At 33.9% G+C, this 48660-nt stretch carries 40 protein-coding genes, 2 pseudogenes and 3 riboswitches; of the genes and pseudogenes, 34 read left to right on the top strand and 8 right to left on the bottom strand.

The features are described from left to right. Nucleotides 1–141: 141 nt before the first annotated feature. Nucleotides 142–1200 carry an alpha/beta fold hydrolase gene (locus ACFCYN_RS13880; RefSeq protein WP_216854210.1) on the top strand — a complete coding sequence of 353 codons (1059 nt, stop codon included), beginning with the start codon at nt 142–144 and terminating at the stop codon, nt 1198–1200. Nucleotides 1201–1248: 48 nt separating this feature from the next. Here the strand turns inward: ACFCYN_RS13880 and ACFCYN_RS13875 are convergent, their stop codons facing one another. Next, complete coding sequence (locus tag ACFCYN_RS13875; protein ID WP_375949889.1) at nt 1249–2034, bottom strand: alpha/beta fold hydrolase; 786 nt, start codon at nt 2032–2034, stop codon at nt 1249–1251. Between the two features lie 175 nt (nt 2035–2209). On the opposite strand from ACFCYN_RS13875, the gene ACFCYN_RS13870 reads away from it, so the two are divergent. The 5 genes from ACFCYN_RS13870 (at nt 2210) to ACFCYN_RS13850 (ending at nt 6568) form a co-directional block, all read left to right on the top strand. Then, nucleotides 2210–3385 carry a thiolase family protein gene (locus tag ACFCYN_RS13870; protein WP_375949887.1) on the top strand — a complete coding sequence of 392 codons (1176 nt, stop codon included), beginning with the start codon at nt 2210–2212 and terminating at the stop codon, nt 3383–3385. Continuing rightward, nucleotides 3357–4220, top strand: coding sequence for a 3-hydroxyacyl-CoA dehydrogenase family protein (locus ACFCYN_RS13865; protein WP_375949885.1), 864 nt, complete (start codon nt 3357–3359; stop codon nt 4218–4220). Before ACFCYN_RS13870 ends, ACFCYN_RS13865 begins: the two co-directional genes overlap by 29 nt. Nucleotides 4221–4229: 9 nt before the next feature. Next, nucleotides 4230–5369, top strand: coding sequence for an acyl-CoA dehydrogenase family protein (locus ACFCYN_RS13860; protein WP_375949884.1), 1140 nt, complete (start codon nt 4230–4232; stop codon nt 5367–5369). A 179-nt stretch (nt 5370–5548) separates the two neighbouring features. Then, the gene (locus tag ACFCYN_RS13855) at nt 5549–5908 is read left to right on the top strand and encodes an acetate--CoA ligase family protein (RefSeq protein ID WP_375949882.1); all 360 of its coding nucleotides are present in this window, start codon (nt 5549–5551) and stop codon (nt 5906–5908) included. Between the two features lie 63 nt (nt 5909–5971). Next, a complete protein-coding gene (locus tag ACFCYN_RS13850) occupies nt 5972–6568 on the top strand; it encodes a hypothetical protein (protein ID WP_172445558.1) in 597 nt (198 codons plus the stop codon). A gap of 184 nt (nt 6569–6752) precedes the next feature. Here ACFCYN_RS13850 and ACFCYN_RS13845 read toward each other — a convergent pair whose 3' ends face one another. Further along, a complete protein-coding gene (locus ACFCYN_RS13845; RefSeq protein ID WP_375949881.1) occupies nt 6753–7661 on the bottom strand; it encodes a LysR family transcriptional regulator in 909 nt (302 codons plus the stop codon). A 112-nt stretch (nt 7662–7773) separates the two neighbouring features. Here ACFCYN_RS13845 and ACFCYN_RS13840 point away from each other — a divergent pair, with 112 nt between their 5' ends. From ACFCYN_RS13840 to ACFCYN_RS13780, 13 genes and pseudogenes are all read left to right on the top strand, one after another. Continuing rightward, nucleotides 7774–8523 (top strand): SDR family NAD(P)-dependent oxidoreductase, encoded by a 750-nt coding sequence (locus ACFCYN_RS13840; protein ID WP_375949880.1) that lies wholly within the window; start codon nt 7774–7776, stop codon nt 8521–8523. 46 nt (nt 8524–8569) lie between these two features. Beyond that, nucleotides 8570–9337, top strand: coding sequence for an SDR family NAD(P)-dependent oxidoreductase (locus tag ACFCYN_RS13835; protein ID WP_375949878.1), 768 nt, complete (start codon nt 8570–8572; stop codon nt 9335–9337). A gap of 230 nt (nt 9338–9567) precedes the next feature. Beyond that, the gene (locus ACFCYN_RS13830) at nt 9568–13863 is read left to right on the top strand and encodes a S8 family serine peptidase (RefSeq protein ID WP_375949876.1); all 4296 of its coding nucleotides are present in this window, start codon (nt 9568–9570) and stop codon (nt 13861–13863) included. Between the two features lie 192 nt (nt 13864–14055). After that, nucleotides 14056–14172, top strand: a pseudogene (locus tag ACFCYN_RS13825) (transposase); the annotation flags it as partial. A gap of 237 nt (nt 14173–14409) precedes the next feature. Beyond that, a complete protein-coding gene (locus ACFCYN_RS13820; RefSeq protein ID WP_172445553.1) occupies nt 14410–15240 on the top strand; it encodes an alpha/beta hydrolase in 831 nt (276 codons plus the stop codon). Between the two features lie 61 nt (nt 15241–15301). Next, nucleotides 15302–16489 (top strand): ATP-grasp domain-containing protein, encoded by a 1188-nt coding sequence (locus ACFCYN_RS13815; RefSeq protein ID WP_375949874.1) that lies wholly within the window; start codon nt 15302–15304, stop codon nt 16487–16489. Nucleotides 16490–16506: 17 nt separating this feature from the next. Next, nucleotides 16507–17247 (top strand): esterase family protein, encoded by a 741-nt coding sequence (locus ACFCYN_RS13810; protein ID WP_172445551.1) that lies wholly within the window; start codon nt 16507–16509, stop codon nt 17245–17247. Nucleotides 17248–17635: 388 nt separating this feature from the next. Continuing rightward, nucleotides 17636–18073 carry a MarR family winged helix-turn-helix transcriptional regulator gene (locus ACFCYN_RS13805; RefSeq protein WP_172445550.1) on the top strand — a complete coding sequence of 146 codons (438 nt, stop codon included), beginning with the start codon at nt 17636–17638 and terminating at the stop codon, nt 18071–18073. 171 nt (nt 18074–18244) lie between these two features. After that, nucleotides 18245–19264 carry a GDP-mannose 4,6-dehydratase gene (locus tag ACFCYN_RS13800; RefSeq protein ID WP_216854208.1) on the top strand — a complete coding sequence of 340 codons (1020 nt, stop codon included), beginning with the start codon at nt 18245–18247 and terminating at the stop codon, nt 19262–19264. Beyond that, nucleotides 19257–19961 (top strand): glycosyltransferase family 2 protein, encoded by a 705-nt coding sequence (locus ACFCYN_RS13795; protein ID WP_172445549.1) that lies wholly within the window; start codon nt 19257–19259, stop codon nt 19959–19961. Before ACFCYN_RS13800 ends, ACFCYN_RS13795 begins: the two co-directional genes overlap by 8 nt. Nucleotides 19962–20034: 73 nt before the next feature. Further along, a complete protein-coding gene (locus ACFCYN_RS13790; protein ID WP_098117301.1) occupies nt 20035–20343 on the top strand; it encodes a lipid-A-disaccharide synthase N-terminal domain-containing protein in 309 nt (102 codons plus the stop codon). A 192-nt stretch (nt 20344–20535) separates the two neighbouring features. Further along, complete coding sequence (locus ACFCYN_RS13785; protein ID WP_172445548.1) at nt 20536–21882, top strand: UDP-glucose dehydrogenase family protein; 1347 nt, start codon at nt 20536–20538, stop codon at nt 21880–21882. 571 nt (nt 21883–22453) lie between these two features. Further along, nucleotides 22454–23062 carry a TVP38/TMEM64 family protein gene (locus ACFCYN_RS13780; RefSeq protein WP_172445547.1) on the top strand — a complete coding sequence of 203 codons (609 nt, stop codon included), beginning with the start codon at nt 22454–22456 and terminating at the stop codon, nt 23060–23062. Nucleotides 23063–23159: 97 nt separating this feature from the next. Here the strand turns inward: ACFCYN_RS13780 and metE are convergent, their stop codons facing one another. After that, nucleotides 23160–25457, bottom strand: a complete 2298-nt coding sequence (metE, locus tag ACFCYN_RS13775; protein WP_375949870.1) for a 5-methyltetrahydropteroyltriglutamate--homocysteine S-methyltransferase — start codon at nt 25455–25457, stop codon at nt 23160–23162. Between the two features lie 160 nt (nt 25458–25617). Then, a riboswitch (cobalamin riboswitch) is annotated at nt 25618–25813 on the bottom strand. 104 nt (nt 25814–25917) lie between these two features. Beyond that, nucleotides 25918–26029, bottom strand: a riboswitch (SAM riboswitch). Between the two features lie 589 nt (nt 26030–26618). On the opposite strand from metE, the gene ACFCYN_RS13770 reads away from it, so the two are divergent. The 8 genes from ACFCYN_RS13770 (at nt 26619) to ACFCYN_RS13735 (ending at nt 32129) form a co-directional block, all read left to right on the top strand. Then, nucleotides 26619–26942, top strand: coding sequence for a PadR family transcriptional regulator (locus ACFCYN_RS13770; protein WP_172445545.1), 324 nt, complete (start codon nt 26619–26621; stop codon nt 26940–26942). A gap of 1 nt (nt 26943) precedes the next feature. Then, entirely contained in the window at nt 26944–27321 is a 378-nt protein-coding gene (locus tag ACFCYN_RS13765; RefSeq protein ID WP_172445544.1) for a DUF1048 domain-containing protein, read from the top strand. Nucleotides 27322–27339: 18 nt separating this feature from the next. Continuing rightward, nucleotides 27340–27684 (top strand): DUF1048 domain-containing protein, encoded by a 345-nt coding sequence (locus tag ACFCYN_RS13760; RefSeq protein WP_172445543.1) that lies wholly within the window; start codon nt 27340–27342, stop codon nt 27682–27684. Nucleotides 27685–27817: 133 nt separating this feature from the next. Then, nucleotides 27818–28576, top strand: a complete 759-nt coding sequence (locus ACFCYN_RS13755; protein WP_375949867.1) for an ABC transporter ATP-binding protein — start codon at nt 27818–27820, stop codon at nt 28574–28576. Between the two features lie 2 nt (nt 28577–28578). Then, on the top strand, nt 28579–29343 hold the full coding sequence (locus ACFCYN_RS13750) for an ABC transporter permease (RefSeq protein WP_375949865.1): 765 nt from the start codon (nt 28579–28581) through the stop codon (nt 29341–29343). Nucleotides 29344–29893: 550 nt separating this feature from the next. Beyond that, nucleotides 29894–30712, top strand: a complete 819-nt coding sequence (locus ACFCYN_RS13745) for a MerR family transcriptional regulator (protein ID WP_375949863.1) — start codon at nt 29894–29896, stop codon at nt 30710–30712. Between the two features lie 60 nt (nt 30713–30772). After that, nucleotides 30773–31399 (top strand): LysE family translocator, encoded by a 627-nt coding sequence (locus ACFCYN_RS13740; protein ID WP_172445539.1) that lies wholly within the window; start codon nt 30773–30775, stop codon nt 31397–31399. Nucleotides 31400–31631: 232 nt separating this feature from the next. Next, nucleotides 31632–32129: a GNAT family N-acetyltransferase gene (locus ACFCYN_RS13735; RefSeq protein ID WP_375949861.1), complete on the top strand. Its 498-nt coding sequence runs from the start codon at nt 31632–31634 to the stop codon at nt 32127–32129. A gap of 110 nt (nt 32130–32239) precedes the next feature. Here the strand turns inward: ACFCYN_RS13735 and ACFCYN_RS13730 are convergent. Together ACFCYN_RS13730 and ACFCYN_RS13725 are read right to left on the bottom strand one after the other, a co-directional pair. Next, a pseudogene (locus tag ACFCYN_RS13730) lies at nt 32240–32653 on the bottom strand (cupin domain-containing protein). 152 nt (nt 32654–32805) lie between these two features. Then, on the bottom strand, nt 32806–33846 hold the full coding sequence (locus ACFCYN_RS13725; protein WP_375949859.1) for an NAD(P)-dependent alcohol dehydrogenase: 1041 nt from the start codon (nt 33844–33846) through the stop codon (nt 32806–32808). A gap of 260 nt (nt 33847–34106) precedes the next feature. On the opposite strand from ACFCYN_RS13725, the gene ACFCYN_RS13720 reads away from it, so the two are divergent. From ACFCYN_RS13720 to ACFCYN_RS13690, 7 genes are all read left to right on the top strand, one after another. Further along, nucleotides 34107–34523, top strand: coding sequence for a MerR family transcriptional regulator (locus tag ACFCYN_RS13720; RefSeq protein WP_375949858.1), 417 nt, complete (start codon nt 34107–34109; stop codon nt 34521–34523). Nucleotides 34524–34851: 328 nt separating this feature from the next. Beyond that, nucleotides 34852–34958, top strand: a riboswitch (SAM riboswitch). A 212-nt stretch (nt 34959–35170) separates the two neighbouring features. Beyond that, nucleotides 35171–36220 carry an LLM class flavin-dependent oxidoreductase gene (locus ACFCYN_RS13715; RefSeq protein WP_375949856.1) on the top strand — a complete coding sequence of 350 codons (1050 nt, stop codon included), beginning with the start codon at nt 35171–35173 and terminating at the stop codon, nt 36218–36220. 15 nt (nt 36221–36235) lie between these two features. Beyond that, on the top strand, nt 36236–37189 hold the full coding sequence (locus tag ACFCYN_RS13710) for an ATP-grasp domain-containing protein (protein WP_375949854.1): 954 nt from the start codon (nt 36236–36238) through the stop codon (nt 37187–37189). A 477-nt stretch (nt 37190–37666) separates the two neighbouring features. Next, nucleotides 37667–38251: a histidine phosphatase family protein gene (locus ACFCYN_RS13705; RefSeq protein WP_375949852.1), complete on the top strand. Its 585-nt coding sequence runs from the start codon at nt 37667–37669 to the stop codon at nt 38249–38251. A gap of 56 nt (nt 38252–38307) precedes the next feature. Continuing rightward, on the top strand, nt 38308–39297 hold the full coding sequence (locus tag ACFCYN_RS13700) for an aldo/keto reductase (protein ID WP_375949851.1): 990 nt from the start codon (nt 38308–38310) through the stop codon (nt 39295–39297). Between the two features lie 529 nt (nt 39298–39826). Then, nucleotides 39827–43978 (top strand): S8 family serine peptidase, encoded by a 4152-nt coding sequence (locus ACFCYN_RS13695; RefSeq protein ID WP_375949849.1) that lies wholly within the window; start codon nt 39827–39829, stop codon nt 43976–43978. A gap of 615 nt (nt 43979–44593) precedes the next feature. Continuing rightward, the gene (locus tag ACFCYN_RS13690; RefSeq protein ID WP_375949847.1) at nt 44594–44803 is read left to right on the top strand and encodes a hypothetical protein; all 210 of its coding nucleotides are present in this window, start codon (nt 44594–44596) and stop codon (nt 44801–44803) included. A gap of 139 nt (nt 44804–44942) precedes the next feature. Here the strand turns inward: ACFCYN_RS13690 and ACFCYN_RS13685 are convergent, their stop codons facing one another. Genes ACFCYN_RS13685 through ACFCYN_RS13675 form a run of 3 tightly spaced genes read right to left on the bottom strand, consistent with a single transcriptional unit; the run spans nt 44943 to nt 48605 of the window. Further along, a complete protein-coding gene (locus ACFCYN_RS13685) occupies nt 44943–46040 on the bottom strand; it encodes a Ger(x)C family spore germination protein (protein ID WP_375949845.1) in 1098 nt (365 codons plus the stop codon). Beyond that, complete coding sequence (locus tag ACFCYN_RS13680) at nt 46037–47149, bottom strand: GerAB/ArcD/ProY family transporter (protein WP_172445529.1); 1113 nt, start codon at nt 47147–47149, stop codon at nt 46037–46039. The genes ACFCYN_RS13685 and ACFCYN_RS13680 overlap by 4 nt, the downstream gene beginning before the upstream one ends. Then, entirely contained in the window at nt 47136–48605 is a 1470-nt protein-coding gene (locus ACFCYN_RS13675; protein WP_375949843.1) for a spore germination protein, read from the bottom strand. The genes ACFCYN_RS13680 and ACFCYN_RS13675 overlap by 14 nt, the downstream gene beginning before the upstream one ends. Between the last annotated feature and the right edge of the window lie 55 nt (nt 48606–48660).

Below are 48660 nucleotides of genomic sequence, written 5' to 3'. Positions count from 1 at the left end.
GTCTAATTTCTATGGTTTAAAAGAAGAGATTTCAATTCTACTAATGTTTATGAATGAACGAAATAAAGAGAAACCTGTAGAACAAGAGCTTGAACTAACATTTTCAAACTCTAAATAATTTTACAAAAAGGGGGCGCAATTTTGGTAACTACTACCGAAAATAAAAATAACATTCCATCTCTTGATTTTGAAAAAGAGTTAAATAGATGGAATGAGGTTCTTAATGTAATGAATAAACCTAAGCCAAAAATTTACCCTACTCCTAAACAAAAAGTATGGAAAAAAAATAAGGCAACCTTATATTACTATCCACCTGAAGAAAAAAAGTATGAAGTTCCGATCTTTTTAATTTTCTCTTTACTGAATCGACCTTATATTTTAGATTTTGCTCCAGGTGCTAGTGTGGTAGAAGGCTTGGTGAAACTTGGATATGAGGTGTATTTATTAGATTGGGGAATTCAAGGATACGAAGATAAAGAGATGAATCTAGAGGATTATATTGACGACTTCATTAAAAAAGGGGTCCAACGTGCATTACGACATTCGTCAGCTAATGAAATTACGTTACTTGGTTATTGTTTAGGTGGTGTACTTGCTTCCATTTATGCTGCTATCGCAGAGGAACCAATAAAAAATCTAATTGTGGCCACTGTCCCTATTGATTGGAGTGTGAACACTCTTCCAGACAAATGGCTAGAAGGTTTAAAACAAGGAACATTAAATATGGATCGCTGGATAGATGTATACGGTATACTTCCAGCTTGGCTAGTTTACGGATTGTTTCAAGCTTTCAATTCTCCAATTAACAATAGTCCATACGTTAATCTACTTGCCCGAGCTGATGATAAACGGTTTGTTAAAAGCTGGAGTCGTATTAACAATTGGATGAATGACCAGGTTCCATTTGCAGGAGAAACATTCCGTCAAATAATGAATGATATTATTATCGAAAATAAAGTAATTAAAGGAGAATTTTCGGTAAGAGGTAAAAAGGTAGACTTAAAAAATATAAAGTCAAATTTATTAGCAATCTCGTCTAAAAACGATAATTTAGTCCTGGAAGAACAAAGTCGACCAATCATGGATTTAGTTTCTAGTGAAGACAAGACCTTTCAAAAAGTAGAAGCTGGACACATAAATTTGGCCCTTACAGGTAAACTTGCTGGGATAGCAGATCAATGGTTAAAAGAACGTTCATAAGTGGAAAGCGGACAATAAAAAAGAGGGGTGTTTTCCCCCCTTTTGCTTCTAACCCGCCTTATTAGTAGGTGGATGTTTACTTAAAAAAGCTTTTATCGATTCATTATATTCTTTTGCTGATTCAATTTTAGCAGCATGACCTGTATTTTTAAGGATGACTAATTCGGAATTTGGAATCATTTCATGCATGCATATTTGAATCCAAACTGGGAGTAATGTATCATATTGCGCTCCAATGATTAGTGTCGGTACTTTAATCGTTGGTAAAAGTGAACGGTATTCTATATTTTTTATGGAATCCATTGCAAAAGGGACACCTTCTTTTGGTCTATAAAAATAATCAATTGCATCCATATTTTCTTTATTCCAAGAATAAAAACAACTCCTAGCTGTAATCTTTTTTCTAAGACTTGTAGGTAAATATTGTGAACGAGTTTTTACATATTTGAAAAGTGGGCTGCTATATGGTTTAAAGGCAGAATAAGTAGTACACGTAAGAATTAAAGATTTACACTTTTCAGGGGCTTGTCGATAAATTTCCTGTGCAACAATACCACCCATTGATAAGCCGCAAATGTGTGCGTTTTCAATTTTCAATTGCTCAAGTAAGCAGATAACGTCTTTCGCAAAATTTTCAATTGTAACTCCTTCAAATGTTTGGTTATCGCCATGACCTCTAAAATCCGGAATAATAAGATCGTAATGGCTAGATAACTCAAATTGTTTAAACCAGCTTTCTTTACATGAAGATAACCCATGAAGTAGAACTAAAGGTTCACCTTTGCCCATTCGCAAATATGGCATTTTACTTTGATCAACTACGGCTTCATACATGCAAACCACCACCAATTTATAGTTTTTTGTAATTTTTATAAACTATATTTGTTTAATAAATTCTATCTATTATAATTATTTCCTTTTTTTTTGATATATGACACATATATGTAAATTACAAGTATGAGCATTTTTGCTTAGGATGACAATTAATTGAAGAAAGTGAGGTAAAAAAATGAGAGACGTTTACTTAGTAGAGGCAGTAAGAACTCCAATCGGGAATTTTGGAGGTTCACTTAAAAATGTAGGAGCAGTACAACTTGCTAGTACTGTGGTAAAGGAGTCTTGGAAACGTTCTAATCTTCCTGCAGAATGCATAGATGAAGTAGTTCTTGGTAATGTTTTCAAGGCGGGACTTAAAGGTAATCCAGCCAGGCAAGCTGCAATCCATGCGGGTTTACCAGTGTCTTTACCAGCTATAACAATTGACAAACAATGTGCTTCAGGGCTCCGAGCTGTTACATTAGCATACCACCAAATAGTATCCGGTGATTCAAATATCGTTATAGCAGGTGGAACAGAAAGTATGAGTAATGTGCCTCATTTGTTATTTGATTCAAGGTGGGGCAAAAAGATGGGAGATTTAACTACAGTTGATGCACTTCTTCATGATGGGTTGCACTGTGCTATAGAAGGATATCATATGGGGATTACAGCAGAAAATTTAGTAGAACGCTATAACATTTCTCGTGAAGAGCAGGATGCTTTTGCTTTAGAAAGTCAGAAGAAAGCATTACTTGCTAGAGCGCTTGGTAAATTTCAGGAAGAGATTGTCCCTGTAGAGCTTAAAGGAAAGCAAGGTACAATTTTATTTAATGAGGACGAATATATAAGGGATACTACTCTACAAAAATTACAAAATCTTAAACCAGCATTTAAACAAAACGGAACAGTAACGGCAGGGAATTCCTCAGGTATAAATGATGGTGCAGCTGCTCTAATCGTTGCTTCCGAACAAGCGGTAAGGGAATATAACTTAAAACCACTTGCTAAAATTCGTTCAGTTGCAAGTGCAGCTGTTTCACCATCAATTATGGGAATCGGACCAGTTCCGGCAACTAGGAAAGCATTAGCACTTGCAAATCTTACAATAGAAGATATTGATCTCGCAGAATTAAATGAAGCGTTTGCTGTACAAGTATTGGCTGTACAAAAAGAGCTCGGCTTACCTGAGGAGAAAATCAATGTAAATGGTGGAGCGATTGCACTAGGTCATCCAGTGGGGTGTTCAGGTGCTCGTATATTGGTTACTCTTGTTCACGAACTAAGACGTCAAAAGAAACAATTAGGGTTGGCATCCTTATGTGTAGGAGGTGGTCAAGGTGTCTCAATTATTATCGAAACCGTTTAATCGTGTCGCAATAGTTGGTAGTGGTTTAATGGGTACGGGCATTGCTCAAATTGCTGCACAAAATGGTTTTCAGGTGACGTTAGTTGATCGAACCTTAGCAGATTTAGAAAGAGCTATGCATCAAATCAGAACAAATCTCCTTAAGTTGTTTCAAATGGAGCAGATTAATGAGTCGCAAATGAAACGAACTCTAGACAACATTTATACAACAACAGACTTACAAAATTCTAAATATTGCGATTTTGCAATTGAAGCAGTTCCAGAAAAACTAGCAATAAAACAAGAAATATTTAAGGAATTAGATACGTTAATGCCAGAACATGCCATTCTTGCAAGTAATACTTCATCACTTTCTATTGCTGCGATTGGATCTGTTACTTCTCGTCCTGATAAAGTTGTAGGAATGCACTTTTTTAGCCCAGTTCCTAAAATGAAACTAGTGGAGATTGTTCGTTCTGTCAATACAAGTGATGAAACGGTGCAAGTAATTCGCGAAGTTGGAGAAAGATTGCAAAAACAAATTATCATTGCAAACGATTATCCTGGATTTACTGTAAATCGTGTATTAGTGCCAATGTTAAACGAAGCAGCTTTTTTAGTGATGGAAGGAAATGAAGTTGAAGAGATAGATAAGGGCATGATGTTAGGTGCTAACCATCCAATCGGTCCTTTAAGATTATCGGACTATGTAGGAATTGATGTTTTACTATTTACATTAGAAAGTTTATATGAAGGGTTTAATGATTCAAAATATAGACCATGTCCATTATTAAAACGTATGGTAGAAGCGGGACATTTAGGTAAAAAAAGCGGTAAAGGATTTTATAAATATTAAAAGGGAGGGATGGGGTTGATTCTTGGAGTAGAGCAACAAATGATACAAGAAGTAGCTCGGAAAATAGCGAAAACTCACATTGAACCAAAGGCTGCTGAAGTAGACCGATTAGGCGAAACACCATGGGACAACATCCGAATATTAGCACAGAATGGATTATTTGGAGTAAATGTACCTGAAATGTTTGGAGGCTCCGGAGGGGATATGCTAAGTCATGTTGCGACGATAGAAGAGATAGCAGCTTCTTGCGCATCGACATCCGTTGCTTTATCTACACAGGCGTTAACGATTGCACCCTTTTTAATTGCAGGGACAAATGAACAAAAGAAGCAATTTGTCACTCCGCTTGCCAAAGGTGAGGTACTCGGATCCTTTGGTATTACTGAACCTGGTGCAGGCTCTGATGTAGCAAGTGCTACTACAACTGCTAAAAGATATGGAGACGAGTATATTTTAAACGGGCAAAAAGTTTTTATTACGAACGCGGGTGACTCTGATATTTATGTGTTTGTCACACGTACATCACAAGATCGAACAAATGGAATTACCTTATTTGTTGTAGAAAAAGATTCACCTGGTTTAAAGTTTGGGAAAAAAGAAGACAAAATGGGCATTCGAGGTTCTGCGACAAGAGAAGTATTTTTAGAAGATGTAAAGGTTCCAAAACATAACATACTAGGTCATGAAGGTGAAGGATTTAAGATTCTTATGAATGTGTTTAATGAAACTAGACCAGTTGTAGGAGCGCAAGCAGTGGGGATTGCCAAAGGTGCATTTGATTACTCTGTTAATTATGTGAAAGAACGAAAACAATTTGGGAAACCAATCGCTAGTTTTCAAATGGTCCAATCGATGCTAGCAGATATGAAAATGCAAATTGAAGCTGCCAGATTACTTGTTTATAAGGCTGCTAGTATGATAGATCAGAATGAAACTAATATAGCACCTTATTCCTCAATGGCAAAATGTTTTGCGTCAGATGTAGCAATGAAGGTTACTACTGATGCTGTTCAGTTATTAGGAGGATATGGATATATAAAGGATTATCCAGTAGAGAGAATGATGCGCGATGCAAAAATTACCCAAATTTATGAGGGGACGAACCAAATACAGCGTATTATTATCGGTAATCACATTTTACGAGACTAACAATAAAGTTGGTAATACCTTAAGAGATTGTTAAAGTTTTATTCCTCAGTGAACAGATAGGAGGTTAAGCTTATAGTCCGTAAATTGTACTCCTAATGAAGTTTAATTAATTTTAGGTTTTATTTAATTTTAAAAAATAAATAATTCCAAATAAGATTAGGTAGGAGAATAAAGCGATCATGGAGAATAAGCGTCTACGAAATAATGAGAATTTTCTCGGAAAAATAAATTTGAAAAGGAAGTCGGAATTACAGATTTGTGATGGACAGTTTGATGATGAATTTCAAATCGAATTTGAAGATGAGGCCTGTCAAGCAGCGAAACAGATAGGATATCCTGTGGTGATGAAAATGTTGTCAAAGGAAATTCATTTGGAATTAGTTGATGAAATCGTAAAATCCAATATTCAAAATGAAAACGAGCTTAGAAAAAATTATAGTGAAATGATGATGGAAGTAATAGAAAAATTTCCTAAAGTTAGTATTGAGGGAGTATTGATAAAAAAATTATACAGTAGGCAGGATTTCTTGTTGAAATGATTGGTCTTGTCGAATGATGTGGTCAAGAATCCTGGCAGCTAAAAGAAAATAGGAGGAGAAAAAATGAGTCAAAAAGTGAATAAATCAAAAGAAAACAAAAAAACAGAGGAACAATATTTTTTAGATCCATTTTTTGAAACATTGTGGGATCAATATGAAAACTCTTTATCACTTTCAAGAAGTCGTCGAGAGCAAAGACTTAGAGGGATTGTAGATACACTAAATAAAACAACAAAGTTTAATGAAGAATATCGTGAAACATTAAAAGCTTTTTTAGTTGATGTTAGTAATATGAATAATAGTTCTATCTTAAAACGATTTAAAAACAAGATTGAAAAAACAAGTGATTCATCTGATACAGAAACGATTGAACAACCAGCTGATGGAACAAATCGTAAATTAGAAAAAATAATGTTAACTCCATTAAATTCATCATTTAATTTGATTGATAAAGTAGAAAAGAATTTGAAGGAAAATAGTGAAACGTACATTGACTATGTAATTGAAAGAAGCAATGAATGGTCTGTTGTTACAGATAATTATTTAAACAAATTTAGAACAAGTCATCAAAATATCAATCATCGAATGGAAGATCGTGTTCGTTTGTTATTCACACAAGTAAATAATATCTATCGCTTTAACAATCAAACTCATTCTTAATTAAATTGTTTGAAGAGAGTTTGTCTTAAAAATGGAACCCTACTACTACCATTATGTTAGGCAATCTATCTTTATTTTTACAAACTAGATTTTAAGAATGAGAAGACTCAAACCTATTTAGGTTTGGGTCTTTTTTATGGTCTTTAATGGTATAAAACAGAAATGAGAGTATAGTTTTATTGAGTTAAAAATTTCTTTTCTTAAATTCATTAATATACAGATTGATAAATTCTTTTGAAATGAGAGAATTACTTTTCGATTCTTTTTGAATCCAACCAACAGATTTTGAATCTTGAACAAAATCTTCAATTTCAAGAAGGGATAGATCATGCTTTTCATTTTGGGGAAGTCCTCTGAATGAAAGGTCATAGCCTGCTGAAATTGCTAAATCATCTTTTAAAGCTCTTGATAATGCACTAGTATTATTTGTTTTAAACCATACATCAATTTTACCAATTGATCGATTAAAATGATCGACAAATTCATTTACATATTCCTCGTTATATAGTACGAATGGATACTTTAACAACTCCTTGGCAGGAACCTTTTTAAATGAAGATAATGGAGAGTTTTTACCAACAAAAACAACAATATGACCTTCCCAAAATTTTGTGAAGGTAAGCCCTGCATATTTTTTATCCATATTTTCATTTAATCCAATTAATCCAATATCCACCTTATTCTGATGAATATCCTCTAATATATCGCCTGATCCTTTTTCAGAAATTTGAATTTGAACATTAGGATAATCCTTTTTGAAATTTGAGATTGTATTGATTAAAATCTCCATTCCAATAGGAATTGCTGCGATTCGAAGTTCACCAACAGTTATACCATTTTGATTGTTGGCTTCTTCCTTAATTTCCTCTATTGATGAAATGACGTCTAACATCTTTAAAATAATATTTTTCCCTTCTGATGTTGGTACTGCACCGTTTCTGGATCTTGTAAATAATTTAATACCTAATTCAGTTTCTAAATTAGAAATCGATTGGCTAATAGCAGATTGGGTTACATGTAGATTATATGAAGCTGTTGTGATTGATTTTGTTTTAGCTACTTCTACTACATATTGAATTTGTTCTATATTCATTTTGGCTCCTTTGTCATTAGTTAAGCTAATGGAAATATAAGAATGTTTAAATATATCTTAACAAAAAATACTGTTAAAATAAAAACGAAAATATAAAAAGGGGATGTTTTGATTGAGATTATTAAATAAAACTGCAATCGTAACAGGCGGAGCCAACGGAATTGGTAAAGCGACTGTTCAAAAGTTTTTAGAACAAGGCGCTAAAGTTGTCTTTACAGATATTAATGAAGAAGCAGGCAATAAAACTTTAGATGAAATGAAAAAAATTTCTGAATCTGTCGTTTTTATTAAACATAATGTGCAGCTAGAGACGGATTGGATTAATGTTGTAAATGAAACAAAGAAAAACTTTGGTTCAATTGATATTTTATTCAATAATGCAGGTATTTTTAGTTCAAAACCTGTTACTGAATATGAAACAGAAGAATGGAATCGCTTACTTGGTATCAATGTAACAGGTGTTTTCTTAGGCATGAAACACACTGTACCATTTATGCGCGAACAAAAAGGCGGATCAATCATTAATACGTCCTCAGTTGCCGGATTGAAAGGTACTGCTAATGCAACTTTATATGGTGCAAGTAAAGGCGCTGTACGTATTATGACAAAAGATTTGGCTAAAGAAGTTGCTACTGATCAAATTCGTGTAAACTCGATTCACCCAGGTGTTATTGAAACAGCTATGGGTTCAGATTTAGCATCTAGTGTAAACGCATCTAATGAACAATTAGCAAAAACAATTCCTTTAAAACGATTAGGTACTCCTGAGGAAATCGCAAACTTAGTACTATTCCTTGCGTCTGATGAGTCTAGCTATATTACTGGAACAGAAATGGTCGCTGACGGTGGTATGACCGCTTAAATAATAAGTTTTTAAATATGGACTATGTTAAATGGGGGGAAACTATATGTTATTAAAAGATAAAGTTGCAGTTATTACAGGTGGAGCTTCTGGAATTGGAAAAGCTACTGCATTAAAATATACAAAAGAGGGTGCAAAGGTTGTCGTAGCTGACTTTAACGAAGCGGGAGCAATTGAAACAGTAGAGCAAATTAAAGCATTGGGTGGAGAAGCTGTTGCTTTTAAGGTAGACACTACTAATTTTGCAGAAGTAGAGTCATTAGTAGATTTTACAGTTAAAACTTATGGAACGATCAACGTTATGTTTAATAATGCTGGTATTGGTGCCACGAATCTAATTAATGATTTTGATGAAGAAATTTACCAAAAAGTTATTGCTGTAAATCAACATGGAGTGGCTTATGGTATCGCATGTGCTAGTAAAAAAATGATTGAACTTGGGGTAAAAGGTGTAATCATTAATAATGGTTCAGTTTATGGTTATTTAGCAAATAGAGGGGCACTAGCTTACAATGCTTCTAAAGGGGCAGTTGTAATGATGACAAAAACATCAGCTCTTGATCTTGCTCCACATGGAATCCGTGTTGTTTGTGTGGCTCCAGGTTTTGTTAGAACACCAATCACTAATGTATTAAAAGAAAAAGGTGTAGAAGATTTATATAAAAATTTCCAAATGAGAAAAGAATTTATTGAACAAGAAGATATAGCAGGAATGGTTTGCTTATTAGCAATGAAAGAAGCAAATGTTGTAAATGGAAGTACAGTTATGTTAGATGATGGTCTTACTGGTTTTAAAGCGCATGCTGAATATTAATCTTTTATTCAAATAAGTATTTAAATCATCTATAAAAATGCCCAAACGAATTGAAAGTACACTTTAGATTTAACTGTTATAAGTTGAGTTAAAGTGTATTTTTTTTATTTTTTTGTTTTTCGTAAAAATCTAGATGCGAAAAAAATGTAATTTGACAAAATTTTAGAAACAAAAAATTCTGTCAATTTTGAATATAATGAAAATATCAACAGAGAGGAAGAAGGGAAAAGATGAAAAACAATATCAAAAAAAATGTTACAACAGTGGCACTTACAACAGGTCTTGTAGCTAGCGTATTTAATCCGATGTCTATTACACACAATGTTCATGCACAAACAGTTTCAAAAGTAGAACAAGTTTTATCAGCTCTTACACCAGCACAACGTGAGGCGATTAAACAATTAAAAATCAGTGATAAAGAAGGGCTTCAAGTATCTGCTGATGTGGATTTAACAAGCGATGCGACTACTTCTGTTATCGTTGAATTTAAGGACAAGCCAGCAAATACAGCAGTAATGGTTGCACAAGTAGATGGATCAACTCTTTCTGAAGCAGATGCACAAGCAAAAGTAGATGCTTCTCATGACACATTTCAACATGATTTAAAAACGATTTTTAGTAAAGAGTTAAAAGAGAAGAAAAATCCATACAAAATTAAGCGTTCTTACAAAAAAGCATTTAACGGAGTTGCTATGACACTCCCTTCTAATAAAGTAAAAAGTTTGCTTAAATCTAGTGCGGTACAAGCAGTGTGGAGCGATTTACAAGTTCAGTTGGATGATCCATCTACTAAAGAACTAACGACTACTGAACAACAATCTTCAACTCATTCGATGGTAACGTTCCCTGGCGTTGAAAAACTTCATCAAGAAGGTTATACAGGAAAAGGCGTAAAAGTTGGTATTATTGATACTGGTATCGATTATAATCATCCAGATTTAAAAGGTGCTTTTAAAGGTGGATACGATTTTGTTGATAATGATAATGACCCGATGGAAACAACATATGCGGATTGGCAGAAATCAGGACTACCTGAAACAAGTGGTGGTGAAGCCTATTATACAGAGCATGGAACACATGTAGCTGGAATCATTGCGGGACAAGGTAAAAACAATGCGGACTATTCTGTAACAGGCGTTGCACCTGATGCTGATATTTACTCTTATCGTGTTCTAGGTGCATATGGATCTGGTCAAACTTCAGCAATTTTAGCAGGTATTGACAAAGCAGTTTCAGATGGAATGGATATCATCAGTATGTCACTTGGAGCAAACTATAATGACCCATTATACCCTACGGCTATTGCAGTAAATAATGCCGTCCTTACAGGGGTAACAGCAGTTGTTGCAGCAGGAAATTCTGGTAATAAAATGTATACATTAGGTACTCCAGGAAATGCTCCTTTGGCAATCACAGTTGGGGCAAGTGATACGTCTGTTACCATTCCACAATTTTCAGGAACTGCTCATCCATCAACAGGTGATACATCAGTTGCTATGAAACTAGCTGCACAAGGATATTCTGATAACGTAGCAGATTTACAGGGTCAAACATATAAATTGGTAAATGTAGGAGTTGGCACAGATGTTTCGTACTATAAACGCGATGCAAATGGTCAATATACGATTCCAAGAGATGTGAATGGAAAAATTGTTGTTGCAAAACGTGGTAGCGTATCTTTAGCAGATATCGTCACTACTGCTAAAAAGCATGGAGCAAAAGCCGTTATTTTAAGCAATGCAGATAACGATACATTACAAGATGTATTTTTAGGAAATACAGTTGGTTATATCCCAACCTTTTTAATAAGCAGTAAACAAGGTTATGCTATTACTGGTGATTTACCGTTAACAGTAGCAAAGTTAGATGCTTCAATCGACTTTACATTCGGTAATATGAGTCAAACTGTCACACAAGGTAATAAATTAGCAGACTTTAGTTCTAGAGGTCCATCTCGTGTGTTGTATGATATTAAACCAGAAGTAACAGCACCAGGGGTTTCTGTCTTCTCAACTGTACCTTCTTATATGCATAAGGATGATAATGGAAATGCATTAACTGATTATCAATATGCATATGAACGCTTATCTGGTACATCGATGGCTACACCGAATGTTTCTGGGGTAGCGGCATTGTTAAAACAAGCACACCCGGATATGACGCCTGCAGATATTAAGGCGACACTAATGAATACAGCCGATCCATTAAATGATAAATATAGTGTATATGAAGTAGGGGCAGGTCTAGTAGATCCGTACAAAGCCGTTCATGCTGGGACGGAAATTCAAGTGAAAGACCAGACGAAAACGTTAAGCAGTAATGCAAAAGATGCGGGTAGTGCTACACTTGCAAGTAAAGGAATCAAAACAATTAAAAATATTACTGGAGCTTTAAGCTTTGGTGAACAAGCTGCTGATGGTAAGGCTATTACAGATCAACGTTCAATGACTTTATTTAATAAAAGCTCTGAAGATAAAACATATGATGTAAAAGTACAATTCCAAACATTGGATGCACGCTTTACAAATGACTCTAGAGCAGACCAAGATGCAGCTACTAATGGCGTTACATTAGATGTGAAATCATCTATAAAAGTGAAACGATACAGCAGTGCGAATATGGATGCGACAATCAACGTTCCTAAGAGTGCTAAACTTGGTACTTATGAAGGGTATGTGGTGTACACAAATCAAAAGAACCCTGATGAAACGTATAAAGTACCATTTGCAATTCATACAGTAGATTCGGGTATTGATTATGTAAAAGGAGACCCAGCTGCGTTCACTCTACCTTATGAAGCAGGTAGCAATGCAACAAAGTGGTCAATTGGAGTAGACTTTAAACTAAAATCTCACATGCGTACGTTTGACTTCTTCCTTGTCGATCCAAAAACAAACGAAGAAATTGGTTACCTAGGCACAGCTGATGGAATGGGTGCGGATGAGAATATTGAGTATTATTTCCGCGGTGTATTGAACAACGGTCAATATTATCCTTTAACAGGAAACCCAGATAGTCCAATTACTTTTGATTATAAGGAAATTGACCCTGGATTATGGAAAATACGAATGGTTGGTACAAATGATAAAGGTGAAACCTTCGCGAGTGACGCTCCAGTTTATTATGGAGTAAAAGAGCCAAAGGTAACGTTGAACTATGAAGCAGGACAAATCGTTGAAACTGCTAACTCAACTGACAAAACTGTTACAGTAACAGGTAATGCGTTCGATAAAGACATAGCTGAAATGCAAGCAGCGGGAATTAGTGCTTCACAAGGCGAAAATAAAATGTATTATTATAATCCAAATAATTCGAATGAAATTAATATTCCTGTAGACCAAAATGGGAATTTCAATTCGACTATTCCATTAGCTACAGCTGGCCCAATATCATTACCAATTACAGAGTATGATTTCTACGACAGAGATAAATCAACTGTAGAAAATTATGGAAGTTTTAAAGACGTATACTTTGTGAAAAAAGGTACTGCTTATTCTACAGCAATTGCCGATAAACAAAGAATTAACATGGGTGATTCAACAACATTAACGTTCTCAACAAAAAATATTGCAACGAAAGTGAAAAAAGCGGAATACTCATTCCTATATCCAGCCCAGTACCTAGATGTTGTGAATGTTAAGTCACATGGTACATTTAGTGGAAAACTAGATGTTCAATATACATCTACACCATTCAACAATACTTACAATAAAATGACGATTACGGCAACTGCACTTGGTGACCTAGCGACTACAGGAATTACTGGAGATACTTCTTTAGTAGACCTAACGTTTAAAGCAAAAGATAAATACTACAAAGGCGGAATGCAGTTTGAAGATCCGAATGGGTCATCTAGATTCTTTAGTGCTGTCTATACTAATGTAGATGATAGTAAGGTAACAACTCAAGGTATTCAACCTTATTTCTACATTACACCTACTTATTCTCTAATGAGGGGGGCAGTTCAGGCGGAAGGATTAGTTACAGGAATTAACACAGCAGGAGAACTTGTTGCGAAAAAGATTGATTTTAACAAAGCCGGTACAAAAATTAGTGTGAAAGATTCCGATGGAAAAGAATACGGAGTAGCTGATCCTTTAGGATTTAGCTCAATTTCTCCAAATGGTTTTACATCTAGGTTACCAATCACAGATAAACCATTTACATTATCAATTGACGTGCCAGGACACTTCACATTCAAGAAAGATTTTACAGTTGGTTTGAAAGAAGACGGTAAAGTGACAGCTGGATCTAAACCAGTTGATTATAGCTATATCCCTGGTGGAGATGTCAATAAAGATAATGTAATTGACGTAAAAGATGCTTTATACATTCAAACTTATTGGGGTACAAATAAACGTGATGCTGATATCAACTATGATGGAGTGGTTGATGAGAAAGATATGCAGTACGTAATTAATAACTACCTAATGCAAAACCCATTTGTTGACAATTCACCAAAAGCAGTTAAGAAATATAAAGGCGAAACTGTAGATGATGTTTTAATTGATCTTGGTTTAGAGTAATAGAATAATAGGTAATCTTTAATCGGTGACGATCAATGATCGTTACCGATTTTTTTGTGGAAACGTAAACCCTAGGCTAGGCCTAGGGCTCTAAAAAGCTTGCAGCGAGGTATTAAAAAAATTCCCCCGAGGTGCTAAACTATTTTCTGTTCGCCAACCAATATAGCAGCATACGGAGGAAATTTTATGTCAAAAGACAGTAATATTTTAGAAGATGCAGCGTGTAAGAATCATATTCATATGTTAGTTAGCATTTCACCAGAGATCAGTGTGTCAGCATTTTTTAAGGGGAAAAGTAGTTTAATGATTTAAATAATCCAAGTTTTGTATCTAAATAATTTAGTTGCAATTCATCGATCGCATACTTTAATTTAACAACTTCAGAGGATGATCAGAAAATCGATTATCCTCTTTTTCACGTTATGGCATGTTTGTTAAAGAAGGAATCTAATTTATTTATGTTGAATTAGTTACAAATTGCATTTATAAACTGATTTGGTAACTGGTCAATATTTAATGTGATTTCAAAGGAGCGAGGAAGGTAAAATGAATCAATCCTATTTTTATTTAAAACTAGAAATACATCAATTACATATGTCATATAAAAATGAAAAACGTCGCGTACGTGTTTTATTGCCGAAAAATTATGATGAAGATGAGGCTGAAAATTATCCGGTTGTCTATATGCATGATGGGCAAAATGTTTTCTACAGTAGTGAATCTTATAGCGGGTATTCATGGAAAGTTATTTCGGCAATTAAACTAAACCCCGATTTACCGAAGATGATTGTTGTCGGTATCGATAACGCTGATCAAGATCGAATTAATGAATATACACCTTGGAAAATTACTGAAAGTCCACTTCCTGAAGATATTGAATTAGGAGGTAAAGGCGCGGAGTTTGCTAAGTTTGTCATGACCGTCGTGAAGCCGTTTATCGATCAGCATTATCGAACTAAATCGGATAAATATCATACAGCGATGATTGGTAGTTCACTTGGAGGCAATATCTCAGCTTTTATGGGGATTGAATATAAAGATCAAATTGGTGCTTTAGGTATTTTTTCTTTAGCTAATTGGATTACAAGTAAAGCCTTTGACAGTTATCTTGCTAGTGAAGAGTTGGATCCCAATCAACGCGTGTACATTCAAGTTGGGACTCAAGAAGGCGATGATACCGATCGGAAATTGATGTATGGCAATATGAAACAAGCATATATCGATTGCTCGCTTAAGTATTATAAACAACTAATAAAAGGTTCTATTCCGATTGATAATATTTGTTTGAATATTTTTGCGGATGAAGAACATGATGAAAAAGCTTGGGCAAAACACTTGCCAGAATGTTTACGTTTCTTAAGTGAAAAGTGGTCTTGAATGAACGTGTACCTCAGCTATTATATATTTAAATTTTTTATATTGTGAGAGGAGCTTTTTAATGAATTATATTTTGATATCACCTTATTATCCAAGTAATTTTCAGGCATTTGCTCATCGTTTAAAAGACGAAGGTGTTAATGTTTTAGGAATTGGCGAAGAGTTATATGACCAATTAGGTTCCGAATTGCAAAACTCTCTAACAGAATATTATCGAGTGAATAATCTAGAAGATATAGATGAAGTGAAACGTGCTGTTGCTTTTTTATTTTATAAACATGGTCCAATTGATCGCATTGAATCCAATAACGAACACTGGCTAGAACTTGATGCGCAGTTGCGTGAGCAATTTAACGTGTATGGGAATAAAACGAATGACTTGAAAAAAGTTAAACATAAATCTGAGATGAAGAAGCTGTTTAAAAAAGCAGGTGTGCCTGTTGTAGATGGAAAAATCGTTAAAACTAAAAAGGATTTATCTAAAGCCATTGATCAATTAGGTTTGCCAGTTATTGCTAAACCAGATAATGGAGTTGGAACAGCTGCAACCTTTAAATTATGTTCAGAAGAAGCTGTGCGTCAATTTGAAGAAGAATGGGGAGAGGAACAGGTCTACTTTTTAGAACCATATGTCGAAGGTGGCGTACTTTGTACATTTGATGGTTTAGTGGATCAGAAAGCTAACATCGTTTTCCAAACCAGCTTTACATATAATGTACCAACTCTGGAACTTGTTAAGGATCAGTTGGATTTAGCTTATGTGATTCAAAAAGAAATTGATCCAAAGCTTGAAAATTATGGAAAGGCAATTGTGGAAACTTTTGGCATGAAAGAGCGCTTTTTCCATATTGAGTTTTTTAAATTAGAAGATGGAAGCTATGTTGCACTTGAATATAATAATCGCTTAGCTGGCGGGTACACAATCGATATGTACAATTTCGCATACTCCATCGATTTATTTGCTCAGTATGCCACCCTTGTGACAGGAGGAGAATTTAAGGAGCCCGCTGTCGAAAACCAGTTTTGTGTCGGTGTTACACAGCGCGATGCTTATGAATATAAAAATGATACGAATGCTATTTATGAACGATTTGGTGACCGTGTGAAGTTTGAAAAGCGAATACCAGAAGCGTTTGCCAAACTGCAAGGAAATCAATTTTATGCTATTAATGCAGATTCGCAAGAAGAAGTCGATGAAATTATCAGTTTTGTACATGAACGAAAAAAATACAGCCTTGTAAACGTATAGGGATAGGAGATTTTTCGATGCATATTGAACAGTTAACCCATTGGAGTGGCGAATTAGGACGTGAAATGCCGTTAAACAGATATGGACACAGTGGCATGCCAATCTTAGTTTTTCCTTCATCCGGAGGGACGCATTTTGAATACAATAATTTTGGAATGATTGATGTATGTCATGAATTTATTGAATCCGGAAAAGTTCAGTTTTTTACATTGGCTAGTGTAGATAGTGAAAGTTGGCTACACGATTCAAAACCGGTTCATGACCGTGCATTAGCTCATGAAGCATATGACCGATATGTGATTTCAGAAGCTATTCCATTTATTAAACATAAAACAGGTTGGTTTGATCCAATGATGACAACAGGCTGTAGTATGGGTGCATACCATGCATTAAATTTTCTCTTGAGACATCCGGATGTCTTCCAAACAACCGTTGCACTTAGCGGTGTTTACGATGTGCGTTTCTTTTTTGGTGATTACGGAAATGATCCTCTTGTATATGAAAATTCACCGAGTGATTACATATGGAATCAAAATGACGGCTGGTTTATTGATCGATATCGTTCAGCAGATATCATTATTTGTACTGGGATGGGTGATTGGGAACAAGATGGGCTGCCTTCATACAATACATTAAAAGAGGCTTTTGAAGAAAAACAAATTAAAGCATGGTTTGATGAGTGGGGCGAAGATGTTTCGCATGATTGGGTTTGGTGGAGACGCCAAATGCCGTATTATTTAGAGGAATTATTTCAATAAAATGTCAAAAAACATTAGTGCAGTTGATTTGCTTCTAATTGGAATCATACGTATAGAGAAGCTGTAAACCTTGGTAGTATAGGGTTTACGGCTTTTTCCATTTATTCAGTGTACATATAAAATTAATACGAAATATAATTGTACCAATTTGGTGCTAAAACGATCATTTTATTAGCCGAATAACTTATTCAATCTTTGAATAACCTCTTTTTGTAATCAATCCTTTAAATATAAATTCAACGAATAAAAATAGATATTGATCATTATATTGTAGGAATATAAATTTAATGCACGTTAAATATTAATGGGCATTAAAATTTTATATTAATTAATTTTTAATGCTACTAAAAATTTAACGATAATAAAATGTATAAAAGGGGGGAATAAGTTGGAAGGAAAGAACGATTATATTGAAAGAATTCAATTTGCACTTCAAGCTTCTATCCAAACGATGCAGCCTAAGTTAATAGATACTTTGGAGCATCATGGCGTTACAGCTACGCAATTCCATGTACTAATTTACTTACGAAAACATGAAAGGTGCAAAATGTCCGAAATCGTAGAATTCTTGGAAGTTAAACCTAGCGCGGTATCTTTTATGATCGACCGACTAGAAAATAACAACATAGTTTATAGAGAGAATGATAAAAAAGATAGACGTGTTGTAAATATTTTGTTAACAGAAGAAGGGATAGAAAAGATAGATTTAGTGATTCAGGATCGAAAAGAAATGTTTGAAAATATTCTGCTCAATTTTGAAGAAGATGAGCTCTTACAATTTGTAAAGATTACTGAGAAAATTGCCACTATAGCAGCTGAATTATAGTTAATATCTCAAAATCTCGTTTTGTAAGATTAGAAGAATAATTGTAAATGAAGCGATTTCTGTAATTTTAAGAATAGTTTGAATTATATTAGAATGTTGGACTTTATTCGCCTAAAAGTTAATACAAATTAATATACGTAATCGAGGTGACTTAATATTAAAACTTATGTTGTGACAGGTGGCTCTGGCTTTATAGGTTCGCATATTTGTGAACAACTAATAAAGAAAGGGAATAGGGTTATTAATATTGACAACTTCACAAACTTTTATGATTACAAAATAAAGATTAAAAATGTTCTTGAAAGCACTCAAATGGATGTGAATTTTGAGTTTCTTAATAAAACAGAAGATTTGAATCGTTTAGTTAAAATAGTTGATCAACCTAATTATCGTTTATGTTTGGTTGATATTAGAGATTATGGTAGCTTAGGTGCTGTTTTTCAGGAGGAAACGATTGATTGTGTAATTCACTTAGCTGGATATGCTGGTGTAAGACCATCACTTGAGGATCCAAAAATTTATATCGATGTCAATATTCAAGGAACTCTAACACTACTAGAATTAATGAAAGAGTATAATGTCAAAAAATTAATTTTTGCATCATCTTCTTCTGTATATGGAAATAATAAAACTGTACCTTTTTCAGAAAATGATAATGTAGATTTTGCTATTTCTCCATATGCAGCAACAAAGAAAAGTGGTGAAGTGATTTGTCATACATATCATCATCTATATGGGATCGATATGATGCTTCTTAGATTTTTCACAGTTTATGGAGAAAGGCAACGACCTGATCTTGCGATTCATAAATTTACGAAATTTATCGACGAAGAAAGGCCCATTCCTTTTTATGGAGATGGTCTATCTGAAAGGGATTATACGTATATTGGAGATATTATAGATGGAATGGAAAAGTCTTTACGATATTTAGAAGAACATAGTCATGTTTATGAAATTATTAATTTAGGTGAGAGTACGACAATAACCCTAAAACAAATGGTCGTTACAATTGAGAATATATTAGGTAAAAAGGCTACTTTAGAAAAACTACCTACTCAACCAGGTGATGTTCAAAAAACGTATGCTGATATTTCGAAAGCAAAGAGATTAGTTAATTATAAGCCGAATACTAATTTTGAGGATGGTATTAAGCAATTTATTAAATGGTATAGGAGGGATAAATATGACTAAATTATCTGTTGTAGCACCAATTTATAATGAAGAAGAAAATATAAAAAATCTTTATCAATCGATCACAAATGCAGTAAAAGACAAAGTAAAAGAATATGAAATTATACTAGTTGATGATGGTAGTAAAGATAATAGTGCAAATTTACTAGAGCAATTGTCAAAAGCAGATTCCCATGTCAAGCCTATCTATTTTGAAAAAAATTGTGGCCAGACCGCTGCACTATGGGCTGGGATGAGGCAAGCTAAAGGAGAGTATATTTCATTAATTGATGCTGATCTACAAACTGATCCTCACGATATACTCACTTTAATGCCATATATGAAGGAATATGATTTCGCAAACGGGATGAGGTTAAAGCGTCGAGATACGTATATTAAAAAAATCTCTTCTCGTATTGGAAATGGTGTTAGAAATAAGTTAACTAACGACATAATCTATGATACTGGTTGTCCGATGAAACTAATGAAACGAGAGGTTGCCCAAAGTTTATATTTACATGAAGGGATGCATCGGTTTTTACCAACTTTAGCTAAAATGAATGGGTTCAATGTGATTGAGGTCGAAGTTAGCCACAGAGAAAGAGAATATGGAGTATCAAAGTATGGGGTTTTTAATAGAGCTTTTGTAGGGCTAATGGATGCAGTTGTTATAGGCTGGCTAAAAAAACGAGTGATTCAATATAAAATTAAGTCATAGCATTGTTATCTGATCCATCTTTACATTTTAATGAAGGCAGATAAAAGAAAAAGATAGGAGAGGGTTTCATCAAATGACTATATCCACTAGAGATTTACTTTGGATTACTTTTGGATTTATTGGTCAGGCCTTATTTTCCTTACGATTTTTAACTCAATGGTTAGCTAGTGAAAAGGCTAAAAAGACGATAATTCCTTTTTCATTTTGGGTCTACAGTATTCTAGGATCAATAATTCTTTCGATTTATGCTATTTATCGTAAAGACCCTGTATTTATTCTCGGTCAACTCCCTAGTGTATTTGTATATATACGAAATGTAATGATCTATCGTGGGAATAATAAAAAGAATGAAGAGAATAAGACATCAACTCTAAGTGGTTAAAAAATTCTTCGATTAGGTAGTCAGAGCAATCTTTATTATTTTTATCATTACAATGAGAACATCTTTTTATAGATGAAATGTGCTTTGGAGTATTAATACTTTTTGTGAAAATCTGAATAAGATTATTAGTTCTGTATTCATAACTAGAAGGTTATTTAGATCATTATTTTAAAAGATAAGGGTGAATAATACATGGAAATTGCCGTTGTCGGAACTGGATACGTTGGCTTGGTAACGGGGGTTTGTCTAGCAGAAAAAGGACATACAGTTTCTTGTATCGATACGGATGATCGAAAAGTAGCCTTATTGAAGTCAGGAGTGTCTCCTTTTTATGAACCTTATTTAGAAGATTTAATGCGAAAGAATATGAAGAGGTTATGCTTTACAACAAATCATAAACAAGCTTTTAAAGATGCGGATGTTATATTTATTGGAGTAGGAACTCCGGAAAATCTAGATGGTTCTGTCAATTTAAATTACATTTACGAAGCGGTTATCCAGATTGCTATGTTTGTTGAAAAAGACTGTATAGTGGTAATTAAATCAACTGTACCTGTTGGAACAAATGATCTGATTGAGGAATTAATAAAATCTAATAAAAAGAATAATGTCGCGATAAGAATTGCTTCAAATCCAGAGTTTTTGTCTCAAGGTACAGCCGTTCTTGATACATTAAATCCTGCTAGAATCGTTATTGGCGTAGAAGAGAAAGTTGTAGAAGATATCTTAAGGGATGTATATATCGATTTTGATTCTGCCATCATCGTTACCAATCGCAAAAGTGCTGAGATGATTAAATATGCTTCAAATAATTTTTTGGCTTTAAAAGTTTCATATATTAATGAAATAGCAAATCTTTGTGAATTCACAGGAGCAAATATTGATGAAGTTGCTTATGGGATGGGCTTGGACAGTCGTATAGGTAATAAGTTCTTAAGCGCTGGAATAGGGTACGGTGGATCCTGTTTTCCAAAAGATACAAAAGCACTATACGAGCAAGCTAATTCATATAAATATGAGTTGAAAACTGTTAAAGCTGCTATAGATGTAAACGAAAATCAAAAACTAATATTACTAAAGAAATCAAGAAAATATTTTGATAGCTTAAAAGGATTAGAAGTTGCGGTACTTGGGCTTACATTTAAACCTAATACAGATGATTTAAGAGAGTCTCCATCGCTAATGAATATTCCGATTATGATCGAAGAAGGAGCGAAAGTAAGAGCTTGGGATCCTGTTGGAGTTGAAAATTTTCAAAAAACACATCCTGAACACATAAATTATTACAGTACAATTGAAGAAACGATTAGAGGAGCAGATATTTGTTTTATCTTTACTGAGTGGGATGAAGTGAAAAAATTTGACTTGTTAAACTATATGAAATTAATGCGAAATCCAATTATTCTTGATGGAAGAAACTGCTATGATCTTAATAGTGCTAAGAAAGCTAACATCATTTATGATTCGATTGGGAGACAGAAAATTTCGTCATTTAAATATGATTTTATAAACGATTTCAAACAAGTATTGAATAATTAAATGAATGATCACTATAGTTCACAAGTGTCTAGTAAACACACATAGTCCTGGGTACAGACGACAAACTAAAAAAAAGGAGTGGCTTAGAGTCTACTCCTTTTAATTATTTTTTGGAAATCTAGTTGAGCGGATTAAAGGGTCAACAATATCGTTCTAGCCATTAATTGGTCTCCAATATTAAACTCTATATCGTTTATGGTTTGTTCAGCCATTTTTTGATTGAACTCATTTTTGGTTTATACGACAGATCTATAAGTTTTTGTATACTAACCAACATATTGTTGGAAATTGATTATTGAACAGAAACGGATAACATTATAAAATTTTAAAGTAATTAAAAGGTAATTAAAAGATGGCCATGTTGCCCAAATAATGAGTTGGGAATTTATGGTCGATAATAAATTGCTATTCCATTTACATTTAACTTAAATGGAATTTTATTGTGTTCAAGAAAATAATGGAGATGATTTTAAAAATAGAAAATGGGGAAATATCATTCTATTTGATATGACGACTTGAATGAATAGAAACGATTTATGATTTTACAATTAAACGTGAAAGGAGAACCTAAATGCAACTTCAAATTTATCAGTGGATATCATTTCAACAATTACAACATTTCGTAACTGTTCATAAAAACTTAGGTGTTCTGATCGCGTTTTTGATTCCATTTGCGGATTCTTTTTTGGGAATTATTCCACTTGGGGCAATATGCGCTGCGAACGTCAACGCGTTCGGATTTTGGACAGGATTTTTAGCAACCTATGTTGGTAGTGTTTTAGGCACTACTGGTATGTACTTCTTATTAAAAATGACTGGCGCAAAATGGCTAGAGCGTTTTATTCAAAAGAAAAAGAAAGGGAACTCTGGTATGAGCTGGTTAAATAACAGTGGATTTGGTCCAGTGTTTCTCTGGTTTTGCATCCCGTTTTGCCCATCTTTCATAACGAATATTTTTGCATCGATGTCTAAAATCAGACCTCGTATCTATATATTTGGATTCGCAATGGGGAAACTTGTTGCATTGTTGCTCATTAGTTTTGTTGGCCAGGATTTAGATGATTTCTTCAAAGAACCTCTTGAGTCAATTCTAGTTTTGGTAGCTATATTTTTATTATGGTTTGTTGGTAAAAAGGTTGAAAAGAAATTTACGATGCAGCGAGAGAAAATGCACTTATAATAGTAGAAAACCACTGAAAACATTTCAGTGGTTTTCTTATTTTATTTATAAATTATAGCTCTTAAAAAATCCGTTGAACGCTTAATATATGATCTAATTACTCTTTCACCAACAACTTTTCTCTCGCTTGCTCAGCTGCTTCAACCATCACCTTTAATGCAGCAATCGTTTCATCAGTACCTCGCGTTTTCAAACCGCAATCAGGATTAATCCAGAACAGCTTCGGATTGATTACTTGAAGGGCACGATCAATATTTCTTGTGAGTTCTTCAACCTTTGGGACACGAGGACTATGAATATCATATACGCCAAGGCCAATCCCTTTCTCGTATGTATTTTCTTCAAAAGCAAAAATTAACTCACCGTGACTTCTTGATGTTTCAATCGAAATAACGTCAGCATCGAGCGCATTAATTGCATCGATAATATCTTCAAAGTTTGAGTAGCACATATGAGTATGAATTTGTGTATCGTTTTGTACAGATGCTGTTGCGAGTTTAAATGCATAAACAGCAACATTCAGATAGCTTTCCCAGTTTTCGCGTTTTAATGGTAGCCCTTCACGAATTGCTGGTTCATCGACTTGAATCATACGAATTCCGTTTTTCTCGAGCGTTTCAACTTCTGTTCTAAGTGCAAGTGCAATTTGATTTGCAACATCGTAACGTGAAATATCATCTCGTACAAATGACCAGTTTAAAATTGTTATTGGACCTGTTAACATGCCTTTAACAGGCTTAGTTGTTAATGATTGGGCATACACGGATTCTTTAACTGTCATTGGTTCTAGATAAGATACATCTCCATAAATAAGTGGGGGTTTTACGCAACGAGAGCCGTATGACTGTACCCAACCAAATTTTGTGAATTGGAAACCAGCTAATTTTTCTCCAAAATATTCAACCATATCAGTTCGTTCAAATTCACCATGTACAAACACATCTAAGCCAAGTTCTTCTTGAATCGCAATCCATCTTTTGATTTCTGCATAAATAAACTCTTCATATTGCGCATTCGTTAATTCACCTTTACGCCATTTTGAACGCTGACCTCTTACTTCTTGTGTTTGAGGGAAACTTCCAATTGTTGTAGTTGGTAGAAGCGGTAATTGGAAAGACTTTTCTTGAATGGCTTGACGAACTTTATAGGATTCTTCACGCTCCACACTATACGTATGCAAGTTTTGAATGGCTTTCTGAACATGTTTATTGTTTCGAACGGATGATTTATTTAATGCTTGAATTGCATTTGTACTTGCTTCAATTTCTGCTTGAATCGAAGTTTTCCCATCTTGTAAACCTTTTGCTAATACAAAAATTTCATTTAGTTTTTCATCAGCAAAAGATAGCGCAACCTTTAGCACATCATCAATTGTACTTTCATTATTCGCTGTTACAGGAGAATGTAATAAGCTTGATGAAGGTTGGATAATAAGCTGATCCTTTGAAACGAACTCAGTGATTTCTTCAAGAAGGGCATATTTATGCTCAAGATTTGCACGCCATATGTTACGTCCGTCAATCACACCAGCAGCAAGTACTTTATCTTTTGGGAAACCATATTTTTTAATGGCAGCAAGGTTACGACCGTTATCATAAATAAAATCAAGACCAATTCCTTGAACAGGGAGTGAAACTACTTCTTCGTAGAAATCAACGCTCTCAAAATAAGTTTGAAGAATCACATTCACATTAGGTGCTGCTTCATGCAATGCTTCATATATATCGTTAAATAATGCAACTTCTTCTTTTGAAATAGATGTAGATAAGATTGGTTCATCTATTTGAACCCACTCAACACCTTCTGTTTGTAATTCTCGTAATAGATCGGCATAAAGTGGTACAAATTGATTTACAATCTTTTTAAACTCAGTTTCTTTATATCCTTTAGACAGTTTTACAAATGTTACTGGCCCCAAGATAACTGGTTTCCCTTCAATACCAAGCTTTTGTTTAGCCTCTTTATAAAATTGTAGTGGACGGTTATCGACAAGAGTAGGTGCTACTTCTCCCAATTCTGGAACAATATAGTGATAGTTTGTGTTAAACCATTTTGTCATTTCAGATGCAACTGCACTTTTTGAACCGCGTGCTATTTCAAAATAAGTTTCAAGTGATACTTTTCCTCCTGCATATTCAAAGCGCTTAGGTACGAGACCGAACATAACAGTTGTGTCGAGAACATGGTCATATAAGCTAAAATCTCCTACTGGAATTAAATCGATACCTTGATTTTTTTGCTTTTGAAGATGCTGCAAACGAATCGCTTCAATTTGCTTTAAAAAATCTTCTTTTTCTAGTTTACCTGCCCAAAATTGTTCAAGTGCTTTTTTCCATTCACGCTTTTCACCAATTCTTGGATAACCTATATTTGAACTTTTTACACTGTTTACCATTCTAATACACTCCTTATATGTTTGCTTTTGTATTTTCTTCCCAACAAAAAAGTCTCCCTTTTCAAATAGAAAAGAGAGACTCATACGCATAACTAACTAGAGTTGAGATATTGCTGATCCCAAATCACGTATTCCTCACTCCCCCCTATACATCCGTAGGTACAAGCGCATACAATAGGCAGGTCTCCTGACTTAGGATCAAACGCTTCTTATCCCTTCCCATTTCAGAGAATGAAACAGTGGTTGAATGATAAGTTGCTCCCCAATACAGTGGCGGGACCGTGTCGGATTCTAACCGACTTCCCTTTTAAGCTGTGTAAATAATTCTTAACAGCACCTTTTGCATTTTTATGAAATTATTATTAAGAAAATTGAAGATGATCATTTCTAACAAACCTTCAAAACGACAAAAGCCCTCGCTACTTTATAAGTGAGAGGGCTACAAAATTTATGGAATCCTCTCTTATTTTCCAAAGCAATTTGCTTTGCAGGAATTAGCACCTTTTCAACAAAAAACGTTGAATGGTTGCCGGGCATCATCGGGCCAGTCCCTCCGCCACTCTCAATAAGAGTTTAATAATTTATAATGTTTTGAATTAATTGTCATGATAGCATGATAAACATAGTCTGTCAAAATAAAATAAAAAATGTTCGCTACAGAAAAGTTTAAAAAAGAGGGAATGTATATTTTGTATATATAGATAATACATTAGAATCAATCCAGAACACGGTTAGATTCAGTGGTCTAAGTAATTTTATTTTGATCTAGTTCTTAACTAAAAATTTTTTTGATCAACTTTACAATCCTACTACTCGGTGATACAATGTACCTGTACTTAGCAATACTGAATACCAGTAATACTAAATAGTTAAATTTTTTTTAAAAAAAGGTTCACATTTCTTCTACTTAGTAATACTATATACTATTACTAAGTAATACGGAGTATCAGTCGCACTAGATAGCTGAAAAAGAGTTCATATAAAAATGAACAGTAAAAGCATTGATCTATAGGCTATTTAGTTTTTCTATTGTCCGGTACTAAGTATTACTGAATATCTGTATCACTAATTAGTAGAAAGTGTGTTTTGTGCTCAGCTAATTGCTGTTTAAGTTAATAGACCTAAAAATTATTTCACAAAAGTAAAAAGGAGGTGTACGCTATGGAAAATTTAACAGAAATGCTTAAAGGTTCATTGGAAGGTTGTGTACTTGAAATCATCAGTCGCGGTGATACTTACGGCTACGAAATTACTCGTCTTCTTAATGACTTAGGATTCACTGAAGTTGTCGAAGGAACAGTCTACACCATTTTGATTCGGTTGGAAAAGAAAGAGATGGTAAATATCGAGAAAAAACGGTCTGAAATGGGACCGCCTCGTAAGTTTTATTCATTAAACGAAGCAGGGCGTGAGGAATTACAACAATTTTGGAAAAGATGGAATTTTGTTTCATCAAAAATCAATATACTAAAGGGGGAACGATAGTATGAAAAAATTTATTGAGTTAATCATTGGTGATATAGAAAGCAAAAAAGAATATAAAGCATTTATGAAAAAGGTAAATTCTCTACCGAAAGATTACGCATTTGTGTTCAAAAAGATTCAAAAGTACATGTGGAATTTCGGTTATGGATTTGGTGAAGAAATCATTAATTTGTATGAACTGTTTGAGGCTAGTTCAGCAGAAGGAAAGCATGTGCTAGATGTAACCGGTGAAGACGTAGCAGCATTTGCCGACGAATTGATGGCTCTCTCTAAACTAGGTGGAGAATCGTCAGGCTTTTTCGGAGGTAAAGTAGAGTTGGAAAAAGATATTGAGAGTAGAGTCGAACAGCAAGTAAAGATATGGACGAATAAAAAATAAAAGTAGGGGGCTAAAAAAATGGTGAATTTTTTCAAAAAGATACTTGATGACAAAAAAGAATACAAAGAAATGATGGCGCGAGTAGAAGCATTGCCAGTCGATTACCAAGAAGCCTATAAAAAAATCTGCAACTATATGTGGAGTTTTGCTTCTGGAAGTGGCATGGATATGTTGAGAATTCAGTATGATCTTATTGATTTGTTTGAAGCAGGTGCAGCAGATAGCAAAGACGTATTAGAAGTGACAGGTGAAGACGTTACAGCATTCGCTAATGAACTTACTGATCAAGCGAAAAGATGGGATGATAAATTACGTAATAATTTGAACAAAAGCATTCTAGATCGATTGGGTAAGAAAAAATAAAATCATCAGTTACATTTATCAAATAAGTATTTCATAAGTGATATTTGTATGTCTGTATAGATAAATCCAGCTGCAGGCGCAACTTACGCTTAGAGCGCGCGCCTTCAGCTTTATATATGGGAGGGAAATGATTATGAGTAATACTGCAATTTCAGTGAAAGGATTGAAAAAATCCTATAAAAATATAGAGGTGCTAAAAGGTGTAGATTTTGAGGTGAAAAGAGGCAGTGTTTTCGCTTTACTGGGCTCCAATGGTGCTGGTAAAACGACTATTATTAAAATCTTAACTACATTAATACAAGCGGATAAGGGGGAAATTGAAGTTTGTAGTTTGAATATTCAAACAAATCCAGGGCAAGTTCGTAAGAAAATCAGTCTAACCGGACAAAACGTAGCAGTAGATGACATTTTGACAGGGCGTGAAAATCTCGACTTAGTAGCAAAACTCCGCCACTTGCCTGATCGAAAAAAAGCTGTGGAGGAAAGTCTACTCCGTTTTGATTTAATTGAAGCTGGTGATCGAGCTCTTGCTACTTATTCTGGCGGTATGAAAAGACGATTGGATTTAGCCATGACAGTACTTGGCTCACCGGAACTTGTTTTTCTTGATGAGCCTTCTGTTGGACTTGACCCGGAAGCACGATTAGCTTTGTGGGATGTGATTCGTGATATGGCAAAAGCGGGAATTACTGTGTTTCTCACTACACAATATTTGGAAGAAGCCGAACAACTAGCTGACCGAATCGCCATTTTACATGAAGGAAAAATTCTTGTAGAAGGTACGATGGATGAATTAAAAGCAATTCTTCCGCCTAAAAAAGTAGAATACGTGGAAAAACAGCCAACACTTGAGGAAATTTTCCTAGTTGTTACTGGAAAGAGAGGGGAATAGAAATGAATGGAAATCATTTTTTCAGCGATACGTTTACAATGTGCAGTCGAGTGATGAAGCATTCGCTTCGAAGTATTGATACTATTATTACAACGATCCTCTTGCCGATTATGCTTATGCTCGCTTTTGTCTATATTTTCGGTAGTGCCATGACAATGAATAAAGTTGATTACGTGAATTTTATCGTTCCAGGTGTGTTGCTTATGTGTATTGGAATGGGAATTTCCTATACAGCAGTTCGAGTGAACACAGACATGACAAAGGGAATATTTGATCGATTTCATTCCATGCCAATCGCTAAATCATCGATACTTGGAGGGCATGTTATCTCAACTTTAATATTAAATTTATTATCAGTTGCTGCAGTGATTCTCATTTCTTTTATCATGGGATTCCGTCCTCACGCTGATTTTGTGGAATGGTTATTAGCAATTGGTATGATTTTGCTTACCGTATTTTCTTTCACTTGGATTGCAGTGGCATGTGGACTTATGTCAAAATCGTATGAAGGTGCGAGCGTATTCTCTTATCTGCTTATGGGCTTAATGTTTGTAAGTTCTGCTTTCGTTCCAACAAATAATATGGGTAGCAAACTTAGAGCATTTGCCGAAAATCAACCAATGACACCAATTGCTGAAAGTGTGCGTTCACTTTTAGCTGGGCAACCGGACTATGGTAATATATTAACTGCTGTATTATGGTTAGTTGGAATTGGAATTTTATTTTATATGATTTCAATGAAGGTATATAAAAAAAGAATGAAATAAAATATCGAAGTACGGACTGGAGAATCTCTCAGTTTGTACTTTTTTTATTTTGGCAAAATGTTATACAAAGAAAAATATGTAGAGACGTTGGAATAAGTCCACGAACTGATAATATTAAATAGAAAAAGATTACTACTATGAACTATTCAAAGTGGTAATCTTTTTAGTTAGAACAACTTAGATAAAATACTCTTAACTCCTGAAACCTTTGATTATAAGGACTAGATTTACAAGTAACTTCAGTATTACTTCTTATTCTTATAAAAACAAATCAATAAAAATATATTAATAAAAATAATAACAACCAAATAAAATAGATTTTGTACTAAATATTTAATGTTATAAAAAGCTTGTCACATCTTACAAAACAAAACTATAGAACAGCTAACTCTTACTTTTGTATTCTTTTAATCTGTTTAAAAAGTTTAAAAGGCACTTGTTTAAGGAGAATTGGGGGAGAAAACAATTTTGGTTACGAATTGAGTTAGTTTAATAACTCAAAATCAAGTATGATAGAAATAATATAATTTTGTACTAAAGGAAGATTATGATGAAGAATCGATTTTCAATTGGAGAAATGGCAAAGCTCCATAATACGACTATAAAAACCCTTAGATATTATGATGAAATTAGTTTGTTAAAACCAATACATACAGACATAAACAACGGTTATCGATACTATTCCACCGAACAATTTGAGCACCTAAACACCATTCACTATTTAAAGGAATTAGGATTTTCTTTAAAGGAAATCAAACAACATTTAGAAAACCGAGATATTGACAGTTTTTTGTTTCTACTTGAGGAACAAAAACAATTAACTGAGCAAAAGATAAGAGAATTAGAAAGAGTAAAACAACGATTTCAAAATCGAATTATGGATATAAGAACAGCAAGAGAAATAAAGGAATTAGAAGTTCCTTTCATAAAAGAAATGAAAGAAAAAACGATTGTAAGATTAATGGAAAGAATCAGTTCGGAACCAGAGCTTGAAGTTACTTTGAGAAGATTAGAGGATTTGTCAAATTTAAGTTCTTCTATCTTTATTGGAGGGGTAGGTCTAACTGTTAGTCTAGATCATATAAAAAATACTAAGTTTGACGAATATAATTCAATTCTATTATTTACGGAAGATGATGATCTTCAAAGTCCACTTATTTCTACACTTCAGGAAGGGAAATACGCCTGTATTTATTATAGAGGAAACCATATGGAATCTTCGATGTATTACAAAATTTTATTGAATTATATTGCAGAAAATGGACTTGAAATAATAGGTGACTCGATTGAACGGACGATTATTGATCATTATATTTCAAAAAACAAAGCTGATTATTTAACTGAATTGCAAATCCCAATAAGCTATTGACCCTCCTGTAACCGGAGGGTTTATATTTTGTTTATGACTAATTTTGAAAGGGGTTTTCAAATGTTTGATTCAACAACATTATTACTTTTTATTGGAACAGCCATTATTTTAATTATTATTCCCGGTCCAGATTTAATTTTTACTCTTACACAAGGAATGACAAATGGTAGGAGAGCTGGAGTGGTCACTGCGATGGGGTTAAGTTTAGGGAATATCGTACACACATTAGCAGCAGCGCTTGGTCTTTCCCTTATTATAAAAACTTCAGTTGTGTTATTTACGATCTTCAAATCGTTGGGAGCAATTTATTTATTTTATCTCGCATATAAATCTCTGAAACATCGAAAGGGAGTACTAAGTCTTAACAATGAGAATAATAGTGAAACAAAAGGTTTGTTTTTTAAAGGATTGCTAATGAATATATTAAATCCAAAAGTAGCCATTTTTTACCTTACCTTTCTTCCACAATTTGTAGACTACAAAGCACCACACGTCGCGTTACAAATGTGTATTCTAGGTTTAATTTTTATCATTTTAACGGCATTAATATTTAGCTCTTTAGGCTATTTCTCAGGAACATTTCGAGATCGATTATTAAAAAATCCACGATTTAACGAGTATATGAATATCACAGCTACAATTATTTTCTTCGCATTAGGATTAAAACTGATCACTACTAGTATTTAAAAATTGTCTACTCAAAAGGGGAAATTGTATTTCATTAAGAAACATACAAAGGGCCGTCCTAAAAACTGAGAATATGGGTGGCCCACATGGGTTTACGTGTATGCTTTTAAAATGAATACTCCAGTAGGGTTTATCATTCAATACATATTTTAAAAGAATCCTTATTTATTGAACGGTGATATATAATATAATCAGTACTCGAAAAGTAAAGTCATAAAAAGGGGATCTAGCAATGGTATTATCTTTAAGAAATGTTCAAAGTTCAGATTTAAAACAGTTAATAACGATTGAAAATGAAGGCTTTTCAAAAGAAGAAGCTGCTACAAAAGAAGCGTTTATAGAGAGGATTCAATTAATCCCTGATACATTTATTGTTGCCGAAAAAGACGGGGAGATTCTTGGTTATATTAATGGCCCAATCATTAACCAACCGTATATAACAGATGATCTTTTTGAGAAAATTAAATTGAATCCGGATCAAGGTGGCTATCAAAGTATTTTAGGATTGGCAGTTTCCAAACAGGCAAGAAAACAAGGGATTGCAAAAAACTTAATTGAAAAAATGGACGAGCTTGTAGAGGAAAACGAAAGATTAGGAATTACTTTAACATGCAAACAGGAATTAGTTTCTTTTTATGAAAAGCTAGGATTTGTAAATCATGGTTTATCTGATTCAAAACATGGTGGAGTGAGTTGGTATAATTTAGTTAAATTAAAAGAGGCCAATTAATAGATTGTATAACAAATATTGAGATGAAAAGTTGGTCACTGTTTGGTCAATGAATCATCGACAATAGTAACGCATCGAATACAATGTTTCGACGCGTTACTATTTGAAATTTATTTAGTAGAAGTTTCATATTCTTCATCTGTAACAGGTTTCAACCATTCTGGGGTACCTGCAGTTATTGCAATGTGCTAAAAACCAACTATCTTTCGCAGCACCATGCCAATGCTTCACGCCATCGTGAGTGATGATTACATCCCCGGCCTTTAAGAATTGTGCGGGATTCCCTTCTTCTTGGTACCAACCTTCCCCACCAGTTACTAAAAAATTTGAAATCCATCTCGATGGACATGCCAATTATTTCTGCAACCTGGCTCAAAGGTCACATTACCAACACCAACATTTACATTTGGATCGGCAATTAAGGTTTTAAGATAACTTTGTCCTACAAAAAATTGTGCAAATGCTTCATTTTTTTAGCCGACAGGGAATATGACACCATTTTTTACTTCTTCATGTTTTATCATTTTATTTTCTCTTAAACTTATATCTAATCAAACAGTTGGACGAATATCATTAATGGCTACATCTGTTGTTTTAAATAAGTTATTTCTTTAGCCAGTCTATAGTAAAAAGATGTCTCAAAAACTATGCTTTTGGGACATCTCTTTAAAAACTATTAAATTGTGCTAGTGTCGATCACGAATCGATATTTCACATCTGATGCTAAAACTCGCTTGTATGCTTCGTCAATGTGATCGGCAGAAATAACTTCAATGTTAGGGACAATGTTATGTTTTCCACAGAAGTCTAACATCTCTTGAGTCTCACGAATTCCTCCAATCATAGAGCCTGCAAATGAACGACGATGACCTATAAGTGAAAAAACACTTAGAGATAACGGCTCTGCTGGGGCACCGACATTTACTAGCGTACCATCTAGACTGAGTAGCCTTAAATAAGCATCCATATTTATTTTTGCACTTACAGTGTTAATAATTAAATCAAAGGTTCCTGCAAGATTTTTAAATGTTTCTGAATCGTTTGTAGCGTAATAGTGGCTTGCTCCAAATTGTAAACCGTCGTCTTTTTTGTTCAATGTTTGTGACAGAACGGTTACCTCTGCACCGAGTGCATGTGCAATTTTAACTGCCATATGCCCAAGTCCACCCATACCAATTACAGCGACCTTCTTACCAGGCCCTGCTCCCCAATGGTTTAATGGAGAATATGTAGTGATACCTGCACAAAGTAATGGTGCAGCAACATCAAGTTCAATGTTATCAGGTATTTTAACCACGAAATCTTCTGTTACAACGATGTGGGTTGAGTAACCACCCTGAGTTGGCTCGCCATATTTGTCAACGCCAGCATAAGTAGGTGTATTTCCTTTAAGACAGTATTGTTCTTCTCCTTTACGGCAGTTTTCACAATCGCCGCATGAGTCAACCATACAACCAACACCAACTCGATCGCCAACCTTGTATTTCGCTACCTCTGCTCCTACATCCGTTACTATTCCGGCAATTTCATGTCCCGGTACAAGTGGGTAGTGCACATGACCCCATTCTCCATGTGCAGTATGAATGTCGGAATGGCAAATTCCAGCGTATTTTATTTCAATTAGAACATCATTTAAATCAAGATCACGTCGTTTAATCTCAGAAGCTCGAAAGGACTTGTCAGGACCATCTACAGCTCTTGCTTTTGCAGTTATCATAAATAAAACCTCCTAAAAAATATTTATAAAGAGAACAAAACAAATCACTCAGGTTAAACTCTACTTGGATATTTACCTTAAATTTATTCTCTTGCACCATCATCATAATCCCTCTAGTTAACTCTAGGTCAAGCGATTAAATTATTTTTTTGAGGAATCCAAGTTTCTTTTTTGTGACATAAAAAAAATAACGTGATAAAATCCCTTCATAATAATAGAGTTGGCTCAGGGGCTAAATCATAAAGAGAGGAAGATAAGTGTTGAAAACATATTCAATCGGGGAAGTAGCAAAAGAATTGAAACTTACTGTATATACTTTGCGATACTATGACAAAGAAGGGCTTATGCCTTTTGTGGAACGGACAACCAGTGGTATACGAGTTTTTAAAGAATCTGATATAGAGGCGTTAAAAATAATTGAGTGTCTGAAATCTACAGGGATGCCAATAAAGGAAATTAAAAATTTCATAGAATGGTGTTCTGATGGAGATTCCACATTACAACTAAGATATGACTTGTTTATGGAAAGAAAAGCGAATGTAGAAGCACAGATGGAAGAATTAAAAAAAACTATGGAAATTATCGAGTACAAATGTTCATATTATCAAATTGCTTTAGAAGCAGGAACGGAAAATATTTTAAAAAACAATAAAAAAGAAACTTTGAATTGTCAGTAACTAAAAGCCCCCCACCGATTCATAAATGAGTTATGAATTAGTGGTCATTATTTTTTTGAGTCAACTAATCAATTTAAACTTGATCAGTATGTAAACCTGATTTTGTTGTTGATCGATGACTCCAAAAATCTAAACATATACACAAATGTAAAGGCAAATCTCAACTCGTAAACGAACAATTATTATATATTATAAAAAATTTATAAAATTTTATTTTTTCTAATAACAACACCGATGAAAGCGTTATCAATATAGAGGAACTTAAAATCCGATATTGACAATCAGTTTACTAGGATTTATTATTCAATTAATGAAATTACATAACAGAAACTTATCGAGAGTGACCGAGGGATCAGGCCCTATGACGTCCGGCAACCTCCTTGAAAAGGAACGGTGCCACTTCCTGCAGAATGAAATCATTCTGATAGATAAGTCGAAAACAATCGTTTCCGATGCCTCTTTCTGAATGAAAGAGGCTTTTTATGTTTTTATATACTTTTCAATTACAGGGGGGATCTCTTAATCATTCTACAAGATATTAAGGAATTTGTTTTATAACTTACTTTTATAAAATTTTTTATTTAAACAAAATGCAAGCTTAGTTGATAGTTAACTTGTTTAGATGAATAATAAGGGAGAGAATAGAAATGAAATATGGTTTTTGGTTACCGATTTTTGGAGGATGGTTAAGAAATGTGGACGACGAAAAGATGCCACCAACCTTTGATTATGCTAAAGAAGTTATTCAATCAGCAGAAAAATGGGGCTACTCAACTACTTTAATAGCTGAATTATATTTAAATGATATAAAAGGACCAGAACATGATTCACTTGAAGCTTGGTCGACTGCAGCTGCTCTAGCAGCAGTGACGGAAAAAATTGAAATTATGACAGCAATACGCCCTGGTTTTCATAATCCAGCTGTAACAGCGAAAATGGCAGCAAATATCGATCAAATCAGTAATGGCCGTTTTACGTTAAACGTAGTTTCTGCTTGGTGGGCAGAAGAAGCGCGTCAATACGGTGGCATTTTTACAGAGCACGATGAGCGTTATGCGCGAACTGAAGAGTTTATTGATGTTCTAAAAGGGTTATGGACAGAAGAAACCTTCAATTATTCTGGCCAATTTTATAATTTAAAAGAAACGAAGCTTGCTCCAAAACCTGTTCAAAGACCTAATCCACTGCTCTATGCTGGAGGTGAAAGTGAAAAAGGTAAGCAAACAATTGCTGAAAAATGTGATGCTTATGTGATGCACGGTGGAACAGTTGAAGAGATTGCTCGAAAAATAAATGATATGAAAGTTCGCCGTGAACAAACTACTAATGCACCATTTAGTTCTTTCGGTATGGCTGCTTATGTTATTTGCCGCGATACAGAAGAAGAAGCTTTTGCAGAGCTTGAAAAAATCACATCCGTAAAGGAATCAAGCGGTTATGCAGGGTTTAAAGATTTCACAACAAAATCACAATTAGAGCAACAAATACAATTACAAGATTATTCGGTTTCAAATCGTGGGTTAAGACCAAATTTAGTTGGTACGCCTGAACAAATTGCAGATCGAATTTTACAATACGAAGAAGCGGGCTTAGACTTACTATTATTACAATTCTCTCCTCAACTAGAGGAAATGGAACGCTTTTCTAAGCAAGTTATGCCTTTAGTAGAACAAAAACGTAGTTTAATAAATAGCTAGAATGGGGATATGAAAATGAGCAAAGTATACGTTATACATGAAAATAGTGAATGGACACTACATTTAACAAAAAGATTAGAGGAGCTAGGTGTTCCTTATGAAGAATGGCACTTAGATGAAGGAACGGTTGATTTATCAGTAGCACCACCAGAAGGAATCTTCTACAGCCGAATGAGCGCTTCTTCTCATACACGTGATCATCGTTTTGCAGCTGAATTAACAGGGCAAGTATTAGCTTGGCTTGAGGCACATGGGCGTACGGTATTAAATGGAACAAGCGCTTTAAAGCTAGAAGTTAGTAAGGTTTTACAATACTTAGAATTAAATAAATATGGTGTAAAGACGCCAAAAACAATTGCAGCTGTTGGAAAACAAAATATTATTAACGCGGCTGAAAAATTTGCAGGACAGTCATTTATCACAAAGCATAATCGTGCTGGTAAAGGATTAGGTGTTCAATTATTCCATAGTGTAGAAGCATTAAAAGCTTATGTGGAAGGGCCTACTTTCGAAGAGCCAGTCGATGGCATTACACTTATTCAAGAATACATTCTATCCCCAGAAAGCTACATCACTCGTTGTGAGTTTGTAGGTGGAAACTTTGTTTATGCTGTTAAAGTTGATACTTCAGAAGGATTTGAACTTTGTCCAGCAGACGCATGCCAAATTGGAGATTTATTCTGTCCAGTAGGTGAAGAAGTAGAAGAAAAACCTAAGTTCCAAGTCATTGAAGGATTTGATGACGAAATTTTAACTAAATATAAAGAAGTTCTAGCTAACAACAGTATCCAGATTGCTGGAATCGAATTTATAAGAAATGCTGAAGGTGAAATTTATACTTACGATATTAATACAAACACGAACTATAATTCTGATGCAGAAGAAAAAGCAGGGAAATTTGGTATGCTCGAAGCAGCTTTATATTTAAAGAAAACGTTGGAAGAAAATTATACTAACGTAAATGCTTAATTTAGAAAAAGAATGAATAGCTAATGGCCTAAACCTATGAAAAATGAGGTTTGGCCTTTTTTTATTGGCAACTGTGAGGGGAAATTGAAGTAGATTCCAATTTTAGGTATAAGTATAGGTGCAATTATCTTTATATTAAACTACAGGCACACTTATCGGAGAGTATTTAGAGAATCGCAATTAATATGAAAAATACCCTTCCTTTCGTTTAATTAACAAAGTTCTCAATTAAAAAAAGAGATCGATTGATTTAATTTCATAGTTGAATAGAAAAATTTACGAATCACTTTATTGAATTAAGAGAAATAGGCAATTAATTGAGAGGAATATGCTAACGATTAAATTTAATATATTGATAATATAAGATTGTAAGTTGATCTGAATTTTTAAGCTAGAAATGAAAGAAGTTCAATTGGCTCCGTTTCTGAGGACTTGATTATGAAAAGGTTCTATTAACATTCAAATAGGGGGATGCAAATGAAAAAGACTTTGTATCTAATGAGGCATGGGCAAACATTATTTAATAGTAGAAGGAAAATTCAAGGTTGGTGCGATTCACCACTTACAGAGTTAGGAATTAAACAAGCAGAGACTGCTGGTGCATACTTTAAAGACAATAATATTGTTTTTGATCACGCCTATTGCTCTACATCTGAAAGAGCAAGTGATACGTTAGAGCTTGTGACGGATTTGCCGTATACAAGATTAAAAGGATTAAAGGAATGGAACTTTGGAACGTTTGAAGGTGAAAGTGAAGATTTAAATCCACAGTTACCATACGGTGACTTCTTTGTTCAGTTTGGCGGGGAAGATCAAAAAGACCTCCAACTAAGAATTGCAACTACTTGCCAACAAATAATGGAAGAGGATAACGAAGTAGTTTTAGCGGTATCTCATGGGGCGGCTTGTAGAAATTTTATGAGATATTGGGAGCATACTAGTTCAATTTCACAACAAGTAAGAATCGGGAATTGTTGCATTTTGAAATTTGAATATGAGAAAAAAGAATTTAAATTAGTAGAGATTATTAATCATAATTTAAGCGATATAGTCCAAGTATAGATTGGGTTAGTTTTAATATTAATAGATTACATATTATTGAAGGTGAGGATATTTTGATGGAATATACAAAACTTGGAAATACAGGATTAGAAGTATCTAGACTTTGCCTTGGTTGTATGGGGTTTGGAGATGCAAATCGTTGGATCCATCCATGGGTTATTGATGAAGAAAGTAGCCGGACAATCATAAAAAAAGCACTTGATTTAGGGATTAATTTTTTTGATACAGCGAACGTCTATTCAGAGGGAACTAGTGAAGAGTTTGTAGGTCGAGCTTTAAAAGATTATGCAAATAGAGACGAAATCGTTCTTGCAACGAAAGTTTATTTTCCTATGCATCAAGGTGCTAACGGCTCAGGACTTTCCCGAAAGCATATTATGAGCGAAATTGATAAAAGTCTTAAGCGTCTAGGAACAGATTATGTGGATTTATACCAAATCCATCGTTGGGATTATCATACTCCCATTGAAGAAACAATGGAGGCACTGCATGATTTAGTGAAGGCTGGTAAGGTAAGATATATCGGTGCTTCTGCTATGTATGCATGGCAATTCTTGAAAGCTTTACATGTCGCTGAAAAAAATGGTTGGACTAGATTTGTAACAATGCAAAATCATCTTAACCTTATATACCGCGAAGAGGAAAGAGAGATGCTACCTCTTTGTAAAGAAGAAAAAATTGGTGTAATTCCATATAGTCCTCTTGCTTCAGGTAGATTAACACGTGATTGGTCTAATACGACACTAAGATCTGAAACGGATGAAACTCAGAAATCTAAATATGGAGCTACTGAAAATACTGACAGACTTGTAGTAGAGCGAGTTGCAGAAATCGCCGAAAAACAAGGCGTATCAAAATCACAAATCGCACTTGCCTGGTTACTACAGAAGCAACCAGTTACTGCTCCAATTATTGGTGCCACTAAAATTTCTCATTTAGAAGATTCAGTGGTGGCTTTATCGGTTAAGTTAACTGCTGAAGAGGTTGCTTATTTGGAAGAGCCTTATGTTCCACATCCGGTAGTCGGTGCTTTAAATATTAATTAATGTAATCTCAAAGATAAAGTGTTAACATCCTCTGATTTCCTTATTGGAAGTCAGGGGTTTTTATGTTTTATTCAATTGCTATAAAATCAATTAAACATAAAACTGAATATTTTGAATTTTGTCGATAAATATAGTTGAAATGATAGTTTTTTACAAAATATGGAAACAGTCAACTTTCCATATAATCAAGTTAGAATGGGAATGAAACCAAGAAGGGGGGGAGTAGAGTAAATAATTTTAAACTTTTTTTCTTTTGAAAGACAAATGATGTCTACCGTCTTCAAACAGTATTCCATAATTGTATGTTCCTTGTAAATGTCAAAACTAGTAGTAAATGAATCACATAGGAGTTGTGAAAATTAAATTATTAGTAGTTTTGCAGTACATACTCTTTTTAAGTGTTCGAATAAAGTTAGTTCTGTTGTTACCCATTCGTTTTGAACATACTTTTTTGTTGGTGTGTATTTTTAAACATGTATATAACAAGTTTAGTTATGTTTAACAAATATTAATAATCAGGAGGAAAGATATGAAAATACTAAATATTAGACATGTACTAACTAGTACAATCATCACTAGTTTATTATTTTCTACAGGAGTTCATTATAAGGTAATTGCTGAAACTAAAAGTCAGAATAATGAAAAAGATGTTAAAAAAATGTTATTAAACTTAACGGATGAACAACGGAAGGCATTAAAAGATCTCGACGTTTCTCCTGGATTCGTTATTTCTCCTAATATTAACCAGGATAGTTCAGAGCTAGTAAAAGTTATTGTTGAGTTTAATCAGGCTCCTGCAAAGGTAGAAGTTTTAAAACAAGCATTGAAAGGGAAAGAATTGTCGCTTTCTTCCGCAAAAAATCAACAGGAAAGTGTTCATTCTAAATTTAAATCTGAGTGGGCAAAAGTAAAGAGTCAGAATGAGCGGAAAGTAGTAAAAATGAATGACGCTAAGATCACAAGAGAGTTCGATAATGCTTTCAATGGTGTAGCGATGACATTGCCTGGAACAGCTGTTTCTCAACTACTAAGTACGGGTGTTGTTAAACGAATTTGGGAAGATACATCAGTGAAGCTTGATGATCCAAAAGAGGCTGATGAAATGCAAACATCTACACCAACTAAAGTAGATGATAGCCTTCCACAAATCGGTGCGGACAAGCTTCATGAAGAGAACATTACTGGTAAAGGAGTTAAAGTAGGAGTAATTGATACAGGTATTGACTACAACCATCCTGATTTAAAAGGAATTTTTAAAGGCGGTTACGATTTTGTTGATAATGACTCGGATCCAATGGAGACAACGTATAAAGATTGGAAGGCTTCTGGAAAGCCAGAAACCGATACAACTGGTAATAGTTATTATACTTTCCATGGAACACACGTATCAGGATCTATTGGAGCGCAAAAAACAAACAACTCACCTTCTGCAGTAATGGGAGTCGCTCCTGACGTTGATCTATATGTGTACAGAGTATTAGGACCGTATGGTAGTGGGACAAATGATGCAGTTATTGCAGGGATTGATAAGGCTGTTAAAGATGGAATGGATGTTATTAACTTATCGTTAGGTTCAAGTGTTAACGACCCACTTAATCCGACATCGATTGCGATTAACAATGCGATGCTTGCAGGTACTGTTGCATGCGTTGCTGCTGGAAATGCGGGTCCTGATGAAAAAACACTTGGTGCTCCTGGAGCAGCTGCCTTAGCAATAACGGTTGGGGCAAGCGATGTGTCGCTTACAATTCCAACATATAATGCAAGTGCTGGAGATCAAAAGTTTACTAGTATGCAGTTATTAGCTGAAAATTATACAGATAAATTAGAAGAACTTCAGAATACGACTTTACCAATTGTTGATGTAGGATTAGGAGCAAAAAGCGATTATACAAATAAAGATGTAGCAGGTAAGGTAGCACTGATCCAGCGCGGAAACTATACTTTAGATGAAAAAGTACAAAATGCGAAAGCAGCTGGTGCAAAAGCAGCCATTTTATATAACAATGTTGATGGAAATATAGATGTCTATATTGGTGAGGGACCGAATTACATTCCAACCTTCCGCATCTCTAAAGCTGACGGAGAACTTTTAAAAGGACAAAAAGAAATTAAATTCGAAACATTAGGTAGCGTAAAATCAGAAGGAGATCACCTAGCTGATTTTAGTTCAAGAGGTCCAGCAGAAGGAACTGATGACATTAAACCAGATGTCGTAGGACCTGGTGTAGCGATATTCTCTACACTTCCTGAATACATTAATGATAAACAGGACGGGACGAATTACGATATGGCATATGGTCGTCTTTCAGGAACATCAATGGCTACTCCACACGTAGCTGGAGCTGCAGCTTTAATCTTGCAGGCACATCCTGATTATACACCTTTTGAAGTAAAAGAAGCATTAATGAATACAGCAGATAAAATGAATGGGGATTATGCTGTTAATGAAGTTGGGGCTGGTAGAATTGATGTATATGAGGCAGTCCACTCTGATACATTACTAAAAGTTAAGGACAAAACGATGAATGAACAAGACGGCAACTTAGTCGAAATTGATGAAGAAACAGGTTCAATTGCTTTTGGAACTCACTATGTAGGAGAAGCTAAGAAAATTGAAGACAGTCGAAAAGTTGTCATTGAGAATCACAATAAACAAGAGTCAAAGAAGTACGACGTTAGTGTTGAGTTATCGAGTGCAAAAGGCGATGTTCAAGATGCAGTCAAAAATGGAGTGCAATTAAAGGTACCAAGTACAGTGTCGGTAGAAGCAGGAAAATCTGCAGAAATTAATCCGACGATTTCTATACCTAAAAATGCGGCATTCGGAAGGTATGAAGGATTTATACGTTTTGTCAATTCAAAGAATAAAGAAGAAAACTATCAAATTCCATTTTCAATTAGTTTACGAGATAAAGGGTTTGAATATATGAGATTGGGAAGACCAATGATTTCCAACAATCCAGATAATCAACACCCGTATTGGACGCCATACACAACTGTCTATTTCAAATTGTCAAGCCCATTAAAAACGATTGATGTATTAGTAAAAGATGGGAAAACAGGTGAGCCAATTGGAATTGTAGGAAGTATGAACGCAGATAACTTATTAACAGATAGGGATTATTACATTAATGCACTATTTACTGGTGAAGTTTATTTGTTCACAAATGATAAAAATCACCCAATTTCCGATGAAAAGAAGAAACTACCGGAAGGAGATTATCTTTTTGAAATGATTGGGTATGATGAACAAGGTAAATCGTACAGTAAGGATGCGATTGTAATGATTGACAATACGCCTCCAAAAGTAGAGTTATCGATGAAACCTGGTCTATACGAAGTAAATGATTCAATGTTTACGACTGAACCTGGTATAGATGGTCCTGCAATATGGGTACATGGAAACATTTACGATTCAACGGTTGATGTACTCAAACAGAAAGGTGTAAATATTGATCAATCTACTAATGGTGTACTTTGGTGGGAGTATAACTTCTATAACTATTATTTACTTACGATTGATAAAGATGGCAATTTTAGAATGCCTGCAACAAAGAGTGAATTAGACAAAATGAGTTACATCGATTCCAACCTTTTTGCCTTTGATGATGCAACGGCATCTGATGGTTATCCACAAGGCATTAAGAACTATAAGTTCATAAAAGAGGGGACTGAATATACAGTACCAACCTATAATAAAGATAAGCTCCGACTTGGTGATGAAATAACAATGACATTGAATATAAACAATATAAAACAATTCGCTTCCGGAGAGTACACTGTGCCTTTTTATAAAGACAACTTTACATTACAAAATGTTAAAATTAACGACGCATTTCAAAAATATGCTAACGAAAAAGGTGTGAAAGTTAATTTAACAGCACCTGTATTAAGTTCAGGAGCTGTTAAATTAGGAGCCTCCATTGATCAAGGAAATTTAATTATTGATAAAGACTTACCTTTTATAGATGTCACGTTTAAATTGACAAATGATAAACTTTATTCAAAGACCGGCTATTTATTTGATGTAACATCATTTAAATATAAGAAAACATCAAATGCTACGGCGACTACATTAATTCGCGGCTTTAAAGATAAATCGTTTAATGTTTTACCAAATCAATCAATTGTAAATGGAAATATTATGTCGGAAGCTTTCATGAAAAATGGTCAGCTTGATCCGACGATTGATTTCTCAAAGATTGGAGCAAAAGTTTACGCTCAAGATGTAAATGGTAAAACATTTAATGCGTCGAGTATTACTCCAAATGGATACTTTACGATTGATAACATACCTTTATCTGATAAAGCTTATGACATATATGTGAAAGTGCCAGGTCATCTTACAAGTAAATTAACTACGAAAATAAATAGAGACATCAATGGCGATTCTGCTGGGGTACAAATGTTAGCACATTTGGATGAAAACCATGCAGGTGATGTAAATAAAGACGAAGTGATTGATGTAATGGATGCAATCTATTTACAAGTTTATTGGGGTACAAATAAACGAGATGCAGACATTAACAATGATGGTGTAGTTGATGAAAAAGATATGGCATTTGTGGAGAATAATTACTTAATGCGAAATACTTCAATTGGAAATTCACCAACACCTAAAAAGAAATATAAATCACAAACTTTAGAAAGTATTAAGAAGGAACTGGGAATAAATTAATATTTAATAAAGTAATATCTTTAGATTTTAATTGGCTTCGGTGCTAAACCGGAGTCTTTTTTTATACAAAAGAAGAGGGAGATTCATGTTACTGTTTATTGATGACAATCAACCGATAAACCGTGATTAGAAACTCTTATACTGAAAAACCGATTAATTGATACCTCTACCCAAGAATCTAATTTTTTAAGTATAAAGCAAATGAGTATAGGGAATATGACTCAAGGTAATTTAGAAAAGTTTATTGAAATATACATAATGAATTTTAGACAATAGTTTGAAATTAAACAGAAGAAACAATAATTATTGAGTCGAAAATAACTGAAATGAGTAGATTTTAAAATAACTCAGTCTAATCGAAGAGAAATATATGAATTATTTTATTGGTTTCATCATGATTTGATATTGGCACGGATTTTGCAATTAAGTTGATAGATAAGGAGGTATTTTTTCGTTTAGTTAGATTAGTATATTGGAGGTGATTTTGAAGGGTAGTAAACTGTAAAATAATACTATAATCAAATATTTAAATGGTAACCAACTAGTGTGGATTCTAGTGTAGGGCTAAGTTTGTTTTTTACTCGTGAATACAATTTATAATTCTCTATACTGGAATTGCTACAGATTTTTGAAGGTAAACGAAAAGATATTGAGGAAGAATTAGAAGGACTTGAAGGCATATTAGATGCAGATTTTAATGTCACATTTGATTCATTTAAAAAAGCTTTACAAAAAGCAGATATAGACGTTGAATATACTTATCTATTAAAAGGTTTAAGAGGGCAGTGTATTCATGATGAACTTTGTGAATTATTGCTAAGTTAAGTAAGATGGGATCATAAAGATGAAGAAACTCAAACCTAAGTGTATAAAGGGATGGGCTTTTTTGTGTGATGAAAATTAAATGCAACGCCCCAAAATGGGTCGCTGCATTAGATTAATTGAGAAGTTAAATTTATTTTCCTCAAAACATAATGCCGCGTGTGGTCATAATTACTTTATTAGTGATCTTAAAAGGAACCTTTGAATATTCTTTTTCCCAATTTAACTTCTCCCATGTTTTTGAATGATATGCCATTAAATGCCTGCCAATTCCTAATGCATCACAATTTGCTTCTTGAAGAATGTTTATTACTTCTTTCATTTCATCTTCCATTTTCCTAGTAATTTTTTCTTCAATTTCTTTTTTCTTTTTATCACTAGCTAAATTTCCACCAGTGTATTCATTTAGATCAATCTTAATTTGTATATCAATGTTGACCTCAGGTTGACCGTTTACAATTTTCGTTTTGAGGCTTCTGTTTTCGTTTTTTACTTTAAATGAGACAACCTCTTTATTCTCATTAATTTGTTCAGAAAAGCTCATTGCTGTGCCTTTTTTGTCTTGCATTAATAAAAGTAATTTGGACTGGTATTCATCGAGTATTTTTCCAGTGAATTTATTATTTTGTAAAAGACCTACACCTTTAATCTTAAGTGTTTCGTCATCTGTTTTTTCTAAATAGGGTAGGACTAAATCATAACCTGGATCATCCATTTTTTTATAAATCGATTCTTGAGTCTCCTTTGGGATTAAGGAAAGATTTTCGGCACTTTCAATCATTTCTAAAAGTGATTCGCCGATCAATATATCCTTGTAAGTTTTCATTTCTAAAATACTGGATGCCTGACCCTTTACAATAACTACACGCGAGGTAAGTGAGCTTCTAATATATCGAAAAAAATTATCAAAGTAGGGATACAAATTGTTTTTCGCAAGGTCTTCGCCAAGTAGCATAACTAATAATTTGTTGGCAGAAAAGTTCCCTGGTATTTGATAATCAATTTTATGTCGTGCATCTCTTACTGAATAGCCTTCCTCTTTTGCAATGTAATTGATTGCTTCAGTTTCACCACCTTTAGAAACACTAGTTCTAATAAGTGCAGTTGTTTTAATTTTATTTTTAGGAGCCTGATCCAAAGCAATACTTAATACTAGAGCAGAGTCTTTTAATGAGTGCTGATCCCAACACCCTGTTAAAAAAAAGACTAATAAAAAAGGAATGTAACGGGATTTTTTCATATAACTTTAACTTCCTTACTTTTGATTTTAAAAAGAAGGGAAATACATAATATTAAAAGAGGAATGACAATTAAAAAACAGACACTAGCAAACGAAAAAATAGTTAAAAGTTTTTGCATAAAATCTCTAGAAACTGGTAGGAAATTTCCACCTAGAAAGATGATCAAGCAAATCGTAAAGATAGGTAGAGATTGATTTTTATGTAAGTTTAATAAATTTGATATGCCAACACTCGCTAAAAATAAATAAACTACATATGATGAAGCAATTACAACAAACCAAATTGATAGGAATAATAAATCAAGTCGCTCTAATTCTTGGAAGAAAGTTAATGTTTTAAATAAATAAATCGTTGGTTCCGGTATTAGCTTCATTTCTTTTGGACTGAAGAATCCAATACATAAAATGACAATAAATAGATAAATAATTGTGACAAATAATACAGAGAACACTGTACTTTTAATTGTTTTTCTGTGGTGATCCTTAACAAATGGATAGACAACCAATAGGCATTCAAATCCAGCTGACAAAAAAATAGTATGATAGCTTCCATTTAAGATATCAAGAGAATTCACTTGGCCAATCGGTAATAAATACTTCCAATCTATACTTTGATATGCGTCTAGACTAAATAAGAAAATAATAAAAATAGCCCAAAATGTTAACTGGAAGAGGCGAGTCATGGTACGTAAACTTTCTTTCCCTAAGTAGACACCAATTACTAATAATAGAAGTAAGATGCCCCAATAAGGTGTATTTGGAAAGACCCATTTAGAAAAACTACTTAGGTAAAATTGATTAATAAGAAAACTTATATAAATAAAATACAAAATATAACTAATAATCAATAATCCACCAATCCATTTGCCAAAGAAAAGTTTACAAATTTCATAAATGGTCAAATTAGGAAAACGCTTATGAATAAACGAGTAAAGAATGACTAGACAGATTGAAAAAAAGCAAGAAACTAGTATGGAGATCCATCCATCATGTTTACCATATTTATAGAGAATCATCGGTATAATGAAAATGCCCATATTTAATTGTGCGATTACCATATAAAAAAATAATTGAAAGGATGTAATCGTTTCTTTTTTATGAATTATCATTTTTCCACCCCTTCGTTCCATCGGTTTGAACAGGATCATTTGGAAGTGCATTTGTAGGTCGAGATTTCATTCTCCAAAACGGCACCCGAATAATGGTATCCTTTAAGTCCTTAAGTCGAATTGGTGCCAAAGGAGAAAAATATGGAGAACCAAATGATTCGAGCTTAACTAAATGGATGAAAATAAGCATTAATCCAAATATTATACCTACAATTCCATATAATGAGGCTACGATCATCATTGGAAAACTTAGTATTCGAAGTGAAAAACTCATTTCGTGAACAGGAACTACAAATGACGCTACTGCTGTAATTGCAAGTACAACAGTCATGGTATTTGAAACTAAATTTGCCTCTACAATCGCCGTACCTATAACGAGTCCACCAACAATACCAATGGTTTGAGCAATTGGACTTGGTAGTCGAATGGATGCTTCTCTTAATAATTCTAATGTTAATTGCATAAGGATAGCTTCTACAAATGGATGGAAAGGGACATATTCGATACTATTTTTTATGGTAGTAACTAATTCATATGGAAGAATTTCATAGCTAAACGAAACAATTGCTATATAAATTGCAGGTAAACAAATACAAATAAAAAAACTAAAAAGTCTAATTAAACGAAGAAATGTCCCAATTAAGACTCTGCCGTTATAATCATCTGGAGTTTGAAAAAACATAAAGAATGTAGCAGGCATAACAGAAACGGTAGGACTTCCTTCTACAATCACGGCAATTTTTCCATCGTTTAAATTAGAGACTACTCGATCTGGACGTTCAGTTTCTAATAATTGTGGAAAAGGTGAATAGGACTTATCTTCAATAAATTCTTCTAGCTTTCCAGGAGTTAGAGTATTTTTGAGGTAAATAGAATTTATTCGATTTTTTACATTGTTAAGAATATCTTTATTTACGATATTGTCTATATATAAAATTGCGACATTTGTACCAGGTTCTCCAACTTGTACCATTTCTATTTTAAAATCCGAACTTCTAATTCTATTTCTAAGATAATTAATGTTTTTACTTAAACTCTCAACAAATCCGTCATGTGAACCTGTAATAATTTTTTCGTTATCAGGTTCATCTGATGATCTTACTTCAAATGAGACGGTATCTACAATAAATGCTTCTTTTGACCCATCAGTTATTAAAATTGTATTTCCACTACTAAGAGCGGTCCTTATTTCATTGAAATCAGTAGTGGTGGTAATATTTGAAACCGGTAGATCAGTCATTATTTGACCTTGTTTTATATTAATAAGAATCTTTATAATTTTTTCGTTGATAATATCTTTATTTGAAATTGTATCGATAAAAGCAATACAAAGAGGTTTATTATTGAATGTAATTGTTCTTGTTTTAAAATCAAATACATTGGAAAATTCATTTTTTATATTTTTTAAATTAATATTAATATCTTTATGGATGGAATTAGTTTCTGCATTTTTCAATATTTTTCCACCTCCAGTTAGTAATATCTTTTGTTAAATTAGTAAACATATTCAC

It is taken from the genome of Gottfriedia sp. NPDC056225 (genome assembly GCF_042267765.1).
In the GTDB taxonomy this organism is placed as follows: Bacteria; Bacillota; Bacilli; order Bacillales; family Bacillaceae_G; genus Gottfriedia.
This window is presented reverse-complemented; position numbering and strand designations above follow the sequence as displayed.

Coding starts and splice junctions, on each gene's coding strand:
- ACFCYN_RS13875 (WP_375949889.1), bottom strand. CDS start 2,034: ATGTATGAAGCCGTAGTTGATCAAAGTAAAATGCCATATTTGCGAATG.
- ACFCYN_RS13870 (WP_375949887.1), top strand. CDS start 2,210: ATGAGAGACGTTTACTTAGTAGAGGCAGTAAGAACTCCAATCGGGAAT.
- ACFCYN_RS13860 (WP_375949884.1), top strand. CDS start 4,230: ATGGGGTTGATTCTTGGAGTAGAGCAACAAATGATACAAGAAGTAGCT.
- ACFCYN_RS13855 (WP_375949882.1), top strand. CDS start 5,549: ATGGAGAATAAGCGTCTACGAAATAATGAGAATTTTCTCGGAAAAATA.
- ACFCYN_RS13850 (WP_172445558.1), top strand. CDS start 5,972: ATGAGTCAAAAAGTGAATAAATCAAAAGAAAACAAAAAAACAGAGGAA.
- ACFCYN_RS13845 (WP_375949881.1), bottom strand. CDS start 7,661: ATGAATATAGAACAAATTCAATATGTAGTAGAAGTAGCTAAAACAAAA.
- ACFCYN_RS13835 (WP_375949878.1), top strand. CDS start 8,570: ATGTTATTAAAAGATAAAGTTGCAGTTATTACAGGTGGAGCTTCTGGA.
- ACFCYN_RS13830 (WP_375949876.1), top strand. CDS start 9,568: ATGAAAAACAATATCAAAAAAAATGTTACAACAGTGGCACTTACAACA.
- ACFCYN_RS13820 (WP_172445553.1), top strand. CDS start 14,410: ATGAATCAATCCTATTTTTATTTAAAACTAGAAATACATCAATTACAT.
- ACFCYN_RS13815 (WP_375949874.1), top strand. CDS start 15,302: ATGAATTATATTTTGATATCACCTTATTATCCAAGTAATTTTCAGGCA.
- ACFCYN_RS13810 (WP_172445551.1), top strand. CDS start 16,507: ATGCATATTGAACAGTTAACCCATTGGAGTGGCGAATTAGGACGTGAA.
- ACFCYN_RS13795 (WP_172445549.1), top strand. CDS start 19,257: ATGACTAAATTATCTGTTGTAGCACCAATTTATAATGAAGAAGAAAAT.
- ACFCYN_RS13790 (WP_098117301.1), top strand. CDS start 20,035: ATGACTATATCCACTAGAGATTTACTTTGGATTACTTTTGGATTTATT.
- ACFCYN_RS13785 (WP_172445548.1), top strand. CDS start 20,536: ATGGAAATTGCCGTTGTCGGAACTGGATACGTTGGCTTGGTAACGGGG.
- ACFCYN_RS13780 (WP_172445547.1), top strand. CDS start 22,454: ATGCAACTTCAAATTTATCAGTGGATATCATTTCAACAATTACAACAT.
- metE (WP_375949870.1), bottom strand. CDS start 25,457: ATGGTAAACAGTGTAAAAAGTTCAAATATAGGTTATCCAAGAATTGGT.
- ACFCYN_RS13770 (WP_172445545.1), top strand. CDS start 26,619: ATGGAAAATTTAACAGAAATGCTTAAAGGTTCATTGGAAGGTTGTGTA.
- ACFCYN_RS13765 (WP_172445544.1), top strand. CDS start 26,944: ATGAAAAAATTTATTGAGTTAATCATTGGTGATATAGAAAGCAAAAAA.
- ACFCYN_RS13760 (WP_172445543.1), top strand. CDS start 27,340: ATGGTGAATTTTTTCAAAAAGATACTTGATGACAAAAAAGAATACAAA.
- ACFCYN_RS13755 (WP_375949867.1), top strand. CDS start 27,818: ATGAGTAATACTGCAATTTCAGTGAAAGGATTGAAAAAATCCTATAAA.
- ACFCYN_RS13750 (WP_375949865.1), top strand. CDS start 28,579: ATGAATGGAAATCATTTTTTCAGCGATACGTTTACAATGTGCAGTCGA.
- ACFCYN_RS13745 (WP_375949863.1), top strand. CDS start 29,894: ATGAAGAATCGATTTTCAATTGGAGAAATGGCAAAGCTCCATAATACG.
- ACFCYN_RS13740 (WP_172445539.1), top strand. CDS start 30,773: ATGTTTGATTCAACAACATTATTACTTTTTATTGGAACAGCCATTATT.
- ACFCYN_RS13735 (WP_375949861.1), top strand. CDS start 31,632: ATGGTATTATCTTTAAGAAATGTTCAAAGTTCAGATTTAAAACAGTTA.
- ACFCYN_RS13725 (WP_375949859.1), bottom strand. CDS start 33,846: ATGATAACTGCAAAAGCAAGAGCTGTAGATGGTCCTGACAAGTCCTTT.
- ACFCYN_RS13715 (WP_375949856.1), top strand. CDS start 35,171: ATGAAATATGGTTTTTGGTTACCGATTTTTGGAGGATGGTTAAGAAAT.
- ACFCYN_RS13710 (WP_375949854.1), top strand. CDS start 36,236: ATGAGCAAAGTATACGTTATACATGAAAATAGTGAATGGACACTACAT.
- ACFCYN_RS13705 (WP_375949852.1), top strand. CDS start 37,667: ATGAAAAAGACTTTGTATCTAATGAGGCATGGGCAAACATTATTTAAT.
- ACFCYN_RS13700 (WP_375949851.1), top strand. CDS start 38,308: ATGGAATATACAAAACTTGGAAATACAGGATTAGAAGTATCTAGACTT.
- ACFCYN_RS13695 (WP_375949849.1), top strand. CDS start 39,827: ATGAAAATACTAAATATTAGACATGTACTAACTAGTACAATCATCACT.
- ACFCYN_RS13685 (WP_375949845.1), bottom strand. CDS start 46,040: ATGAAAAAATCCCGTTACATTCCTTTTTTATTAGTCTTTTTTTTAACA.
- ACFCYN_RS13680 (WP_172445529.1), bottom strand. CDS start 47,149: ATGATAATTCATAAAAAAGAAACGATTACATCCTTTCAATTATTTTTT.